The following is a 57,671-nucleotide window of genomic DNA, read 5'->3' on the forward strand; positions in this document are numbered from 1 at the left end:
AACGAATAAATACTGTGCGCTTAATCATAAATTATAACTAAAGCAGACCATTAATAAAATGATTTCTTAGAACATTTTATTAATGATCAATTGCTTAGATAACTGATCCTTATAAGCTATTTAGGATCGTTTTTACCAATTCTGGGCCTTTATAAATGAATCCAGTGTAAACTTGTACAAGGTCTGCACCAGCTGCAAATTTCTCTTTTGCAGAATCCGCATCATCAATACCACCCACACCAATGATAGGTAGTTTACCTTCGGTTAAACGCTTAAGCTCACTAACCACGTGGGTTGAACGCTGACGAACTGGTTGGCCAGATAAACCGCCCGCTTCGTTTGCGTATTGTTGACCTTGTACCATCGCGCGCTCAAGCGTGGTATTTGTAGCAATAACACCATCGATCTTATTGTTGATCAATGACTCACTAACTTGGCCAATTTGTACTTCATCAAGATCAGGGGCGATCTTAACTAGCATAGGCACTTGTTTGTTATGTTTAGCAACTAGATCAAGTTGTTCATTCTTTAAGCTTTGCAATAAGTCATCAAGTGCTTCACCATATTGTAAGTCACGAAGACCTGGGGTATTCGGTGAAGAAATATTTACTGTGATGTAGGATGCATGCTCAAATACTTTACGCATACAGTGAATGTAATCATCTTTACCCTGCTCGTTAGGTGTATCTTTATTTTTACCAATATTAATACCTAGAATACCGTCGTATTTCGCCGCTTTAACATTGTTAACTAGGTTATCAACGCCCTTATTGTTAAAGCCCATGCGGTTAATAATCGCATTTGATTCAGGCAAACGGAAAATTCGCGGTTTATCGTTACCCGCTTGCGGACGTGGTGTAACAGTACCTACTTCTACAAAACCAAAACCCATTTGCGAAAATGCATCAATACACTCAGCATTTTTATCTAAGCCTGCCGCTAAACCGACTGGGTTTTTAAACTCTAAACCTAGAAAATTGACGGGTTTATTAGGGACAGATTGAGACCACGCAGCACTCAATGGCGTATGAGCAAATCGGCGTAAATTATTAAGTGCAAATTCATGAGCCCACTCCGCATCACGGGTAAACATAAAACGGCGAGCTAGATCATAAAACATGGTTTGTTCCTTAGGTAAAAATAAACAAGGTAGCCGTTTATAAACGGACCATTGCAAATTAAGGGCAAAAAAATACCCCAGCGAGCTGGGGTATGTATTTTAACGACTTTTAACTTATTTGGAAGTGTCACAGTTGTGGCTTAACAACATTAGTTCACGAAGTGCCACTGAGAACTTCGCAAAATCATGGCTTTGCGATGTTTTGAACTCAGATAGCATCTGCTTCCAACGTTGTAATAGTAGATCTTGGTTATCCATCCACTCATCAATTTGTGCATCAATGTCTTTGCTGTCTGCAGCAAAGCTATTAAGTACCACAGCTGATAATGTGCGTTGTTGCCAATCCAACTCTTCACGGTATGAAGCACGAGCAAGTGCTTGCCAGTGGTTTGCAACTGGTTGGTTGGTGATTTGGTCAAGGAACCAATGTAAGCCCATACGCGCACCAAGCTTAAAGTAGGTATTAGAAACCATATCAATACTACGCTCTGAATTATCTGCGATTTCAGCTAAGTCCATTACAGAGAATAGGCTTGATAGTGACACAATACGTGTTGCAAGTGCTTTTGGTACATTACTGTCAATTAGCTTCTCTGCCGCTTTAACTAGGCGATCGCTTTCTTTTTCAACCATGTAGCTGTTTAAGTTTTCACTTAAATCAGCAAATGTTGGTGCAAAGAATTCAATTGCTTGCTCAATCGTTTGAGCTTTATTGCGATGACGTAAGAACCAACGTGTTGCACGACGAACCGTACGACGTAATTGATATAGCATTTCTGTTTGTACAGCTGCTGGGATCTTATTATCAAGTGCAACAATTGATGACCATGTTTCTGGCATCTGGAACACTTCTTTTGCAATTGAGTAGCAAAGTGCGATTTCAGCTTCGTTAGCACCTGTTTCTTCGTGCATACGAATCATGAAGTTAAGACCCATATCGTTAACAATGTTATTTGCAAGTTTCGTTGCGATAATCTCTTTACGAAGTGGGTGGTTATCCATTGCATCGTTGAACTTCTCACGAAGTGGCACTGGGAACGACTTAACTAATAACTGACGGTAGTAAGGGTTTTCAGTGATTTCATCAACCACTAGAGACTCTTTTAATACCATCTTCGCGTAAGAAACAAGTACAGAAAGCTCTGGACGAGTTAAATCTTTACCCGCTGCTGCGCGCTCTGCAAGTTCTTCATCCGTTGGGATAAACTCGATTGCACGGTTAAGCTTGCCATCTTTTTCAAGGGCATGGATGAAACGTACTTTTTCTTTAAGCGTTGACGTACCTTTTGATTGAGTAATCGATAAGGTATGCGTTTGACGATAACAGTCTTTTAATACTAACTCAGACACTTCATCAGTCATTGAATAAAGTAACTCATCACGCTGTTTACGTGTTAAGTCACCTTCAGCAACTAGGCCATTAAGTAAGATTTTGATGTTTACTTCGTTATCTGAACACGCAACACCACCAACGTTATCGATGAAGTCAGTGTTAACACGACCGCCTTTAGCAGCAAATTCGATACGACCTAATTGAGTCGCACCTAAGTTACCGCCCTCACCTAAGATCTTCGCACCAAGCTCAGAACCGTTAATACGTAGTGCATCATTCGCGCGGTCACCCACATCAGCATCAGTCTCTTTAGAGTTCTTGATGTAAGTACCGATACCACCATTCCAAAGTAAATCAAACTCCATCATTAGAGCCGCTTTGATTAACTCGTTAGGTGTCATGCTCGCTTTCTTAGTGCCAAGCATTTTCTTCATTTCTGGGCTTAAGCTAATTGATTTAGCCGCACGAGAGAAAATGCCACCACCTTGTGAAATAAGGTCTTTGTTGTAATCTTCCCAAGAAGAACGCGGTAGATTAAATAAACGCTCACGCTCTGGGTAAGATGTCGCTGCATCTGGGTTTGGATCAACAAAGATATGCATGTGGTTAAACGCTACTTGTAAGCGAATGTGCTTAGAAAGCAACATACCATTACCAAATACGTCACCCGCCATATCGCCGATTGCTACAACAGTGAAATCAGTTGTTTGACAGTCAATATCCATTTCACGGAAATGACGTTTAACAGATTCCCACGCACCTTTAGCAGTGATACCCATTTTCTTGTGGTCGTAACCTACTGAGCCACCTGATGCGAATGCATCACCTAGCCAGAAGTTATATTCATTTGCGATGCCGTTTGCGATATCAGAGAAAGTCGCAGTACCCTTATCGGCAGCAACAACTAAGTACGGGTCATCTTCATCATGACGAACAACATCAACTGGTGGCACAATCTCACCACGTTCAATGTTATCTGTGATATCTAATAAACCACGGATGAAAATCTTGTAGCACTCTTGGCCTTCTTTGAAGAATGCTTCACGGTCTGTCGGTAGCTGTTTACATACGAAGCCACCTTTCGAACCGACTGGCACGATAACCGTATTTTTAACTTGTTGCGCTTTAACAAGACCCAGTACTTCAGTACGGAAGTCTTCACGACGGTCTGACCAACGTAAACCACCACGAGCAACTTTACCACCACGTAAATGCACACCTTCAACGCGCGGCGAGTATACAAAGATCTCAAACGCAGGCAGAGGTAATGGCATTTCAGGGATCATAGAAGGCTGAACCTTGAACGATACGTATGACTTAAATTGGCCATCCGCTTCTTTTTGGAAGAAGTTCGTTCTAAGAGTTGCATTGATCATATCAACGTATAAACGAATGATACGGTCATCATCTAGGTTTGCTACGTTTTCAAGCTCAAGATTAACTTGTGCAACTAGCTTCTCAAGTGTCTTTTCACTACCTGGGTTCTTAACTGAGAACTTTTTAGTGAATAAGTTAACAATTTGCGATGCAATGTGTGGGTAATTTGCAAATGTGCTTTCGATGTAAGTTTGTGAGAAAGTTACACCAATTTGACGCATGTATTTAGCGTAGGCACGAAGAATAGACGCTTCACGACCTGTTAAGCCACCCATTAATACTAAACGGTTGAAACCATCATTTTCTAAACGGTTATTCCACACGTTCGTTAACGCTGCACGGAAACGCGCTGACACTTTATCAAAATCAGCAATGCCCTTGTTGTCAATTAGCATGGTGAAATCCATGATCCAATTAACTTTACCGTCAGTCGTTTTCACTGAGTAAGGTGTTTCACCAACTACGCGTAAACCAAAGTTTTCTAACATTGGCATAACGTCAGACAGGTGGATTGGCTCATCTTTATGGAATAAGCTTAAACGAACAACATTAGTGTTTGCTTCTTCTTGTGGACGGTAGAACAACATTTCTAGTTTGTTCTCGTCATTCAGAAGTTCTAGCTTTTCAATATCAACAACCGCTGCACTTGGTAAAACCTGATCTTTATACGCACTTGCAAACGCTTGTGCATATTTACGGTTTAATTCTTTACCGCGTGCTTCACCTGCGCTTTCAAGTAGTGCAGATTGGAGTCTATCTTCCCAAGTACGGGCTGCTTCAATTAGGTTGTTTTCGATGTCTTTCACGTTATATTCAATATTATTGTCAGTCACACGCACCGTGTAATGTGTACGGGCTAATGTTGACTCAGAGAAGAAAGTAGTAAATTCGACTTTATCGTCAGAATTAAATGCATTGGCTAAGATACGTTGCGTTTCACGACGTAGTGCTGTGTTATAGCGTTCACGCGGTACATAAACCATGCAAGAGAAGAAACGGCCATATGCGTCTTTACGCACAAAAATACGGCACATATCACGCTCTTGTACTTGTAATACGCCCATGGCAACTTCAAGTAGTTCAGCTTCACGTGCTTGCACAAGTTCATCACGTGGATACGTTTCTAAAATATTTAATACCGCTTTGTATGCATGGGTGCCTTTTGCAAAGTCACACATTTCCATAATGCGGTTAATCTTACTTTTCAGTACAGGTACATCAGCGGCGCTGTTGTTGTAAAAGCTTGATGAGAATAAACCAAGGAAACGGTCTTCACCAATTACATTGCCCTCATCATCAAAACGCTTAATACCTACATAATCGATATACGCTGGACGATGTACACGTGACACTGAATTTGTTTTCGTTAAAATTAATAAGTTGCTGCTACGCGCTTCTTGGCGCGCTACTTCAGGTAACTCAGAAAGTAAACGGCTATGCTCTTCGTCTGTGTTTTTCATAAGACCAAGGCTGGTACCTTTTTTACCTTTTAACTGGTAATCACCCTGCACTGGCGAAAGTTCATACTCACGGTAACCCATTAGCGTAAAGTTATCTTTAGCTAACCAATCTAAAAACTCTACCGTTTCTGCAACTTCGCTTTCGTTATTGTTATGGTGGCGTTTTGGTAAGTCTTTCGTTACCGCAATAAGCTTTTCACGAATTGGCTGCCAATCTTCTACAGCGATAGATACGTCAACTAACACAGACTCAAGTTCTTTTTTGAAAGACTCAATTACTTTTGCATCTGTTTGACGATCAATCTCGATAAAGAACACAGTTTTTGTCGACGTTGATTCTTGCTCTGCTTTTAAGCTTGAAATACCGGTGATTTTAGCATTTTTATCACGTTGGATTTTCAGCGGAGAGTGAAGTAATAAGTGAGAAGCGATGTTTGCGCGGGTCATGGCCATACGCACAGAATCAACGAGGAAAGGCATGTCTTTCGCGATGATTTCAACAATGGTGTGCGATGACTGCCAGCCATCTTTTGCCACTTCAGGATTGAAAACACGGACAACCGCGTCATCAGAATTATTTTTTTCTAGCGAGTTCCATAGGCTTAGTGCAGCGCCATATAAGTCACTATCGTTGCGATGAGCCAAATCCTCTTTAGACATATTGCTGTACAAGGCTTTGGCGAATTTCTCAACGAGTAACACATTATCAGCGTGAACTTTTTTCTGGATCAGCTTACAGACATTATCTAAGATAACCGAGGCTTGCCCTTCATTTCGTGTCATTGTATGTTCCTTAATCTATACTACTTATCGATTAGTAGAATATTTGTACAGCCATTTATTAGCGTGGAGTCAGGTAAATTCTAACTCTTTTACAGCTAATAAACAGCCTTTTCGATGAAATCATTTTAAGCTTTTCAGCTATTTGGTCATCTATTCACAAAATATAGATATAAATGGCCATTACTGGCCATATCGGAGCACAATTATTCACATTATTTTTTCTGGTCAGTCCAGAGGAAGCTACCAATTGCAGGTAAAAGTAGTACTGCACCCAACATGTTAACCAAAAACATGAAGGTTAAAAGAATACCCATATCCACTTGGAACTTCAGATCAGAGAAAATCCATGTGCTAACACCAATGGCTAAGGTAATACCTGTGAACAACACTGCACTACCTCGCTCTGCTAATGCATTACGATAAGCCACTTCCAGTGCCACACCTTGTTTTAGCTGCCCCATCATTGATGAAAGTATGTAAATCCCGTAATCGACACCAATACCAACACCTAAAGCGATAACTGGTAATGTCGACACTGTTAAACCTATTTCAAGTTGTACCATCAACGCTTGCGCTAAGGTTGATACGATGTACAGAGGTAATACAACCGCGACCGTTGCCTTAACACTTCTAAAGCTAATTAAGCATAGCAGGATTACGGCGCCGTAAACGTAAAGCATCATAGGTAGCTGTGCAGCCGATACCGATTCGTTCGTTGCGGCCATTACACCGACAGGGCCTGACGCTAACTTAAACTTCAATTCATCGGTTTCTTCAGCCTTAGCAAACTCTTTAACTTTCGCTACCACATGGTCAATCGTTTCTGCTTTGTGGTCATTTAAGAAAATAATCACAGGCATTACTGAGCAGTTTCCATCAAGTAAACCTGAGCTTGTTTCAACCCGTGAAGTGGCTTGCACTAAACTTGCCGTATTGCGCGGCAGGCTTTGCCATTTTAAGTTCCCTTCGTTAAAGCCGGCATTAACTGACTGTGCAACTGAGCTTAAGCTCACAGCCGATTGTACCCCGGCAACGTTTTCCATCTGCCATTGGAAACGACTAATACGCTCCATAACATCATGCTCCGTACACGCAGCAGGATACGCTTCTACAATCACTTTTAGGATATCTGAAGAAATAGTGTATTTATCAGAAATCAAAAAGGTGTCTTGGTTATAGCGGGCATCTTGGTGCAAAGATGGCGCACCAGCATGTAAGTCACCAATACGCATTTTGTCAGCTTGCCAGTATCCCACTGCAAATAACACAGCCGTAAAGACGATAATAAAACCTGCCGTTTTACGATCTGTGGCTTTTACTAATAGCTCACGTAACTTGTCTAGTAGATTTGGTTTGTCTGTGTGAGTACCTGCTTGAATATGCACAGAGCCTTCAAAGCGCATGTACGATGCCCAAACAGGTAATAAAATTAAATTAGTGAAAATAATTACCGCTACACCCAAACTTGCTGTGATAGCAAGTTCACGAATAATACCAATATCAATGGTGAGTAAGGTTAAAAAACCAATTGTGTCTGAAAGCAGCGCGATACCACCTGGGATCAGAAGTGCTCTAAAGCTTGCCTGACAGCAAACCCGAGTTGAACTACCCGTAGACACTTTTTTGCCGATGTCATTGATCATTTGCACGCCATGGCTTACACCAATCGCAAACACTAAAAACGGCACTAAAATTGACATAGGATCTAAACCGAAGCCTAAGCTTGAAAGCAAGCCTAACTGCCAAACAACGGCAATGATTGAACAGGCAATCGGTAAAATTGTCAGTTTTAAAGAGTGGCAGAACAGCCAAACCATCACAAATGTGAAAGCAATGGCAATAGCAAAGAATAGCAGTACGCCCTTAGCGCCCTCTGCGACATCCCCTGCCATTTTGGCAAAACCGATAATATGAATACTAACCTTGTCAGTACTGAGCGGTTCACGAACTTGCGTTTCTAGCTTTTCTGCAAATGCTAAAGTGTCGAGTTTTTCTTGCGTTTGTGGATCAGTCTCGAGTAGCTGAGCGGTTACCATTGCACACGAATAGTCACTGGCAATCATGCGACCAACGACTTTTGCTTTTTCGATGTTTTCTTTTACAACCGCAAGACCACGTTTATCAGCAGTGAAGTTTGCCGGAATAATTGGACCGCCAGCAAAACCATCTTCAACTACTTCAACAAAACGTGCACTCGGTGCAAAGATTGAATTAACTAACGGACGATTTACACCTGGAATAAAGTAAAGCTGGTCGTGAACTGCTTTAAGTTGGGTGAAAAATTCCTCATTAAAAATATCACCATCTGCATCACAGACAGAAATCAAAATGCTGTTAGCGCCACCGAACTGTTTTTCATGTTTGGTGTAAACTTTCATGTAGTCATGATTAAGCGGAATATTTTTATTGAACGACGCGTCTAATTGAATTTGTGTTGCTTTGAATAATAAGAAACAAGTGATCAACGCAAAGGAAATAATTGCGAATAAGCGATGACGAAACACCGCTCTTTCTAAAATATCTAAAAAACCACGCATTACGGATTCAACTCCTTCACTTTAATGCCATTTTCTGAAGCCATAACTAGTTTGTCTTGAAACACAACACCATCAAGTAACGATTTACCATCGGCCATTTGTTGTTCTGATAATTGGCCATCCTCAATTTGGAATATCACCCCGCTATTGGCAAATAATAACCACTGGTTGTTGTATTTAATCGCGCTATTTACGGTTGCATAATTGTCGTGTGGTATTTGTTGCCACTGTTCGCTGCCTGCTTGGCGAGTGAAAATGTTGCCTCGAAGGCCTGCAACTAGGTCTTCCCCACCTTGATCCGCAGTTGACGCAAACGTAAAGAAAGAGCCCATATATATCTCCTCAAGACGCTGCCAGGTTTGACCATTGTCGACACTTTGTGCCATTAAACCCATTTCACCGGCTAGAAATAGACTCTCATCGGTTTTAACGATGCGATTAAAGTGCGGCAGTATTGAAGCAGTTTCAATTTCATAGCCTTCTGGGTCACTGTCTTTTAAATCATTGAGGTATTCACGGTCTTCTTCAAATAACAGGCTATCTAAAAAACGTTTCTGCCAAGTTTGTCCACCATCGTTAGTTTCATAAAACATTCCATATGCACCGACTGCATACCCTTGTTTGTCTGTAGTAAATAAAATGTCTAAACATGGCTTATCCATGTTTGGTAATGATTGCTGTAATTGCCACGTTTTACCTGCATCTACGGTATTGATGATGGTAGCATCATGGCCACATGCCCAACCTAAATCGCTATTATAAAAATCAACGGCTGTTAGCAGCACTTGAGTAGGCACACTGGCTTGTTGCCAGGTTTGAGCGTCTGTACTTGTGATAACCACACCGTGTTTGCCAACTGCAATGAGATTTGGGCCAGCTAGTTCAATGTCGGTGAGAAGAGTTTTGTTTGCGTTAACAGCGCTAATGGCTTGTTGTGGCATAGGCATGTCTTGAGCAAAACATGAAGCACTATAAGCAAGACAGGCATAAAGCAAATACTTCATAAAGATAAATCGCCTTCGAAAAAATAAAAAGAGAAGTCAAAAAAGTCACTGGGAAACCTAATGCGTGTACTGATGACTTACGCGAATTGCAAAAGGCACCTGGAGTCAGGTGCCTTAAATGGATTAACGACCTTCGCGGCGTAATGCGCTTGAAGTAAACTCGTTATCGTTGAATGATTGTGAGAAATCATACATTTTTTCTTGGTTGTCTAAACCAATTGCTAAATAACGACGAGAGTTAAGGTCATGATAAACTTCTAACGTACTCCAATGAGTTGGTACTTCATAGTAGTTAAGACCATGCGCCATCGCTACACGATACATTTGATCACGGTTATCATAGATATCCGCTACATGTACTTGCCAGCTATCCTCGTCAATATAAAAGACACGTTTCTTATAAATATGACGCGTGCCCTCTTTTAGGTTCGCTTCAACCACCCAAACACGGTGTTTTTCATAACGAACATGCTCAGGGTTGATATGACCTGCTTGTAGAATATCATCGTAGCTTAGTTTGTCGCTGTGAAGCTTGTAGCTGTTATAAGGAATATAAAGCTCTTGCTTACCTTTTAATGTCCAGTTGTAACGATTCGGAGAACCATTGAACATATCAAAGTCATCAGTCGTACGTAAGCTATCAGCGGCTGTTCCCGGTGCATCGTAGGCAACATTTGGAGCACGACGAACACGACGCTGGCCTGAATTGTATGTCCATGCTTGGCGTGGTGTTAAAATTTGGTCCATCGTTTCATGTACTAATAACGCAGTACCGGCAAGACGAGCAGGCTCAGTTACCTTTTGCTTAAACTTAAACAAGATATTAGATTCTTGAAGCTTCTCAGGTGTTGCTTCAGGTGATGAGTACTCAACTAAAAGTTGCTCATCAAAACCTACATAGTTATATGAACCAGAGGCTGTCGGTGCAGCTTGACCACCAGAACGTTCAATTGATAGGCCACGGAATCGCAACAAATGGTTCCAAATAGCTTCTAAACCATCTTTAGGAATTGGGAAAGGTACACCCACAGCGGTATTTTTAATACCGTTACCACCTTCAACTAATTCAGCTGTCGTCGCATATTTTTTAGTTGCATCATATACAAACTGTGGATATGACGCACTACGACGGGTTGGGTAAATGTTCATTTTGAACGTATCAGGATAGGTATTGAATAATTCAATTTGACCTGGGCTCAAGTAGTCTTTGTACTGGGCAACGTTCGATTTATCAATCGTGAATAAAATTTTATCATCAGCATATGGATCTGGATGGTGCATACCCGGTTTGTAACCTGCTGGCGGTGTTGTGATACCACCATCCCAAGCTGGAATAGAACCGTCTTTATTCGCTGCTTTTTCAGCGCCAATTGGCGTTAAATCACTGCCTAAACGTGCCGCTTCATCAGCGGTAATTTTTGCAAGTACACTTGAGCTTGCGAAAACGCCGCAAAACGCTGCAGCAATGAGGGTAGGTTTTCTAATAATCATAATTTACCCTTAGATTGAATATTTAATATTAAATGAAACATAATCGCGATCAGAGAAAGTATTCGTCGCGCCACCACCCCAGAATGAGTTGTAGCTAAAGTCGAATGACCACGCATTTTGATAATTGAAGTTCATAGTAACACCGAGTGATTTACGGTCTTCAATAAATAAATACATTGGATCTGGTGTAATACCATTCACATCGTGTGAGAAAACAAAACGAGGTGAGAAGTTTACGCCACTAAAAATATTGTAGTAATCACCCTTAGCGATAAGGCGATAGCCCCATGCAGACGCTGTTGGGAATGGGTTTGTTTCAGGACCATTAGACAGACCTAGGTGAAGTGTTGAATAATCATCACTTAATGGGCCTTGCATAATGCCGCTTCGACCAGTACCGGAAACGTTTAAACGGAGCTCGTCATAATCCGGCATATCGTTAATTCTAACGCCACCAACTTCACCAACTACCGCCCAGCTATCAGCACCTAATGATGGACCAAATAAGTGTGTTGCAGTAAATTGTAATTGAGCAGTGTTACGAAGAATAAATCCTTGTGCTACTTCACCAGGACCTACAACGCTAGTTGCATCACCCGGACTCATTTGCGAAATACCTGCAAAATCAGGGCGAATACCTGCAACAGCCAATTGCTCTGGCATACCCGCGTAAAGTAACTCTACGTCATCAATTTGCAGAGGCTCATCTTGACGGAAAGCAAATTCACCAGAAAAAGCCGTTTCACCAATTGATGTATTGAAGCTCAAGCCATAAAGCTTAATGTCTTCTGGGTATTCTAGCTGGCCTTTGGTAAATGCTTGTAAACTAGTTACATTATCTTCAGTGATATCTGTTGTTAATAACATACCGATATCAGCAGCGATTGCCGCATCAGTGAAGTTTGATACCTGGCCTGAAATCACAGGACGACGGCTATGGTAGTTAATGTGGTATAACGCCACTTCAGTATCGTTTAACTCAGGTAAAAACATACCCAAGCGTAAACCGTATTGACCACCATCATCAGGTTCATTTTTACCTGCACCGCCCTTACCTTTCAACGCAACTTTGGTTGGGTAAGCGAGATACATTTGCGACATCATCGCTATGCCTTGTGCTGATGTAGGGTCAACACCTTGCGAGCGAACAATATCATCTAAATTATTTAAGCTTTCTGTTAAGAATGCTAAATCGATATCTGGGTTAGACGTGAAGCCTAATTGAATATTCTGCTGATAGCCATTTTCTGACGCGAAATCGTTCGTCGAGAAGTAAGTACCAGCCGCTGGAAGGCGTGTTTCATGCCATTCATATTGGTAGAAACCTTCTAGCGTTAAGTTATCTGTGATGCCTAGTGATGCCCAAAGCATACCAACAGGTATGAAAGCTTCTTTTAACTCTGCACCTGGCGCTTTTAAACGATCGATATCAACAGGGTTAACGTTAATACCATGAGAAATCAAAGTACTCTCACCCCAGTTCACAACTTGTTGGCCTAAACGAATAGACAGCGGGTTACGGCCTTCATTTAAATCAAAATTTGCCCAAACATAAGCGTCAAGTAAACGTAAATCAGCACATACTTGTTCTTTAGTGTCGTCATCATCACAAGGGTCAACTTTTTTACCCGACGTTGGATTGGTATAAGCAAAGTCACCATCCATTAAGGCAAAATCATAAAAATACATAAAGCGAGTGAAGAAACCAAAGTTATCTTTACTGATAGAAAGCTCATGAGTGCCTTTTAATAACTTTGAGAATGAATCTCCACTATCAAAGTTTAAGTTTCCGGCATCACCATTATTTGAGTAAGCACCTGGTTGGTTCCAAACATCAGCTGAAGAATAAATAGGGTTTAGAGCTGAGTGATAACCCGTCCAATCAAATGATGGATTATTACTTTTACCTATGTGTTGAAAGTCTCGGTCTTCAACACGAATGCTTTGACCATAAGAAAAGTTAGAGTCAAAACGTATGTCAAAGTCACCTAACTCGAAATTAGCCGCGTGCAAAGATGTGCTTGAGAGACCTAGTGTTGCTGCTGCAAGCCCCAAAGCTATTTTGTTTTTAACAAAAAGCGATCGTTTTATCATTGTGTTCATCCCCCTGTAACGGGTTGTTTTGTGATCAAATTGTTGTTTTTAGTATCTTTCTAACGATAGAAGCGAAACAGTAAAATTACAATATAGAACGCGTCTAATCGGTTAATATTTATTTAAAAATGTGACGTTTACGTATTGGTAAGACGTCATACCAGATAATTTATACACGTAAATTAACAATAGAACAAATCGAATTAACAAAAATATAATAAATTTAGCGAATTGGGGATAGATAAAATTAGTGTTTTTTATGAAAAATCATCAAAAAAAAGCAGCCGTAGCTGCTTTTTTAACTAATTTTCTCGAGTTTTAAAAACTGATTTTCAGCCGTTAATGTCAACCTAAAGCGCCCTCTTATTCCTAGCGAAGAAATAAAAGGACGCAAATGGTGAGCGTCAAAGCGAACTGTCTTACCACCATCCTCTGTAACTTGCACAGATTTATATTTACCATGATAGTAATCAAGACACTCTGAGTAACTCAGATACAAGGCAAAATAATATTCTGTCATTAACTTTCGAGTGCTTTCTCTACTTTTTCAAACAGATCATCACTAAGGTCATCTAAATCAGCTAAACGTTGCAATTGTGCTTTCATTGCCGCTGAACGATTTTCATCATAGCGTTTCCATGACATAAAAGGTGTCAGCATGCGCGATGCATTTTGCGGGTTAATATCATTTAGTTTCACTAATAAGTCACCTAATAGCTGGTACCCTTCACCATCAGCTCGGTGGAACTGAGTGATATTAAAGTGACTAAAGCTACCAACCAAAGCACGCACACGGTTAGGGTTACCAAAGTCAAAACTTGGATGATCATAAAGCGCTTTGATATCGCTGATACTCGTTGCTGAATCTTTCATCGCTTGCAGTGCAAACCATTTATCCATAACGAGTACATCATGACGCCATTTAGCATCAAACTCTGTTAAAAGCGTATCACATAGTGAGTGATTTGCTTTTACAACAGCACTTAATGCAGCAAGGGCATTGGTCATATTATTACTGTGGGCTGACTCTCTGATGAGGCTATTAACATCGCTGTGATTTGTTTTCGCTAAATAGTATAAACAAAGTTGCTTAAGAGCACGTACTGCAACGGCTGTAGCAGATGTTGAACCATCATCTTCAAGCACGTTATAACAATTAACCAATGATTCTGTTAAGAAGTTGGCAATTTGCGATTCGAATGCATTTTGTACAGCAATAATGTCATCAACAGGGATGACGGCATATTCTGCTGCAAGAGTATCGTAGCTAGGCAGTTTTAACAGCTCCGCAATCAATGCAAGGTCACCTTCACGATTATCAACTAGTAGCTTTAATGCCGACAAGATATCATCAGATAAGCAAGCTTCACCACTGGCAATCGCTGCTTTCATTTCATTAGTAAATAAACGCTGCTGAGCATCCCAACGTGAAAAGTCACTGCGAGCAAAACGCATAATATGTAACAGATCAGCGGCAGATGTATTTTGATTAACAATACATGGCGCAGAGAAATCTTCGAGTAGCACTGCTACTGGGCGCTGTTTAATACCTTCGAAAACAAACTGCTGCGTTTTTTCAGTGACATTCAATACAGAATCTTGCGGCTGATTATCAATCACAAGAGGTAATGACTGCCCTTCACTATCTAAAAGCTCAATAGCAAAAGGAATGTGCATTAAGGCATTGTTAGGCTGATTATCAGGTGCAAACTGCTCAATGCTTAATGTGAAAGTCTGGTTTTGTTCATCATACGCCTGCTCTACATTGAGCTTAGGTGTACCCGCTTGACTATACCAACGCTTAAATTGTGTTAAATCAATGCCAGACGCATCACTCATGGCTGCAACAAAATCATCACAAGTAACTGCTTGTCCGTCATGGCGCTCGAAATACAATGCCATACCTTGTTGGAACTTTTCTTCTCCAAGTAAGGTGTGCATCATACGAATAACTTCAGCTCCTTTGTCATACACAGTCACTGTATAAAAGTTATTCATTTCAATGACTTTTTCTGGGCGAATTGGGTGCGCCATCGGCCCTGCATCTTCACTAAACTGGTGAGTACGCATGACTTTAACGGCATCAATACGATTAAGCGCACGTGAACCTAAGTCGCTACTAAACTCTTGGTCACGGAAAACCGTTAAGCCTTCTTTTAACGACAGTTGGAACCAGTCACGGCAAGTCACACGGTTGCCGGTCCAATTATGGAAGTACTCGTGCCCTACAATAGATTCAATCGTATGGTAATCTTTGTCTGTGGCTGTTTCTTGATTTGCAAGAACACATTTAGAGTTAAAGATATTCAGGCCTTTATTTTCCATTGCGCCCATGTTGAAGAAATCAACGGCAACAATCATGTAAATATCTAAATCGTATTCAAGGTTAAAGCGCTCTTCATCCCATTGCATTGATTTCTTAAGAGATGTCATGGCATGAGGCGTTTTTGATAAATTACCTTTATCAACAAACAAAGCTAATTCAACTTTTCGTCCAGACTGCGTCGTGTAATGGTCACGTAATACGTCAAAATCACCGGCGACTAATGCAAATAAGTAGCTAGGCTTTTTAAATGGGTCTTGCCATTTTACAAAATGACGACCGTCATCTAAGTTACCTGATTCAATTTGGTTACCATTAGACAGCAAGTGAGTGTACTTTTTGTCGGCAATAATGGTGACATCAAAGCTGGCAAGTACGTCTGGGCGGTCAAGGTAGTAAGTAATCTTTCTAAACCCTTCAGCCTCACATTGTGTACAGTAAGCACCACCCGACAAGTACAAACCTTCTAGAGAGGTATTCGTTTGCGGATCAATATGGTTTTCAATTTTCAGAATAAAGCTTGAAGGCAGGTTATGAATGATCAGCTTTTCATCTTCAAGCGTGTAATCATCATACGCTTTGTCATCAACCATCAATGAAATTAGCGTTAAATCAACACCATCTAGCGCAAGATCTGCATTGCTTTCATCGGTACGATTGATTGTCATGGTTGACTGCACTGATGTTTTTAAAGGGGCTAATTCGAAGCGTAAATCGATGTACTGGATTGAGAATTGTGGGGCTTGGTAATCTTTTAAATATTGAGCTTGAGGTTTACTCGTAGCAGACATTACTGACTCCAAATGGCCCTGCTTAGCAGGGCCTAAATAGTTTATTCGGCGTTAGCTTCTTGTTTAAGATGTTTTGGGGTAATACGTAAAATTTTAATACCAAAATAGGCATAAACAACCGCTAAGAATGGATTAATTAAATTAAAGAACGCGTACATTGCATAGTCAAATGGATTGATTAGTAAAACACTTTGCATGTAAGCACCACAGGTATTCCAAGGAATAAGTGGGCTAGTAATTGTGCCACCATCTTCTAATGTGCGAGATAAATTTACAGGCTTTAAACCACGTTTTTCATATTCGTCTTTAAACATACGTCCAGGAACAACAATCGCGATATATTGGTCAGCTGCAACCGCATTGGTACCAATACACGTTGCAATCGTTGCTGTGATAAGAGAGCCCGTGCTTTTAGCAATTTTTAAGATGCTCTTAACGAACATATCAAGTAAGCCAGTTTTTTCCATGATAGCGCCAAACATCAAGGCCGTCATAATCAGCCAAGTGGTTGTTAACATGCCAGCCATACCACCACCGCTCAATAATGAATCCATTTTTTCATCGCCAGTGTCGATGCTGAAACCATCAAAGAACGTTGTCCAAACTAATTTGAAGTAACCAATTGCTTGGCCTTGTGATGCATCAATTTGGCTATTGATTAAATCAGATTGAAATAACATAGCCCAAATCGCGCCTAGCACCGCACCAATTGAAATAGCTGGGAAAGCTGGCATCTTACGAATTGCTAAAAACAACAACACCACCAGTGGCACTAGCATTTCAAAACCAATATTAAAGTTTTGCTCTAATAAATTAACGATTTCATCAATACGGCCCGCTTCTGTTGAACCACCGGCATTAAAGCCCATAAAGATAAAAATAATTAACGCAATAATGAAGCTTGGTACTGTAGTCCAAAGCATGTGATGAATATGCTCAAATAAATCAGCCCCAGCCACTGCTGGCGCTAAGTTTGTTGTTTCAGAAAGCGGGCTTAATTTATCACCAAAGTAGGCACCAGAAATGACCGCGCCTGCTGTAACAACTTGTTCAAGACCAAGACCAGTTGCAACACCTAATAACGCCACACCGATAGTCGCAGCTGTGGTCCAAGAGCTACCAATACTCATAGCCACAATGCCACAAATCAAACAGCTAGCGGCATAGAACCAGCTAGGATTGATAATTTGTAAGCCATAGTAAATTAGAGTGGGTACAGTTCCTGATAACAGCCAAGTACCGATTAAGGCACCCACCATTAACAGTATAATGATTGCTCCAAGGGATAAGGTGATCCCCTCAATCATAGCTTGTTCTAGTTTCTTCCAGGTGTAACCATTTTTTAAGCCAATTAATGCCGCGGTAAACGTAGCGAATAATAGAGCGATTTGGTTAGGACCAGATGATGAGTTATCACCGAATAAATAAACAGCAGCGCCTAGTAGGCACACGAGCACAGTAATTGGGATTAAGGCATCTAAAAAACTGGCCTGTTTTATTGGCTTCTCTTCAATTGAATTCAAAAGATAGTCTCCTACACGTCTTATGTGGCGTGTTTAATTATTATTGTAAGCTTTGACGCAAAACTTCAGTGGCCTTATGCAGCCAGATTTTGTGATTATACCAATCTAACCTGTTTTAGGTAGCAAAAAAGGCGCTTAAGCGCCTTTTTATTAATCAATATTGCTAATTAATTGCTAATTATTTCTTAGCGATACGACCATATTTTATATAATCTTGGGTGATTAATGCCGCTTCTTCTAAGAAAGGGTCTAGCTCATCAAGGCTATCAGGTAAATCGTCAAGCTTCTCTACTGGCTTTTCTCCAAGGCGAACAAGTCGTTCATTAGCACGTTCTAACGCGCGTTCTTCACCTTCGTCTTTCTCTTTTAGACGCGTCGCTTCAACCAATGAGATAGTCTTACGGTCTTTCTCTTCTTGATAGCGTTTAATGTCAGCAAATACATAGCCAAACTCAGGCTCGTCTGCAATACGGGCATCATGAAGCTTATTAACGTAAGCAATCGCTGGTTTGAGGTTATCAACAGAGTTGTACTTAGCACGTATGATGCTATCCCAAGGTAGCGCGTTGTCTTGTTGACTCTCACCCCATTCTGATGGCTCAATTGCCGATGGGAATGACACATCTGGGATCACGCCTTTGTGCTGTGTGCTTCCGCCGTTAATTCGGTAGAATTTTGCAATGGTATACTGCACGCTACCTAATGGGTGGTCGTATAGGTCATAAGCACGGCCAAGTGGTTTATGCTGCTGTACAGTTCCCTTACCAAAGGTTTGCTCACCAATCACAATTGCACGGCCATAATCTTGCATTGCTGCTGCAAAAATTTCTGAGGCAGACGCACTGTAGCGATCAACTAACACTGTCAGTGGGCCATCGTAAAAAGTGACGCCATCACGGTCTTTTTGCTCTTCAATACGATTATTTAGCGTATGAATTTGTACAACTGGACCTTGATCGATAAATAAGCCAGAAAGTTGCGTCGCTTCGTAAAGTGAGCCACCGCCGTTTTGACGTAAATCGATAATGATACCGTCAACTTTGGCTTCTTTTAACTTCGCAATTTCAACTTTTACGTCTTGCGATAAATTGTTATAGAAACCAGGGATTTCAATCACACCAATTTTGCTGGTTAAGTCTGAATATTTTGCTTCAAATACTTCAGATTTTGCAGCACGGTCTTCTAAGCGAATTTTATCACGCGTGATTTCAACCACTTTTGGTGTACCGTGAGCATCAGCCCCTTTTAAGTATTGCAGGCGAACTTTTGTCCCTTTCGGGCCTTTGATTAAATCAACGACGTCATCTAAACGCCAGCCAATCACATCAACAAACTCTTCACCTTCTTGCGCAACACCAATAATACGGTCATCTGCTTTTATTTGTTCAGACTTATCAGCCGGTCCGCCTGGGACTAAGCTACGGATTACCGTGTAATCTTCGTCATAACTGAGTACCGCACCAATACCTTCTAATTCAAGATCCATGTCCATCTTGAATTGCTCAGCGCGACGAGGTGATAAATAAGAGGTATGCGCTTCAATGCTTCGTGCGAATGAGTTCATCACGATTTGAAAAGCATCTTCACTGTTAGTTTGTACTAAACGCTTTTGTGCATTGTGGTAACGTTTGGTCAAGACTTCTTTAATGCCTTGCCAATCTTTACCAGTCATTTTTAATCGTAAAGCATCGTATTTAACGCGCTGACGCCAAAGTTCATCAAGCTCAGCTTGGCTTGTTGCCCACTCAGCGTCTTCACGGTCAAACAGGTAATCATCTTCTTTATCGAACTTCATTTCGTTTTCAAGTAACGATAAAGAATAGTCATAGCGTTCAAAACGACGTTTTAAACTTAAATTAAAAATATCAAAAGCAAATCCCAATTTACCTGTCGACAATGCATTATCAAACTGGTCTTTATATTGCTCAAACGAGGCAATATCAGAGGCTAAAAACACATTTTTATTGTAGTCGAGAGATTCAATGTAACGATCAAAAACCTTCTCAGATAATTCATCGTTAAATTTAATTGGTTTGTAGTGTGCACGAGTAAATAAGTTTGTCACCCGTTTGCTTGCCGTACTATGTTGGCTTTCTTGCTTGAGTACTGGCAGGTCTTTTGCAGTCAAATTGTCTGAAGATGCCAATAATGAACCTGAAAACAGGGCAGCGACTAACGGAATGAGCGTAAACTTTTTACTCATACACAACTCCTTTATTTTTTACAGCTATTAAATGATATACAGGCTGTCTGCTTTGGTCTTAACTTGCATCCCTGTTACTAACTCAACGTGAACTTCATCTTTATTCACTTCAGTAATAACCGCGTTTACAAGTGCTTGGCCAAGTTTAACTTTAACTTTGCTATTAACCTTGACCTCTGAGGCAGGTAAAGGTTCAACTTTTCCTGAACGTTTTGCAGGAGCAGCTTTAGCAGGCTTATTACTTACTTTAGCGCCTTTTTCGCCAGATTTAGCGTGGTGGCCACTATTCTTTTTGTAAGATTTTGTGTCACCGTCTTTGCGTGGACGTTGTGGCTTCTTACGCTTCGCCATTTTAGCACGGCTTTCTTCTAACGCTTTTTGTGCGTGCTCAATATGCTCTTGTTCTACTTTTTCGTCTTGATTACCATCAAGATCGATACGGAACTCAGACTTAGTCACCGCTTCTAAATAGCGCCAGTTTGAGGTGTACTTTCTTAGTGCTTGACGAACCTGAGTTTTACTTACTTTCTCAGAACCTTCAATACGCTCAGCGATATCTTTAAAAATACCTACTTTAAGCGGCTGAATACCGTCTTTTTGTTTAAAACATTGTGGAAATTCTTGGTATAAGAAATCCAATACTTCATTAATATCTTTTAGCTTGTTTGTGGTTTCCATGTTAGAACCTTTTATTACATCTTTTCATCAAGTGATGAATCGACATAGTGTGTTACCCAGTCGGTCAACTCTTCGAAGTCCGCTTCAATAAGCGCTAAATCACCACGAAGGTGTTCCCAAATACCATTTATAATTTCATCAATTGATTCACAGTCAAGGTCATCTGGTAGACGCTCCCATGCCATGTGAATCAAGTCGTTGAGCCTTTCGGCAACAACTTCTTCTTCCCCTTCCCAATCACCAACATCATGGATTGCAAAGAGGTAATCTTGCACATTTAGCAGATCTTTCATTTTAGATTTGCCTCAAAGCATTTTACCAATGCTTCTAAACCAGCTTGATCATCAGTATCGAATCGCGCAATGCTTGGGCTATCGATATCAAGTACAGCAAATACTTTACCGTCTTTGAAAATCGGCACAACTACTTCTGAGTTAGATGCAGCATCACAGGCAATATGACCAGCAAATGCATGCACGTCTTCAATGAGTTGTGTTTGTTGTGTTTGCGCGGCAGTTCCACATACCCCTTTACCTACTGGAATACGGATACATGCAGGATTACCTTGAAACGGCCCTAGCACTAATTCTTCAGGTGAATCCATTAAATAAAAGCCCGCCCAATTGATATCCTCTAAAGAGGTAAATAACAGCGCACTAATATTTGCCATGTTGGCAATAACATTTGATTCACCAGCGATTAGCGACTCAGTTTGTTTAACTAATGACTGGTAAAAATCTTGCTTTTGCATACCAAACTACTTCTTATTAAACATACAGTAGCTAAAGGTACTCTTTGTAGACGACAAATGAAACCTTTTAAGGGCAAAAAAAAACATTTTGCCCTCAATTTCAGTCAGCTTGATTAAATATTCTGCTATTGATGAGAAGATTGTGTTGTAAGGCCCTGTCTTAAACCAAATAAAAACAGTCCAGCTGCCAGAGCAGACATCATAGCATTGACTACAAAAGCCATACCTGTTGTAGCGCTCAGTAAGTAGCTAAAAATAGCGCCACCTAGTAAGCCAAGTGTCAGAACACCTGAATAATTAACCTTTGCATATTTAAACATAAGTAAATAACCAGGCACTACAAATGCTGCCATAGTTAAGCCTACTATGTGTGCATTGGCAATTGCGCTAACAAGTAAATTAAAGAAAATGCTAAAACCATTTCCTTCAAGTGTGAATGCATAATAAAGGCCTAAGATACAACCGATGATCACAGGCGATAATAAAGAAAGTCCTACACTCTTTGCTAAACGATGTTTCATAAATTCCCTAATGTCACAAAGATAATACGAGAAGTGTTAAGCATGGACTAACTAGTTAAAATGCGAAATATCGACAATAGTCGTAATTTGCAGAACAAATGAGAAGCTTAAGAAACAAAAAAGCCGCTGAATAAATTCAGCGGCTTCAATGATGGTGGAGAGATAGGGATTTGAACCCTAGAGGGGCTACAAACCCCTGCCGGTTTTCAAGACCGGTGCATTCGACCACTCTGCCATCTCTCCGAATGCGAAAACCTACCCGCTTACGCCAGTAGTAAAAATAATGGTGGAGAGATAGGGATTTGAACCCTAGAGGGGCTACAAACCCCTGCCGGTTTTCAAGACCGGTGCATTCGACCACTCTGCCATCTCTCCGACGGCGTGCATAATAGATAAGGCAGCCGTGTTTGTGAAGCTTTTTTTCAAAAAAACTGTTTAAGTGATTAAAAAACAATTAATTTGCTCAGCATTAGTACAATAATGTTTAGATTGTGCGCAACATTGAACTTTTCAATTATTTATCTTGTCTATTGATCCACAATAGTTTGCCCAAATATATAACTCTTGATAGGCTTAGTTCAGTTTAATAATTGGAACTAACGAACGTATAAGTTCATTTAAAGGAGCTCTGACAATGGCGTTTAATCAATCGTACAATACTGCAAGACCAGTAATGTCGACTATTGAAACCAATAAAGTTTTAAAAAATACCTATTTCTTACTTGCCATGACACTGGCATTTAGCGCAGTGACAGCAGGTATCTCAATGGCAATGAATCTACCTTATTTTATGGGGATAGTTTTTAGCTTGATTTCACTTGGTGTGCTTTTTGTTGTTCACAAAAAGGCAGACAGTGCATCAGGTGTTGCTTGGGTGTTTGTATTCACAGGTTTGATGGGCGCAGGACTCGGTCCAATGCTTAACTACTATGCTGCAATGCCAAATGGCCCTATGCTCATTATGCAAGCGTTAGGCTCTACTGCGTTAATCTTCTTTGGTTTGTCTGCTTATGCACTTACCACGAAAAAAGACTTCTCATTTATGGGTGGCTTTTTAACTGTGGGTTTAATCGTAGTGATTATTGCAAGCCTAGTTAACTTATTCATCGGCAGCTCAATCACCTTTATGGTTATCAATGCTGCAGTTGTGCTAATTATGTCTGGTTTAATCTTATTTGACACTAGCCGTATTATTAATGGCGGTGAGACCAACTACATCCGCGCAACTGTTGCTTTATACCTGAACGTATATAATTTATTTACGTCTCTTCTTCACCTACTTGGTGCAAGTGATGACTAATTAAATAGTTCTGCTAAAATAGCCCCTTTCTAGGGGCTTTTTTATTGGATGCGTTTTGGCACAATTTGTACTTTCTCTTCATACCGCGCCGACCGATCACGACACAACTCAACGGCTAATTAAATTTGCACAGGCCTGTCTCGACTCTGGTCACTCAATTGCAGCTATCTTTCTTTATCAAGCAGGTGTTTACCACGCAAGTAACCATTTAGAACTTGCCAGTGACGAGCTGCCAATTAATCGTTTGTGGCAGTCGTTGAGTGAGCAAGAGGTCCCCCTACTGCTATGTGTCACTGCTGCTGAAAAGCGTGGCTTAGATATTGATAACACAAGCGTGTTTACCGTCGCTGGGCTTGCAGAATTTGCGATGCTTGTCAGTGAAGCGGATAAATGGGTGCAATTTAAATGAAAAACATTTTAGTGATCAGCCAGCATGGTCCATTTGATGATCAACATATTCGTGAATCACTCGACACCACACTAATTTTTGCTGCTATTGAACAAAACATTAGTTGGCTACTCAGTGGTGAAGCTGTTTTAGCTTTGAAGAAAAACCAGCAGCCAGAACAACTTGGCATTAAAAACTATTTTAAAACCATTAAAACGCTTGAATTATACGATGTTGAAAATATATATGTATGTGAAAAGTCGTTGATGGATTTTAACCTCACACAAGAAAGCTTAATTATTGATGTTAAAGTAGCTAACTTTGAGCAACAGCGTGAATTAATTAGCCAGCAACATCAGGTGGTGGCACTATGAGTACCCTGCATATTTTTTCAAAACCCTTAGCTCACTACTGCAATAATATGTTGGCCAATCTAATTTCTTCAGAAGATACAGTGCTACTTGTTAGTGATGCTTGTTATAACAACATGCAGTTTAAACAGTTCTCTTCAGCAATTCATTTACTTGAAGAAGATGCTGCAGCTCGTGATATTTCATTCAATCAAGGCGATATCGCAATAAACTATACACAGTTTGTAGAAATGACTTTAAACGCAAAAAACACGATTACTTGGTAAACCATGCTTGAATTTAATAACAAACAGATTGAAACAGACAAACAAGGCTATTTACTTGATTCAAATGATTGGTGTGAAGAGCTTGCACCCATTATTGCTGAGCAAGAGAACATTACCTTAAGTGAGCAGCACTGGGAAGTTGTGCATTTTGTGCGTGACTTTTATATAGAATACAACACCAGCCCTGCTATTCGTATGCTGGTCAAAGCAATGGCCCAAAAGCTAGGTGAAGAAAAAGGAAATAGCATGTACTTGTATAAACTATTCCCTAAAGGCCCCGCTAAGCAAGCGACTAAAATTGCAGGTTTACCTAAACCGGCTAGGTGCATTTAATGGTTAACAAAGCCAATAGCAAACCACGTCGCAGTAGCGGTCGTACTTATTCAAGACCTACTCAAAAACGCCAAGTTAAAAAGGCAATTAGCCCAGAGCAGCGCAAAGTGGTGCTATTGAACAAACCATTTGATGTGCTTTGCCAATTTACTGATGATCAAAACCGCAAAACGCTTGCCGACTTTATTACTATTAAAGACGTGTATGCAGCAGGACGCCTAGACAGAGATAGCGAAGGACTGTTGCTCCTTACCAACTGCGGTAAATTACAACACACACTCACTGAACCCAATAAAAAAACAGCTAAAACTTATTGGGTGCAAGTAGAAGGTGATGTGACTGATGAGGCTATCTTTGCACTTAACAAAGGCGTAGAGCTTAAAGATGGCATGACCAAGCCAGCCAAGGTTATGCGTATTGACGAGCCGGCAATTTGGCCACGTACCCCGCCCGTTCGCGAGCGTAAAAACATACCAACCAGTTGGTTAGAAATCTCTATCACTGAGGGGCGTAATCGCCAAGTTCGACGTATGACAGCGCATGTTGGCTTCCCTACTTTGCGATTAATTCGTTACAGCATTGGTAACTATACCCTTGATGGCTTAGACAGTGGTCAATTTAAAGTAGTGAACAACCCTGATGCATAAACCCAATGTCACAGTGGCCGCCATCGTCACATGCCAAGAAAAATTTTTACTTGTTAAAGAGCGCGATAAACACACAGGTGAGATTTGCTATAACCAGCCTGCCGGCCATTTGGAAGCCAATGAAACCTTAGCTGAAGCAGCTCATAGAGAACTTATTGAAGAAACAGGGATTAGTCTAAATGCTAGTCACCTTGTTGGTATCTATAATTTACACGCCACGAATGGCATTCACTATATGCGTTTTAGCTTTGCTTTTAATAGCCCAGAGCTGTTTAAACCATCTCCCAAAGATGATGACATTCTCAGCGCAGATTGGTTTAGCCTTGAGCAAATTAAAAGCCTGCCGCTTAGAAGCCCTCTGGTTTTAAAATGCATTGAAGATCATTTAGCTGGTAAAGCCTACCCACTTAGTTTGATTTACCAATAAGCGCTGTGATTTTGGCTGGTTTGGGCGTCTAAAAGCATGCTATAATATCGGCCTTTCCATAGCAGTTAAAAAATGACAGCGAATATTATGAGCGAAAATAGTCACATTAAAGTCATCGTGGGTATGTCCGGCGGTGTTGATTCTTCTGTATCAGCGTATTTATTAAAGCAACAAGGCTATCAAGTTGAAGGCCTGTTCATGAAAAACTGGGAAGAAGACGATAATGATGAATATTGCGCTGCAGCTGAAGACCTAAAAGACGCACAAGCTGTGTGCGACAAGCTAGGTATTGAGCTTCACACTGTAAATTTTGCAGCCGAATACTGGGACAACGTGTTTGAGTACTTTTTAGCAGAGTACAAAGCAGGCCGTACGCCAAACCCAGACATCATGTGTAATAAAGAAATTAAATTCAAAGCATTTCTAGAATTTGCAGCACAAGCACTTGGGGCTGATTACATCGCGACTGGCCACTATGTTCGCCGCGAAAAACGTGGTGATAAATTTGTAATGTGTCGTGGCCTCGATGACAACAAAGATCAAAGCTATTTCTTATACACTCTAAGCCATGAGCATATTGCGCAAACACTTTTCCCTGTTGGCGATATTGCTAAGCCTGAAGTACGCCGCATCGCTGAAGAGCAAGATTTAATTACACACGATAAAAAAGACAGTACTGGTATTTGTTTTATTGGCGAGCGTAAATTTAAAGACTTCTTACAAAAATTCTTACCAGCACAGCCAGGTAAAATTGAAGATACCGATGGCAACGAAGTGGGTGAGCACGAAGGCTTGATGTACCACACACTTGGTCAACGTAAAGGTCTATTAATTGGTGGCATGAAAGAAGGTTCGGGTGAACCTTGGTATGTAGTTGATAAAGACGTTGAGCGTAACGTATTAGTGGTTGGTCAAGGTAAAGACCACCCTCGCCTGTACAGCAATGGTTTAAATGCAAACCAGCTGCACTGGGTTGACCGCGAAGGTCCGAAAGGGACCACACGCTGCACTGTTAAAACCCGCTATCGCCAAGAAGATATCAGCTGTACTTTACTTGTTGGTGAAGATGGTATGGCGCGCGTACTATTTGATGAGCCACAAAAGGCAGTGACACCGGGCCAATCAGCCGTATTTTACGCTGACGAAGTCTGTTTAGGTGGTGGTATTATTGATTCGGTGATCAAATAATGACAGAGCACCAAGTCATGGCTTTAGCTGCCATGTGTCAAGTTGCTAAACAAGTACAAAAAGTTGCGCAATATGGCCAAGGCAGTGATCACGAATTAGAAAAATTACTAAACTGTATTGTTGAAACATCACCAAATAGCCCTGAAGACGTGTATCAGGGTAAGCATAATTTACGTGAAGGCTATCGCATTTTGATTGCACAGCTTTCGGCTGGCGCCGACAAAGACGTCGAAATCGTAAAATATGTGGGTGGTTTAATGCAATTAGAACGTGCATTAAGTTCAAAACAAAACAGTTTAAATGAATTAGGTCGTCGCATTGATGATGTTAAACGTCGCCTCGACCATTTTGCTATCACAGATGATACTGTAGTAGCAGCGCTTGCTGATATTTACTCATCGGTGCTAAGCCCCCTTGGGCATCGTATTCAAGTGTATGGCAAGCCAGAGTTATTAAAACAGCAGCTCACGCAAAACAAAATTCGTGCCCTATTATTGGCCGGAATTCGTAGTGCCGTGTTATGGCGACAAATGGGCGGTAAACGCCGTCACTTTTTCTTTGCAAAAAGAAAAATCCTCGCCATTGCTAAACAATCAATTTAATTATCGTTCAAACTAGACAATTTAGGAGTCATTATGGAGCTTTCAGCGTTAACCGCTATCTCTCCGGTAGATGGTCGCTATGGCAGCAAGACCACGGAACTACGCAGCATTTTCAGCGAATTTGGTTTAATCAAATCCCGTGTAACTGTTGAAGTTCGTTGGTTACAAGCTTTATCTGCAGCTAGCGCAATCAAAGAAGTACCGGCTTTTAGCGACGAGGCTAATGCTTTACTTAATGCCATTGTTGATAACTTTAGCGAAGCGGATGCAGCACGCGTTAAAGAGATCGAGCGCACAACTAATCATGACGTAAAAGCAGTTGAATACCTACTTAAAGAAAAAGTAGCTGATAACGCAGAGCTTAACGCAGTTAACGAATTCATTCACTTTGCATGTACTTCAGAAGACATCAATAACCTGTCTCACGGTTTAATGCTGACTGAAGCGCGTGACAAAGTATTACTTCCATACTGTGACCAACTTCTAAATGCATTAAAAGAAAAAGCAGTTGAGTACAAGTCAGTTGCGATGATGACACGTACCCACGGTCAACCAGCTACCCCTTCGACAATGGGTAAAGAGTTTGCAAACGTCTACATGCGCTTAAAGCGTCAACGTGACCAAATTGCTAGCGTAGAAATGTTAGGTAAAATCAACGGTGCTGTAGGTAACTACAACGCTCACCTGAGTGCATACCCAGATTACGATTGGCACAAACACGCTGAACAGTTCGTAACGAGCCTAGGTTTAACATTCAACCCGTTCACAACACAAATCGAGCCACACGATTACATTGCTGAGTTATTCGATGCAGTTGCACGTTTCAACACTGTATTACTTGATTTTGACCGTGACGTTTGGGGCTACATTGCACTTAACCACTTCAAACAAAAAACAATCGCAGGTGAGATTGGTTCATCAACTATGCCTCACAAAGTAAACCCGATTGATTTTGAAAACTCTGAAGGTAACTTAGGTATTGCTAACGCTATCTTTACTCACCTTGCGCAAAAACTACCTGTTTCTCGCTGGCAACGTGACTTAACTGACTCAACAGTGTTACGTAACCTAGGTGTTGGTATGGGCTACACACTTATCGCTTACCAAGCGACATTAAAAGGTGTTAGCAAGCTTGAAGTAAACGAAGAGCGTTTATTAGCAGAACTAGACCAAAACTGGGAATTACTAGCAGAGCCAATCCAAACGGTTATGCGTAAATATGGTATCGAAAAGCCATATGAAAAACTTAAAGACCTTACTCGTGGTAAGCGCGTAAACCAAGAAATAATGGCTGATTTCATCGATGGTCTTGAGTTACCTGAAGAAGCAAAAGTAGAAATGAAAAAATTAACTCCGGCTAATTACATTGGTCGTGCTGTTGAGTTCATCGATAACTTAGCTTAAATTCAAATTAAGACTTAAAAAAGCGAAAGGCCTTCCTTTCGCTTTTTTTATATCAATTCGCTTAGGTCATGTTATGTATCAATTAACCATCAATTCATTAACCCAAGAGCAATTTTTAGCTGAGTATTGGCAGAAAAAACCATTACTTATAAAGCAAGGCTTCAAGGATTTTGCAGATCCGATCGAGCCCGAAGAATTGGCCGGTCTTGCCATGGAAGAAAGCATTGAATCACGTATTGTGACCAATCACTCAGATGATTGGCAAGCATACCATGGTCCTTTTGAAGACTTTAGCTTGCTAACTGAAAAGCACTCAACATTACTGGTGCAAGCAGTTGACCATTGGCATAGCGATGCAGCGCAACTATTGGAGCCATTTCGCTTTATTCCCAACTGGCGTATCGATGACTTGATGATCAGCTACTCTACCCCGGGTGGTGGCGTGGGCCCGCATTTAGACCAATACGACGTGTTTATTATTCAAGGTGAAGGTAAACGCCACTGGCGAGTTGGTTTACCTGATGCGAACTTAAAGCAATTTGCACAAAATAAGAGCCTGTTACAAGTTGAGCAATTTCCTGCCGTGATCGACTGTGTGTTAGAGCCGGGAGATATTCTCTATATTCCACCAGGTTGCCCACATGAAGGTTACGCAGTTGAAAATGCACTTAATTACTCTGTGGGTTTTAGAGCGCCAAACCAACGCGATTTATTATCACAATTTGCCGATCACCTCATCGATACTGAGCTTGGTAACCAACGATACGGTGATGCAGAGCTTAAGTTGCGCTCATCTAAAGGTGAGCTTAACCAAACTGAAGCAGAAAAAGTAAAGCAACTTATGATTGCTGCAATTAATGATGACGCAGTATTCAAGACTTGGCTTGGTAACAGTATGAGTCAGCCAAAGCATGACATGGATTTAGCGCCTTTAGAAGAGCCATATACTTTAGATGACATAAATGACTTACTCAATGATGAAGACGTTGTTTTTGAGCGTTTAGGTGGTACCCGCGCTATCTATCAAGTAATTGACGATAAAATACTTTTAAGTATTAATGGTGTTAATTACATGCATGATTTAACTGACCTTGAATTAATAACAAAGCTCACCGATCAGACATGGGTGACCGCTGCTGACATAAATAGTTCAAAAAATAATCACATTTTCTTGGAAACCTTTACTACACTTTTAAATGAGGGTATTTGGTTTTGTTAGGAGTGTGTGTTTATGGGCTATCAAATAGATGAAGTTGAATGGAGTATCGACAAGGAACTCTTACAACAAATCCGAGAGCGGGTATTTGTATATGAACTACATATCCCAAGACACATTGAGTTTGACCATCTAGATAAAATAGCACATCACGTGCTCGTTACAGATGAAGGTAAACGCCCAGTTGCTACTGGGCGTTTATGTAATGATGGCCTTATCGGCCGTATTGCAGTTTTACCAGAACACCGTAATCGTTCGGTTTATAAATCATTATTGAATTACTTAGTTAATTTGGCTGAAAAGCAAGGCTGTGATTGTGTCAGCATTAATTGCATATTGAATGAAGTAGATAGATTCAAACAAAATGGTTTTTCGGCTGATGGTTTAGTGTTTATGGAAGCTGGTATTCCAAGGCAACGAATGCTCTGCCCTATTAAGCAATTTGATACGCGGCCATTCACTTTGGTGCACTAAGGTATATGTTAAATAAAAAAGCTGAATAACATTATTCAGCTTTTTTGTTAGAAGGTATGCAGAGTTAGTTATGCTGGCTCATTTTGCCACATTTCTTCTTTTTCAAATAACTCATATAAGCCATGGGCACGGTTGATTAACAGATTAGCAAAATCAGCTTTGGTTTTATCTACCGCACCTGATTGCATTAGCTGATCAGCCTTCATTTGCCACTGCATTGAGAAATAACGTAATACTTCACGTGCATTGTTTGCTGCGCTTGCTTCAGCGTGATCGGTTGGTAAACGACCTGTGATCACCCAATAGCTCTTACCGTTTTGTGCTTTAAATTTCCAAATAGCTACTAATGGCGCAATAAAACGGCTTTCTTTTTCTACAACAGTTTGCGGAATAACGCCTTTTTCAGCTAAATGCTTTTGTGCATTTTCGAAACATTCTCTTTGCCAAATAACACTTTGTTTTTGCGCTTCAGCTTGTTCTTCTGGTGTTAATGGTCTTGCTTGTTTTTGTTCCATGGTGGTTACTCTTTTACAACATTTCTGACACTTTAAGGTTTAAAATGGCGCTGTGCAAGTGTTTACAGGCAATCAAAGAGCATTTAAATTTACTTGCGTACTATTCAATCAACCTAGAAAGAAGAGTTAGGCTCAGTTAAAAATTGCAGTTCTTCAGGAGTCGATTCGCGACCTAAAATCTTATTGCGATGTGGGTAGCGACCAAACTTATCAATAATTATTTTGTGCTTTAGTTCAAATTCATAATTACTCATGCCTTTAAACAATTGCTCAGCCTGCTGGTGAATGATTTTAGATTCACTGTGCATAAACGGCATGTAAATAAACGCAGCTTGAGAGCTAGGTAATTTTTTATCAAAGCCAAGTTCAATTGCTCTTTGCGCTAAGCTTAGTGCTTGTGGATCTTGGCTAAAAGCCTGCGCCGTATTACGATAAATATTGCGTGAAAACTGATCTAACACGATAATTTCAGCTAAAGAGCCTAGGGCATCAACTCGCCAGTCAGCATGCTCGCCTGCGATAACCTGTAAAAGGCATTCTGAAAACTCAACCGTAATCAAGGCATCAACTTCATCAGATTGCTGATACCAAGATTCTGGGCCTAATTCATTAAACCAAAAATCGATAATCCTTTGCTTATTCATAAACACTCCTTAATTACCAAGAACTTTTGCAGGATCGACACGGGTTGCTTGCCAAGCAGGATATAATGTTGCCAAAATAGCGAGGATAAAAGTCACAATCACCGTAATAACGATATCTTGCCAAACTAATTTACTGGGTAAAAACTCAATAAAATAAACCCCTTGTAACGGGTTATCGCCAAATAAATTACTTGCCCAAGTGAACAGTTCACTGATGTTTAACGCAAGCATCACACCGATAATCGTGCCTAGAATTACCCCGATTAAAGCTTGTGTAAAACCTTGCATCACAAAAGTTGCTAAAATGGTGCAATCTTGTGCGCCCATGGTTTTTAAAATTGCGATATTTGCCTGTTTTTCACGTACTTCCATCACTAAAGACGAAACAATATTAAAACTCGCTACCGCAATTATTAAAAACACCACGATATACACAATCGTGCGAACCATTTGAATATCTTGATATAAGCTACCCTGGGTTCTAAACCAACTCGATACATAGACATAATCAGGAATAACTTGCCCCACACGCATCGCCGTTTGATGGGCTGCGAACACATCAGCTACTTGTAGACGTAAACCGGTTACTTGGTTTTGCTCAAAACTCAACACACTTTGCGCTTTATCAAGGCGAATAAAAGCCGCTGTTTCATCAATTGGGCCGCCCATTTTTATAATACCCGCCAAATTCAAACTCACACGTTTAGGTGCAAGCAAGCTTGTACTTTGCTGGTTTATCTGTGGAATTAATAAGGTAACTGGGTCGCCAATTTTAAGACCTAATCGGTTGACTATTTGTTGTCCTAATAGCACATCTTCTTGTTGTAATTGACTAACTAAGCGCCCTTCTGTGAATTGGTTTAACGCTGACACTTGGTTTTCAAATTCAGGGCTAACACCACGCACTTCAACTGCTTTTAACTCACTTTTATATTGCGCCATGCCGTTAACACTTATAAACGGCGCGGCACCTGTTACACCGGCTTGAGAACGCAATAAAGCAACTTTTGACTGCCAGTTATTGATTGGTTTGTTAGGGGCAACATATTCAACCTGCGGAACTACCGATAAAAGTCGATGTACTAATTGCTGCTCAAAGCCATTAATCACTGACAAAGCAACAATTAACACGGCGACTCCTAGAAGTATGCCGATTGTCGATGCTTTAGCGATAAAGCTAACAAAACCGTTTTGTCCGTCTTTTTGGCCACTATGGGCACGAAATCGTTTAGAAATAAAGGCACTAAGCAACATGCTGAGACTCTTTAATAGCAAGCTTACCATCATCTAAATAGGCAATTTTGCCTAGTTTATCTGCAAGTTCTAAATCATGGGTTACCACAACAAAACTGGTTTTTAAGCTAGTATTTAATTCTTTAATCAAATCGTAAATTTTAATAGCGTTTTGTTTATCTAGGTTACCGGTTGGTTCATCGGCTAGCACTAAAGCAGGCTCAGTAACTAATGCACGTGCTATTGCAACCCGCTGCCTCTCACCACCTGATAACGCCGAAGGTTTATGTTCGCTACGATGAGATAACCCAACTTTATCTAGCATGTTACGGGCTTTTTCGGTTGCCGCTTTTGCGCTTAAGCCTTTAATTAATAATGGCATTGCAACATTTTCGATGGCAGTAAATTCCATTAATAGATGGTGGAATTGATAAATAAAGCCCAAATTTTCATTTCGGAAACTGGCTTGTTGTTTACGGTTTAATTTAGAAACTTGCTGGCCTTTAATTTCAACCTTGCCTGAGCTTTCGTTATCTAAGGTACCCAATATATGCAGTAAAGTACTTTTTCCTGAGCCTGAGCTCCCTACAACGGCTAACATTTCGCCTTGATTAAGTGCTAAATCAACCCCTTTTAATACCGCAACCTCGTTATCGCCATCTTGATATACTTTATTTAACTGCTGACAATTGATAACTAAATCACTCATAACGTAATACCTCTGCTGGATTCACTTTTGCAGCTTTTCTGGCAGGATACAAGGTAGCTAAAAAGCTCATCGCAATACTCCCTGCGGCAATAAAACTCAAACTCATCACATCAAATTTAACGGGTAAACTCACGCCCGCTAGTAAATTGATGCCTAACATATTCAATAATTCATTAATGTTGCTACTTAACAGCACACCAAGTAACGCACCAATACTAGTACCGATAAGGCCGTTATATAAGCCTTGAATCATAAACACGTGCTGCACTTGTAACGGAGTTAAACCCAGTGTTTGTAAAATAGCGACTTCACTTTGTTTTTCGCTCACCATCATGGTTAATGCCGACACGATATTAAACACTGCCACGAGCACGATTAAGCCAAGTAACATCGACATAATACGCTTTTCCATTGCCACAGCGGCAAATAGTGTCCCTTGGCTAGCTCGCCAATCAGTCACTTTGTAATCGTTTAAAATAGCTAACTGAGATTCTAATACTTGCTCAACAGCAAATGGTTCATACAGAGATACACTCAAGTTAGGTGCTGCTGATTTTGCTAGTTTCAAAACTCTGCCTAACGAATAGCCACTGGTAAATGCCAATGACATATCAATTTCTGACTGTGTTTCATAAAGTGCAGCAACGGTAAACAAGCGCTGACTCGGTACTCGACCAAGGGGAGTATACGAACTGGCATTAGGCATGATCACCCGTACTTTATCCCCAAGCGAAATACCCAATTTTCGACTCAAGTAGCGGCTAATCGCAATATGGTAGTTGCTGTCCATTACTTGTGACCAATTGCCGGCAACAATTTTATCTTTTACGTTATAGATGGAGCTTCCTTCATCATAAAGGCCTTGTAACAATACGCCGTGCAAATCTTGGTTAGTTTGTAAAATGGCTTCGCCATGGCGGTATAGGTTAACTTGTTTAACATCTTGAGAATTTGCTAGTTGCTGCTTTAACTGCAGCATGGTTTCTTTCGAATTATCTTCGGCTGATACTTCAATATGAGGAATTAAACCTAGCATGTTGGTTTTAAGGTTATTTTCAAAGCCATTCATTACTGAACTAACTGTAAACAAGGCCATTAAACCAATAGCAATGCCCGCGATAGAGAAAAATGAAATAAATGAGATAAAGGCATTGCCCTTTGAGGAGCGACTATATCTCAGCCCTATAAAAAGGCTAACAGGTTGAAACATAATAAATTATGGGTATTCCAAGGGCTAAATATGCGCTCATGTTAGCATAGATTTAGCTAGCATGGGATGCGCGAAATTGTAAAAAATAATTATAAATCTGATACTTGAACAGTAGCAACCAAATGGTCAAGTAATGCTTTTACATTGGTTGCAATAAACTGCCTTGGTGGATACACCCCCCACACCCCTTCAGGTTCAGGTGCAACATTCGAAAGAACAGCAGTCAACCTGCCATCGGCTAAGTGTTCATTGACATAGTAATCTGGTAATTGCACGATGCCTAACCCTTTGATAGCAGCGTCAACCAATGCCCAACCACTGTTACAGGCTAAACGCCCAGCCACTTTGATGTGCTTATCTTGGCCCTGCTCTTTTACCCGCCAGTAACTGTTATTACCGATAAGGCAATTGTGCTGATGTAATTCACTGACACTGTGTGGTTGGCCGAATTTATTGATATATTCAGGGCTACAACAAATAACAAGCCTGCGCTGACTGATGCGCCGTGCTTTTAAAGATGAATCTTTTAAATGACCAAGGCGAATAGCCAGATCATACCCATCTTCTAATAGATTAACTTGCTCATTACTTAAATGGCTGATCACTTCAATATCTGGGTGCTTTTGCATAAACGAATGTACCGCAGGCATGATAAAACTTTCACCGTACATCACAGGAGCTGTTAGTTTTATACTGCCTTTAGGTGTCAATTGCTGCTCTGCAAGTAATGCCGTAGCATCATCCATGGCATGTTGTAATTGTTTTGTTTGATGCGCAAATACCTGCCCCTCTTGCGTTAGCACCACTTTACGAGTGGTTCGGGTTAGCAATTGGGTGTTTAATCGCTCTTCTAATTGGCTCACATAGCGGCTTACATGGGCCACTGACATACCCAATAGCTTACTTGCTTTTGTAAAACTGCCTGTTTCTGCTACCGCTAAAAACTCATCAATTCCGTGCCAACGATTCATTATTACCATACTGTAAAAGTGTTTTAATAAAACGAAGATTATCATTCATTGAGAAACAAATAAAATAGACTAAGTTTAATACTTACTTCCAACAACTATAAGGGAACGTTATGACTGATTTTATCAAATCAAAAGCGGCTATCGCTTGGGGTCCAAATCAACCACTATCAATTGAAGAAGTGGATGTAATGATGCCTAAAAAAGGCGAAGTGCTGGTAAAGATTGTTGCTACAGGTGTTTGTCATACCGATGCATTTACTTTATCTGGTGAAGACCCTGAAGGTATTTTCCCAGCAATCCTTGGCCATGAAGGTGGCGGTATCGTTGAAGCCATCGGTGAAGGCGTAACACATGTTGAAGTAGGCGATCATGTTATTCCTCTTTACACTGCTGAATGTGGCGAGTGTAAAATGTGTAAATCGGGCAAAACAAATTTATGTTCTGCGGTACGTGAAACGCAAGGTAAAGGTTTAATGCCTGATGGCACAACGCGTTTCTATAAAGATGGTCAACCAATTTATCACTACATGGGTTGCTCTACCTTCTCTGAGTACACTGTATTACCAGAGATTTCACTTGCTAAGGTAAGCAAAGAAGCGCCGCTTGAAGAAATTTGTTTACTTGGTTGTGGTGTAACAACCGGTATGGGTGCTGTTACTAAAACAGCAAAAGTTCAAAAAGGCGATACCGTCGCTATTTTTGGTCTAGGCGGTATCGGTTTATCGGCGATTATCGGTGCGAAAATGGCGGGCGCAAGCCGTATTATTGGTGTTGATATCAATACCAGTAAGTTTGATCTTGCGACTAAACTAGGTGCAACTGATTTAGTCAATCCAAATGACTTCGACAAACCAATCCAAGAAGTTATCGTTGAAATGACTGATGGCGGTGTTGATTTCTCCTTTGAATGTATCGGTAATGTTAATGTAATGCGCTCAGCTCTTGAGTGTTGTCACAAAGGTTGGGGTGAATCGGTAATCATAGGTGTTGCAGGTGCAGGCCAAGAGATCTCAACACGACCATTCCAACTAGTAACAGGTCGTGTATGGCGCGGTAGTGCATTTGGTGGCGTTAAAGGTCGCTCAGAACTACCTGAAATTGTTGAGCGTTATATGAACGGTGAGTTTGCTTTAAATGATTTCATCACACACACCATGAAACTTGAAGATATCAATGAAGCTTTCGACTTAATGCACGAAGGTAAGAGCATCCGCTCAGTTATTCATTATTAATCTTTTATTTGGCGCTAGGTTGATACCTAGCGCTTTTGTTTCAAGGATATGGTTATGCTAGAAAACATAAGCTCAACAAAAGTCAGCGGTGGCTGGCATAAACAATATACCCACCAAGCGAGCAGCACGCATTGTGCTATGCGCTTTGCGATTTTTTTACCGCCCGGTGCCAGCGAAACCAACAAAGTACCCGTCATGTATTGGTTGTCAGGTTTAACCTGCACTGATGAAAATTTTATGCAAAAAGCCGGAGCATTTAAAAAAGCGGCTGAACTAGGTATTGCGATTGTCGCTCCAGATACTAGCCCGCGCGGTGAAAATGTGCCTGACGATGACAATTACGATTTTGGTCAAGGTGCTGGTTTTTATGTCAATGCGACTCAAGCGCCTTACAATGTGCACTACAACATGTACGACTATGTTGTTTCTGAGTTACCTGCACTTATCGAAGCGCACTTCCCTGTGACGACCAAAAAAGCCATCGCCGGTCATTCTATGGGTGGTCACGGCGCATTGATGATTGCACTTAAAAACCCTAAACAATACGTCAGCGCCAGTGCTTTTAGCCCGATAGTGAACCCGATTAATTGCCCTTGGGGTGAAAAAGCGTTCAGTAATTACCTAGGTAGTAATAAAGCAAGTTGGCTTGCATACGACAGCTGTGAATTAATGAAAAATGCCGTCACTGATGATTATTTACCCATGCGTATTGATCAAGGTGAGGCCGATAATTTCTTAGCTGAGCAACTCAAAACCGAGCACTTATTTGCTGTCGTGAACGAAAAAGATTACCCAGCCGAAATTAACATGCACGCGGGTTATGATCATAGTTACTTTTTTATCAGCAGCTTTATTGATGAACACCTAATGTTTCATCAAAAGTATCTGTGATTAATACTTAATTTTTAGTGTGAGGGCTTAGCTTCCTCACACTCTTTAATACTGCGTGTGATTTGCCTGCAAACTAATTGCGGTTGTTCTTCATTTGGTTTGAGTAAACCAATAACAGCGCTATCAATTTCGAAGCCTAACTTTGCGAATGAAAAGCCGTCGGCATCGGTTACAGTACTGTTAGTATGATTTGCATTTGTAGTTGCAAGATTTGTTGGTTGTGAGTTTTTTGCATAGCCATCGACTATTGACCCCGCCACTGTACACCCCACTAATTGGTAGCTAATTAAGCAAATAACAAGTTTTGAAAAGTTAATCTTCATTAAAACTATCCATTAATGTAGGTCTTTTTTTTGGCTCAGCTTTGACCTCAACACATTCCTTTACTGTGCGACTTATTTGGCGGCATTTAAGCTCAACGTCTTTGTCTTTACTACCGCTCTCCAAGCCTTCAATAATCGCTTTGTCGATTTCATAACCTAGCATCGTCATGGTCATACCATAGTTCACTCGGTCATTATCTTTTTTATCTGCATAGGCACTGGCAGGCTGTGCTTGGCTAGCACGCCCACCAATACCATCAGCAACTAGGCCAATTGCAGTACAGCCACTGAGCAAACTAACAGAAAGTAATAGATACAGAGATTTAAGCATTGGTCCTCCAATACACTTAAGCTTATTTTATAAGCATAATAACAAACGCGTAGTTTAACTGTAAAAAACTGTAAATTAATCACAAATATCGCGAATAAACTCTTTTAAAAACCCAACCAACTGCAATAGAAATATTAATAAGAAAGGTAAAGCGCCTAAAATTGCAACGCTACGATTTAACGGCTCATCTTGTAACATTAATAATGCAAAGCTGCATAGGAATAATGCTAAACACCATGCATAGAGGGTTACGCGGTTATTTTGCTCAGAGCTAACCAGTTCTCTTATGACTAATATTGCAGAGTCAGCGGATGTGGCAACAAATATCAACAGTAATAATAAGCTGGCCCAAATAAACACGGTTCCTTGCCAGTCTAGTTGATTAAAAAATACAAATAAGCCTTGGCTATAATCCTGTTTTATTGCGACTAAAATACCTGCTTGATTGAGTCTATCCCATTCAATTGCTGCCCCCGAAAAGGTCGCAAACCAAATTATAGTGACTAAAGTTGGAATACACACAACCGCCAAAATAAATTGCCAAACCTTGCGCCCCTGACTAATTTTGGCTAGGAACACACCAACAAATGGCCCCCACGCTAACCACCAAAAGTAATAATTATATGTCCAATGAGTGGCCCAGTCAGGCGTTTTTAACTGGCTATCAAATTGCCAAGTGCCGGTTGCAAGCAACTGTAAATAGTAGCCAGTTCCATCAAATGCAATCTTTATAATAGGCTCAATTGGCACCACTAGTAGCAACCAAACAAGCAGACTAAATGCTAAAAGTACGTTAAATATACTCAGTGACTGTACCCCGCGTCGTAATCCAAATTTAACCGACAGCGAATAAATAACTGCTAACAAACAAACGATTAATGAACCTACTAATAAAGTTGAAGTAACCCCCAACTCAATTTCTACGCCTTTACTTATCAATAAAGTTGAATTAGCTATGGTGCCGACGACCCCAAAAAAAATAGCGATTACCGCAATTAACTTAACAATAAACGACACAGTAAATTTTGCAGACTTATCAAAGCGATTACCAAGCGCCGTTAAAACAGGGGCACAAATATCTCCTGATTTACCACTGTATTGCGTTAATCCCCCAAGCACGAGCGCAAATACTGCATAAAGTGCCCAAGCATGGGCGCCCCAATTAACCAAGGTTAAAGCGAGGCTACTAGCTAGTCTATCTGGGTATAAGCTTTGTTTAAGTGGAGGGTCGAGAGAATGTAATGCAGGCTCTGCTACGCCCCAAAAAACCAAACCAGATCCCATTCCTGCTGCAAACAACATGGCAAACCAACCAAAGTTTGAATACTCAACAACAGCGTGTTCGCCACCTACTTTACGGCTACCGAGTGGGCTAATGGCTAAAATAATGATGGCAAACAATAAAAAATTCACCAATAAGAAAAAGCTACTACCAGTCCATTTTAAAATCATTTGTACAAACGGCTGAACTTGCTCAGTGATAACATCAGGCAAAATCACAGCAATCAGTGCACCAAACATACACAGTGCAAGCGCGGTTTTTTCAAGAGAGGAGATGGAATGTTTCAATGTGAAGCCTATTTTGTCAGCGTGTTTAGCATACTGTTAGCATGGCTGAAATTCAAACAGCCAAAAGGCTGAAAAAATGACATAGCACTGCGTAAAAATCGCAAATTATAGCAAGCCCTACTTTTTAAAACCCGGCTACATGTCCCTATTTTCCTCATTTTATTCAATTTGTTGATCGGGTATTGAAATTGCAAAGCTATCATAATCTAGATAGCAAGGAACAAAGCATGGACTTTAATATTGATTGGTATGAAATTCTCGATAATTTAATTCACCTAGGCATTGCCTACTTACTTGCCCTTCCTATGGCATTTGATCGAGAAAAAACGAGTAATGGTGCAGGTCTTAGAACATTTCCATTAGTCGCTGTTGCATCTTGTGGTTATGCATTAGTGGGTATGTCTGTTTTAACAAGTTCAGAGGCAGAATCAAAAGTACTCGAAGGGATCATCACGGGTATTGGTTTTATTGGCGGTGGTGCCATTTTGAAGAATAAGAATTCAACGTATGGAACAGCCACAGCAGCCAGTATTTGGAACATGGGACTCATCGGCATTGCTGTGGCATTTAGTCGCTACGAAATCGCTTTTTTAATGGCGTTGATTAATTTCGTAACGCTAAGGTATGTTAAGCGCTTAAAGTAAACGATTAGCTAGCGTCATATTTAGAGTTAACGATGGCATAGCCAGTTTGTTTCACTTTAATCTCAGCAGGGTTTGCAGATTTAACTAATAAACCGCACCGTCTGCTTTGCTCATCAATAACGTATTTAACCGATTCACTCGCTTCAAGGTCAATGACTTGATCAGCACAGCGGATCTGTAATTTAGTGACATCGCTCGCGCCTTCAATTTTGATTGAACCGCGAGATAAAGATAAATATGACAGCTTATCTTTTGAAACATTGATTTGTGAATTAATCTGCGGTGTGCGCGCCAATAAGTCATCAATTTGCTTGATGGTGGCAAGTTTGTTTTCTTCTGAAAACTGTTTACCCTCGATATTATCTAACGCATAAATAGCATTGTAAGCAAGATTAAAATCGCCCTTAAAGCTGTACCATTGTAGCGCACTTTTAGCGACTAAATATTGTATATCCGTTGGCAACTTAGCTCGCAGTAAATAGGCTACAGACAACTGCTCATCAAAGCCAAACCATTGTTGTTGATGATAATAATATTGGCTTTTCAACCAAGCAAACAATGCCTGCTCAGAGGTGTTTTTAGTATGGTCTTTGTATAACTCAGCCAATGCTTGCTCAGCTTTATTAAACTCTTTTGCTTGTAGCATTTTATTGATTTCATCGTATTCATTAATGAAACCACGGCTCGCTTTATCATTTGAGTAACCATTAAAATACTTACCTACTTCAAATGAAAATAGGTAACCCCCTTCTACGGTTTTACCTTCTTTTGTAGCGGGTGCAAACTCTAAGTTGGTTAAGTATTTCTCTGCGTTTTCTTCGCTGCCGCGAGTATCAGATGCCATGATCACTTCAATATCTTTTGCCTTACCATGTGTATCAACCACATAAGACATTAATGCCCAACCTTCAAGGCGAGAGCCGTTATAACTACCTGGGTAACGTTTGTTTGAATTTTTAACAATGTAAGCTGATGTGGCGGCCTGTAAATCAACACCTAAGTCGTTGACATCTCGTGCTAAAGCCTGTGTTGGTAATGCGATAAGTGAACAAAGTGCTGCGAGTTTAGTGAATTTAATCATGACAATGGCTCCAATTCCCTTTGATAGGAACATTTATAGCACTAAAAAAGGCGCTTTAAAAGCGCCTTGCTGTCAAGAATGTGCTTAAACATGTCTTGAACTTAAAACATATCCTGATAAGGATTTGGTTTAGATAATAAAACTTTTTTATCAAAACCTGGGATTGTCATTGAATCTTCACTAATCTCAATGTCATTTTCATCAATTAAGCCATCACCAAAACGATAAATTAGCTCATATTGACCTAAATCTGCCTGTTGCTGATAGTCAGTTTGTGCTTGGACTACCTGAGTATGACGGTCATGATATTGCGCTATTACCGCATCACCGTGACGCCTTGCGAGCATTTTTAATGTAATTGCCGGTGATAAAACTGTCGCAGTAGCGTTATTGCCACCAAAGCCTTTTGAGTTAATGAAGGCAATATCCATTGCATCACATTGATAATGTTCAGTGCGAATATCTAAATGCTCGCTATAAACATCATCTGCCACTTTATCAATTGTGGTTATACCCGGCATAATATTGTGACTAAACACACCTAATGCCATAGCTAATTGGTCACCACTGGCAGGAGCTATAGTATGGCCAACATACGCTTTAGGTGCTGCAACCTTCCAATTATCAATTGCAAAAGTCTCTGCCACTTTATGATAGATCAGTGATTCTGTTACGCGGTTTTGTGGTGTACTTGAGCCGTGAGCTAAAATGAAACTACGCTTTTGTACTGCTTCTTGGCCAACAATACTGCTTGCTAGTGCAACAGATTTGGCCATCGTAATGTAGTTACCAGGGCCCGGAGCTGTAATTGATTTTTTAATGCCATCGGCATTTACAAACACATCTGCAACACTGCCTAACACATCTGCACCTAACTCTAATGCCAATGCATCATCCATTAATATAGCAACTTGTGCGCCTTCACCAATTGTAAAACCACAGTTTTCACCAAATGGACGGCTGGTACGGCGATGATCAACCACATCTGTATTATCAAGGCGCTTTAGGCCCTCTTCATTAGCAAGTGCGCTCATATTGCCAAAACCTTCAACGATTTCAGGTGTAATAGCACACTCAACAGACGCCACAATAGCTACACGCGTACGTCCTGCTTGAATATCGTTTACTGCTGCACGTAGGTTATATAAAAACGTGGCACATGCCCCTGATGTAGTAAAAGTTGTGCCCACATTGCCTGTTACATAAGCATTGATAAAGTCAGTCGACATGGTGTTTAAGCCAAGTGCAAGCTGTTTTGTACTCACACGGTCGCCCTGCTGACGCGCACGAATAAGTCCACCAAATCCTTCATCATCAACTTGACCAGCCACAGAAGCTGAGTAAGTGCCAATTTGATCAGGCTCAACGCTATTCATTACCTGCTGCCACGCCAGACCTGTCGAACGAATTGCATCGGTTGCGGCAAAGATAGTCGCTTGCAAGCCTCTTGGTTGATAACGGCTGTTATACATAGCCGAAGGTTCAAAACCTGTTGGTAATTGACCGGCCGCTTTAATTGGGTTATCGCGCGTACTGTCATGTTTAATAGCAAGATCAGCACTAATTGTAACTTTCACTTTTTTATCAGTTAATTCTTCAACCTGCCAAGCACTTGGTACTGGAGTTGGTAAATCACGGCGGCGCGTTTCAAAAACAATCTGCTGTTCATCAGACGCTGTTAACGTCATTTTTTGCTGCCATGGCGTTGCATCAACATCGAAGTGATTTTTTTCAATTTTACGAATAAGTGTACCAGCTAAAATTTGTTCACCGAACTTAGCTTCGATGTCTGATTCGGCAATGGTATTGCCGTCAGCATCTTTTAGTAAACCTTCAGTAAGGGTGACTAAGTTCATTAATGTCGCTAAGCCTAAGAATGTCTCCTGACGGGCTTTAGCGTCCAAGCTGTCTAACACGATACGACGATAACCTTGATGAAAAGAAGTGCGGCCAGCGGCATTAATACCACCCATACCGACAATAACGGGTAATGCTGTCATAAAAAACCTTGAGAAAACGTGTTATGAGAATTAAGCCAAGTTTAAATGGATTAATTAACACGCTTTATGCTTAAATAGCCAAATAACCTGCATAACAGGCCAAAAATAACTGGTCGGAGCAATTAGAGTGACGAAACTTCAACAAGTAAAAGCTATTGAAATTAGTATTTTGGTTTATCCCCATTTATTAATAACCAGTTTAACCCTGCCTATCGAAATGCTCAGAGCTGGCGAGGCCTTTGCTAAAAGCCATCGTCAGCAAAACGAATTTAAACCCTTAAACATCAATTTAGTTGCAAGTAGTCTAGAAGCGATCCCCAATCGTACTGGGCTTTCAATTATGCCCGATTGTGAAACCGTCACAGCGCCTGTAAGTGACTTAATTATCGTTCCTGGGATTTGGCGAAACCCGCGTCCAGTAGTAAGCAAACAAAAGAGTTTGGTGAACTGGCTTGGTGATTCTTGGCAGCAAGGCAGCCATATCATTGGTGTTGGCACAGGTAATTGTTTAGTTGCCGAAGCGGGATTACTAGATGGCCACCCTGCTACCACTCACTGGCACTACGCAGAACAATTTAAACGTGACTACCCTAAAGTACAGCTTAAGCCTGACTTTTTCATCACACAATCTGAGCGCATGTACACCGTTGCGAGTTTAAATGCCCTTGCCGATGTTATTGTGCATATTATTAGTCAATACTACGGCCGAGAAGCGGCGCAACATGTTGAGCGTAATTTCTCCCATGAAATTCGTAAACCCTACGAAGATCAGCGCTACCTTGAAGGTGCCGTTGATAAACACCCAGATGAGCTCATTGCACAAATTCAATTTTGGCTGAAAAACAATTTAACCTCAGAATTAACCCTGCAAGAAATTGCAGCGCAATTTAGTTTAAGCTACCGCACCTTTACGCGCCGCTTTCGCCAAGCCACCAGCCAAACTCCTGTTGAGTATTGGCAACAGCTTAGAGTACAAACTGCAAAAGAGTTATTAGCGTCTTCAAATTTATCTATTCAAGAAGTTGCCCTGGAAGTAGGTTATAACGACCAAGGTCACTTAACACGAGTTTTTAAGAAAGTGCTTTCGCAAACACCCAGTGAATATCGCACAGTTGTTAGACGAAAATTATTTGGCTAAAACTAAAGTATCTAAATATATTTCAGGCTAAGTCAGATTAATCATATTTAAGTTGCTGAATTCAAGATTATTACTATCCTTTGACTTGTTGTATTAGTAATTGAGTAAATTTGATAAATGTATCAGCCAAATTATGATGAGTTAGTGCAAAGTTGGAATAAAACGCTCGCTGTTTTAGCCCTGATTGCTGAAGTGCCCGTCGCATTAGTAATGAAAATAGAAAACAATATTATTAGTGTGTTTTCAAAAAACGATAACCAAGCAAATCCTTATGAAATTGGTGACAGCGAAGAGTTAGAAGATTCAGGCCTCTATTGCGAGCATGTCGTAAAAACGCAGAACTTACTGAATATTCCAAACGCACTTATTGATGATGATTGGAAAGAAAACCCTGATATCAAGTTGAATATGATTTCTTATTTGGGTTTACCAATCTGTGCTGGAGATACTACCCCATTTGGTACTATTTGTATCCTTGATAGTAAACCCCATGAATATAATGAGCCAATAATAAAGCTACTCGAAACCATTAAACAAAGCTTCGAGACGCAACTAAAATTATTACATCAGCAAAAACAAGCGTTTGAGCAGCAACAGTTTACTGAGCTCGAGACCTTAATTCGAGGCATTGCTCATGAGATTAATACTCCTTTAGGTAACTGTATTACAACCGTTGATGTAACCAAACTTGCCTTAAATGACACTAAATCCCTACTAGTAAAAAAACAATTAAGCCAACAAGCACTACAAAACACATTAGATACATTAGAGAACACTAATGAACTGCTAGATAGAAATTTAACCGCATGTGCACATAAAATACGAATTTTACAAGATTTGCTGTATACCAAATCACAATCTAGTAAAACTATCATTACCTTAGCTCAGCTTTCAGAATCACTTCAAGAACACTTTAAAGAGCAAATAAAATATCGTGCAATTAAATTAGACATTAATTATCAAAACCCACATAGCCAATTTGAAGTTGAAATAGAGCTACTCAAGCAAGTACTCATTATTTTGCTACAAAACTCAATGGAGCATGCGTTCAACAATATTGCAGACCCTGCTATAGAAATTAATATTTTTAATTTTGATGAGGTGTTAAAAATTCACTATAAAGATAACGGCAACGGTATCAGCAGCACTGAACTAAGCTCAATTTTCACCCCTTTTTTTAAAGGTAGCAGCAATCAATCAGGTTTAGGGCTAGGCCTGAGTATTGCGAAGAAAATAGTTAGCCAACAACTGCAAGGCGATATTTGTGTACAAGAAAGTGATGCAGGCGCCCATTTTTTAATTAGTTTGCCTAAGTAAGTTGATAAGTTTAAATGTCTTTCGTAAATAAAATCTTACTAGTTTGTTGGCTGCCTCTGTCTTCATAACCTACAATTGAATAGCCATTTTTGATAAGCAGACTCAGCATTGCAGGAAAACGGTTCATCGACTTAACCTTAATGGTTCGGTAATTGTTGGCTTTAACCCATGCTTCTTGCGCGTTTAATAAAGCCTGTGCAATGCCCTGCCCTCTACATTTTGGTGCAACCGCACCAAGCCAGCTATAGAAAGTGTTTGAATCTAACACATAACCCAGTTTGTAGGCCACAGGCTCATTATCGATATAAGCCACTAAAGCTAGGTGGTCAACATCTGCACACTGTGCTTGTAATTTACTGAGGGTATTTCGGCCATCAAACTCTGGTATTTGACTATCTATAAACAACAAATCTTCTAATCTAGCTGGGTTTATTACGTAAAGAGGCTCCATGAATAACTCTAATCTGATATCTAATGTCACTTTTCTTTTCGATAATACAACTTTGAGTAGCGTTTTACACGGGCATGCACACCACGACCTAGGCTCTTAAATTTAGCTTCAAGAACATCTACGCCATATAAAATCCCCACCACTAGCACTGATAGCTTTATCGCAGCGAGTAAGTTGTCAGTGGCAATGACAACACCAATTGATGCTAATACCCAAATCGTTGCAGCGGATGTTACACCAACAACCGCACCATCTTTTGCAAGCATCACCCCGGCACCCAAAAAGCCGATACCAGTAATGATCTGGCCAACGACACGTGAATGATCAATATCTTCACCATGTAACATAAACGCTGTTGATAGAAACAAATAAGTACCCAACACAATGAGCGCTGAAGTACGAATGCCCACAGGTTTGCCGCGTAATTGACGCTCCATACCAATAATTGCGCCGCAAAATGCGGCGCTACCTATTGCTGACCAAGAATAAGGAGCAATATCAAATAAACTACTTAGTGTCACTGCACTTCCAAATCAAACTAACAATCAAAATTATAAATAAAAGGCCATCGCAGTACTGAGACGCGATGAACCAAAACTAGCCATTTTAGTAAAATCGGCTTTAGCTATTGGCACATGCTGACAATCAATCGCCAATTGCTTTTCGTTCTCACAAAACGGGTCATGCACGTACAAGCAATGCTCATCAATATGGGTTACACACACCCAATGCGGTGACTTTTTACCATCAAATCGATAAGTGCTGATCAATAACACCACCGCTTTACCCTCAGCAAGCCAATCTTCAATGGAGGCCAAAGTTAACTCTTGATACCTCACTGGCAGCTTTGCAGCTATTGCTTCGGCTACAAATTGATTGTGTACGGTATGCAAAATGGCTTTTTTCTTTTCGCTTCTGACACCATCAATAAACAAGGTATCACGGGTATTTAAAACTACATCAGCTTTAAAACCACGTTTCATTGCAGCAAGTGCTAACCCTAGAGGATGACAACCGCCATGCCCTGAAGTCATGAAGATAGTCGTGGCTTCACGCCATATATCCAGCTCTTTGTGTTGGCTCATTGCGGTATCATTCAAGGATGACATTGCCATTAATAACGCCGCTGGGCCACAGGTAAATTCGGTAGTTTGCTGGTACCAAGGTGTGTGTTTATCGGCATTAAATTCGATATTACGACGAATGTTTTTTTGCATTCGATGGGCGTCACTATGGTCATCATAATAATCACTGTAATGACCAAACACCTGATAACCCAGTTTTTCATATAAGCGAATTGCTGATTGATTGTTTACCGCAACTTCTAAACGCATGTATAAACGGCCCCGTTTAGCCGTTTCATTTTCAAGCGCAAGCAGTAACTGTGAAGCAATCCCTTTGCCTTGCTGCGATTGCAAAACCGCCAGTGAATATAACCGAGCAAGGCGTGTCCCTTTGTGACACCACACTAAGCCATATCCAACTAGTTGATTATCTACCTCAGCCACCATCAATAAGCCGTGGCTTGCGCTGATCCAGCGTTTTAAACTACGGCTACTTAATCTATCTTGGCTAAAGCTTTGCTCTTCAATGGCGACAAGAGCCGTCAAATCCGTAGTATGTGCAAAGCGGAATTGACAAACAGATGCGTTCATTAACCGCGGCCTCGTGCTTCTAGGCGTTGTTTAAACTCATCCATAATGATCATATAAAGCTCATCACCTAAATAGGCATCTTCGACTTTATGGTCGATACTTGGGTTGTCATTCACTTCTAACACGTATGCTTTACCTTGATGCTCTTTAACATCAACACCATACAAACCTTTACCCACCGTTTTACAGGCTTTTAATGCTGCATCGAGGACCACTTTAGGTAGCTCAAAGGTAGGCAAGGTTTCAAAACCACCTGAGAAGAAGCGTTTTGCATCATGGTTGTAAATTTGCCAGTGATTACGCGCCATTAAATAACGACACGCATAAATTGCACGGCCATTTAACACCCCGACACGCCAGTCGTATTCGGTGTACATGTACTCTTGTGCAAGCACAAGTGCACTGAACTCAAACAGCTCTGTTAACTTAGCAACTAACTCATCACGAGTAGCAACTTTAAATACGCCTTTCGAAAAAGAGCCTTCTGGCATTTTTAATACCAGCGGAAAGCTAAAGTTTGCTTCTAAATTGTCAATTGTCTCTTCACTTGTATCAGCAACAACATGCGTTTTTAAACTCGGCACTTTTTGATAATTAAAGGCATCGTGCAAATACACTTTATTACAACAGCGTAGTATTGACTCAGCATCATCAATGACCACTAACCCTAAGCTTTGTGCTTTACTAGCTAAGCGATAAGTTGGATGGTCGATAGCCGTTGTTTGACGAATAAATAACGCATCAAATTGTGCAATATTGGTTATTTCATCAAATGTCAGTGCTTGAGCATAAATACCATGTTTAGCGGCTGCTTTAATGAATTTAGCAATGGCATCTTTATCACTTGGCGGCACTTTTTCTTGGTGATCAACCAAAATAGCCATATCCCAACGGTAACGACGTTTTTTATCGTGAATACGCCATACTGACTCTGTAAAACTACTGAGCTGTTTTACAAATTCTGTAAAGGCTTTGTCATCTAATGATGCAATCGCGCCTTGCTTAACAACTCCTTGCTCATCACACACTAAAATAGGTGCGGGATATTGTGAGAATAGTGCTTTGGTTGCTTTACTATGCTGCTCTTGAGCTGTATGGCCAAAAAATACAGTGCCACCAGCAAGTTCTTTATGACGCGAGCTGTGCTCATCGCTACGTAGCGCATTAATTGTTTTTACACTCGGTAATACCTGATGCTTTCTCGCTTCAGCAAGCAAAGAACAATAATAACCTTTACTTAAATACTGCCCTGTATCACACAAGTTTAAAATGCGCGTTTTTGGCTCATTATGTTTTGGATAATCACGTAAGTAGGTGTCAAAGGTAATGACATTTTCGAAATTTTGAGCAATACGTTGCTCATTGTTATCAACCACTATCAAGGTTTTAAACACGACTTTTCCTAAATTAAGTCTTATGAGAAAAATGAAAACACCCAACCAATTAAGTGAACGCATGAGGCTAAACTTCACTTAACTAGATGGGTGCTTGAAATACCAAAACACAATAATTGGTAATTAAGCGTATTGGTATAAGCCTTAAGCTTGATGTGATTTATAGAGGTTTTTTTGCTTTGTGACCAACGAGATATTTTTTACTTGAAGATGAAATTTACTGATTAAAAATACCAATAATTAAATTAACTGATCTATGCTGTACAGTTGTTTATTGCCAGCTATTGAGAGTTCAACTTCATCATCAAGGCTCTTTCCAATCAATTGCTTACCTAACGGCGCTTCTCGGGTTACAACATAAATAGGCTGCTCTTTTACGGTAACCACTAAGCCACCTGCACTTGGGCCCATAAAAAACCACTTTGCGTTATCTTGCTCATCGATAAGACACACTAATGCACCTTCACGAACCTTATTAAACTCGCTTTCTTTAAACACCGCATTGAATGCCTGAATATCACGGTAGCATTCATTAACTCGCTCAGCTTGCCCTTGGGCTAAATAAGCGGCTTCTAAACCCAAGGTATCGTATTGAGTTTCAGCAACACTTTCTTCGTGAGTTGCTGCATCATGGGCCGCTTTTGCCGCTGCTTTGGCGTTTTGCAGTTGTGCCTCTAGCGCAAAGCGTAAATGTTCAATTACGTGTGTTTTATTCATATCAAAGTAGCTAAAACAGAAAAGCCGCTATTCTATGGAAAAATAGCGGCTGATGAAAGTAAGTTATAAAACTGGCTTACGGCATATCCATATAGGCTTTAGTTTTATCATCCAGTGTTTGGGTGTAATTTTCTGAACTTAACCCCAATAACTGCGGCAAGGTCGCGGCGATACAAATCGATGAGAAGGTCCCTACCACAATACCCACAAATAACGCGATAGCAAAACCCGTTAATGCAGCCCCTGCAAGCAGCCAAATACAAGCAATGGTCGCAAGTGTTGTGCCTGAGGTGATCAATGTACGTGTTAAGGTAGAACCAATTGCATCGTTAATCACAACATGGGTATTTATGCGTTGATTGTCTGGCTGAATACGTAAAAGCTCTCTAACTCTGTCGCCAACAATAATTGAGTCATTCAATGAATAACCAATAATAGCCAGTAAACTCGCCAGCACGGTTAAATTAAACTCAAGCCCAAGTAAGGAAAATAAACCAAGCACTAAGATTAAATCATGTAACAGTGCAACCACTGAACCTACCGCGAGTCGCCATTCAAAGCGCACAGCAAGATAAACCATAATTGCAATCAGCGCTGCAAATAAAGCTAAACAACCTTGTTCAAAAAGCTCATCACCCACTTGTGAGCCTAAAAATGAGCTAGATAAAACGGTATAGTCTACCCCTTGCTCATTCAGCTCTGCTTGCCAAGTACTGGCTTTACTAACCTCTGGTGCTTCTCTTAAAACAAAGTGATATTCACCCGCTTTACTTATAGTTAATTTACTCGCAACCTCAGGGCTTAACTTTGCCTTTAAATCTGTAATTGTTGTGACTGACGCTGTGTTAATTTCCGTGATGTAGCCACCTGTAAAATCAAGACCAAAGTTTAGCCCTTTTACAGATAAAACAGTTAAGCTCGTAATGACTAAAACACAACTAAGCAATAATCCTAAAACGCGCGCTTTACTAGCTGCAGTTAATGTTGACCAACTCATGCTTTAGCCCCCGTTAAATTAGTTAGTTTAATGTAGAGTGTTTGGCTAAGCGCTTTCGAAATATAAACGCCAGTAAAGACACTAGTTAATAGCCCAAGCGCCAATGTGATTGCAAAGCCTTTCACCGGCCCATAACCAATGGCATATAAAATAATTGCCGTGATCATCGTAGTCACATTGGCATCAAAAATGGTCGAAAATGCTTGGTTGTAACCTTGCTCTATCGCTTGATAAGTAGGCCGGCCTTTACGCTTCTCTTCTTTTATTCGCTCAAAGATAATCACATTGGTATCAACTGCCATACCTATCGTCAGTACAAGCCCAGCAATACCCGGTAAGGTCAGCACAACCCCCGGTAATAACGACATTAAACCAACTAAAGCCGTTAGATTAAGCAATAAAGCAATATTGGCAATCAGCCCTAAGCGACGATACCAAAGCGCCATAAAGGCAAGGGTAATTCCGATACCCAGCATTAACGCTGCTAAACCATGTTCAATGTTTTCACTGCCTAAGCTTGGGCCTATGGTTTGTTCTTGAACAATTGTCACTGGCGCTGTGAGCGACCCAGCGCGTAGTAAAAGCGCTAGATCATAGGCTGCTTGCGGGCTTTTCATATTAGTAATGCTAAAACGAGAACTTAAATGCTGGGCAATGTTTGCCACATTGATCACTTCGCTTTTTTTCACAACGTCGCCATTTGCATCCCGCGAGTATTCAGAATACACCGTGGCCATAGGCTTACCTATGTTGTGCTTAGAAAATGCAGACATGGCATCGCCACCTTGCGAATCTAAACTAAGCTGCACTAAAGGCTTGCCCCATTCATCTTTGCCAACACTGGCATTATTAATGTGATCACCTGAAAAAATCGCAACAGGATTTAAATTAACAACGCCACCACCTTGCACATTAAACGCTTTACCACCTACTTCGACGACTTGGTAAAAATCGAGAGTCGCAGTTGCACCAATAATACGTTTCGCTTCTGATGGGTCTTGCACACCGGGTAACTCAATGCGAATACGCTGCTTACCTTGTCTTTGCGTTACCGCTTCTGTGATACCAAGCTCTTCAATGCGACCACGCAGGGTTGTTAAGCTTTGCGCCATAACTTGTTTATTAAATTCGCTTTGGCTTTGCTCATTAAAATGCAGTAATACCGTGGTTAGGTTATTCGTTGTTGATTTAGTTTGCATCAGGCCTTTAAATTGACCTTGTAACGTTGAAACAAGCCCTGCGAGTTGCTCCTCGCCGCTTGGTAAAATTTGTAGCTCAACCCCTTCTTTTACAATACTTGCCCGAATACCACGAATTTTGTCTTTACGAAGCGTTAATTTAGTTTGTTGATAGACACTGTTTAAGTGCTCTTGCATTGCTTTATCTAGGTCAACATCAAGCACAAATAACACCCCACCATTTAAGTCGAGTCCCAACTTAATCGGTGAAAGCCCAAGCTGTTGAAGCCATTGTGGGCTTGTCGCATGCTCAACAATTTTAGCCTCTAGCTGTGGGTATTGCGTTTTTATAAAGCTCAACGCATTGGCACTTTGAGTCGGTTCAGCTAATAAAATAGCCAGTTGTGCTTGGCTATCATTGGCTTCAGTCACTTCAAAACCATGTTGATTTAGTGCCGTTGTCACACTTTGCAGCGTCACAGTCTGATCTGGCAAGCTAATGTGCAACCAAGATTTGTTAGGGTAAAGGTTAGGTAGTGCGCTAACCGCTAATAAAATACACGCCGCTATCATAGCGACATAACTCATTTTTAGACGACGCCATAGCGCCGGCTTTGATTTATGTGACATACATGACTTCCTTCCGGCATTGTCAGCCGGTAAAAATTTAATTCCAAAAAATAAAAAGTAACGAAGGAAGTCGTTTAGCTATGGTAGGTCGTATTGGCTTTGTACAAGAGATTAGCGTCTTTCCAGCTACTAATGCGGGATTTACGTTGAGTGGCTAATGCAAACCATGGGATCACACGCACAGCACCTGGCGGCGCTAAAAAGTGCTCTTTCCCCCAATCTTCAGCAAAGAATTCAATTAATAGTTCGTAATCAGGATCAACCTGACTATGATAAAGAAATAATGATGAATTACTGGCAGTTAAACGCGGCATAAGGGTATCAAACCCCGATGGTTCATCCGGTTTAGGATGCTCAGCTGTATGAGTTTGGGAAATAACTGGTGTTTTAGTCAGCTCGACTTGGAACAATTTAGTTGCAGAAAAGTGTGACTGAGTGTCAGGCATAGCCATGCTCTGTGCACTAAAGAACACAGTAAAGAGCAAGATAATGACTGAGAAAAACCGTAACAAGAACTGACCAATAAATTAAGCGGATGACAGGGATATAATGAGGGTAAAAAAATAAAACACAAGGTATTACTTAAATAAAAGTGACTAAAACAAAAAGCGGGCCTAATTAGGCCCGCTTAGTTATTTAACTTTGTTAAACTTCTAATGATGACATGTCGATAACAAAGCGTGAGGCCATATCACCTTGCTTTAATTTATCGAATGCGTCGTTAATTTGGTCCATTTTGATCATTTCAACTTCTGGCAGAATATTATGTAACGCACAGAAATCGAGGATCTCTTGGGTTTGCGCTATACCGCCAATTAATGAGCCAGCAACACGGCGACGCCCCATTAATAACGGCACTGAGTTAGACTCAGCAAGCTCACCTACTTGACCAACCAATACTTGCGTACCATCAATATCTAAAAGCGGAATATACGGCGTAAAGTCGTGTTTTACCGGAATGGTATTAATGATCACATCAAATTGATTAGCATGCGCTTGCATGGCATCTTCATCGCTCGATACCAATAAATCTTTTGCGCCATAAGATAAAACCTGCTGTTTTTTCTTATCACTGCGGCTAATAGCTGTAACATTTGCGCCCATTGCAGCTGCGATTTTAATTGCCATGTGGCCTAAACCACCTAAACCAATCACACCAACACGGCTACCAGGGCCGACATTCCACGTACGTAATGGCGAATACGTTGTGATACCCGCACATAGAATTGGCGCACACTTAGCAAGGTCTAAGCCTTCTGGCACACTCAATACAAACTCTTCACGCACCACAATGTGTTTTGAATAACCACCTTGAGTGAGTTCACCACTAATACGGTCTTGTCCTGAGTAGGTCCCTACCATCCCTTCGCGACAAAACTGCTCTTCACCGTGATGACACTGGTCACAGCTTAAACAGCTATCAACCATACAACCCACAGCAACATTATCGCCCACTTTGTATTTAGTAACGCCGCTACCTACTTCAAGAACACGACCAACGATTTCATGGCCTGGTACCACTGGGTACTGAGTCCAGCCCCAGTCGTTTTCTGCCGTGTGTAAGTCAGAATGGCACACGCCACAATACAGAATTTCAATTGATACATCTTCATCACGAAGTGCACGGCGTTCAAAATGATACGGCTCTAATGGTTTTTCAGAATCATGTGCTGCATAACCGACAGTTTTCATGCTTACTCCTTAATTTTCTTCGTGTTTAACTCATGCATTTAACTAATTTGCTAATGCGCTGGTGTATACTGCACTCAGTATAGAGGTAATTTAGCAAAGTACACTTGCCTAAAACACGAAAGCTTTTGCCTATTTTTATCAAATTGATTCAAGAGAGCCCAATGCGTGGAATGAGCCGCAAAGAACAGGTAACGAGATCGCCTGATGCAATGAACCTTTCACAAAGCATCAAAACACTTTGGCCCTATTTAATGACCTTTAAAGGCCGCGTTATTTTAGCCGTCTTAGCGCTTATTGCTGCAAAAGGCGCCACATTGCTGATGCCTTGGGCACTAAAAGAAATAATTGACGCGGTTGATGCGAGTATCAACCCGCTATTAAGTGTTCCTATTGCCTTGCTGATCGCCTATGGTTTACTGCGCTTTGCCAGTGTATTTTTTGGTGAAGTACGCGATGCATTATTTGGCCGTGTTACAGAGCACGCTATGCGCCATATTGGCCTAAAAGTTTTTAAACACTTGCATAGTTTAGAGCTTGCTTTTCACCTGGATAGGCAAACAGGTGGTATCAGTCGCGATATAGAGCGTGGTACAAGTGGCCTCAGCTTTTTAATGCGCTTTTTGATGTTTAACATCGTGCCAACCCTATTTGAAATAATCACTGTAGCGATTATTTTTGCGACCTTGTTTTCACCGTGGTTTGCACTGGTCACATTAATTGCCGTCACTACTTACATTGCTTTTACTGTGATAGTAACTCAGTGGCGTAACCGATTTATTCGTGAAGCAAATGCTGCCGATAACAACTCAAACACCCGTGCAATCGACAGCTTACTAAATTACGAAACCGTTAAGTACTTCAACAATGAACAGTATGAAGCGAGCACCTACGACGGCTTTTTAGCTAAATGGGAGCAAGCGAGGCTTAAAAATCGTTTATCGTTACTGGCACTTAATTCAGGGCAAGCACTTATCATCGCCGCGGCTATAACAGCGCTAATGTGGCTCGGTGCCAGCTCAGTGGTCAATAAAGAGCTGACAATAGGTGAGCTTGTGATGATCAATGCTTATATGATCCAGTTATTTTTACCACTTAACTTTTTAGGTTTTGTTTATCGTGAGATACGCCGTGCGCTGACCGACCTTGAAAAAATGCTGGGGCTGTTAAATCGCAAAGCCGCCATTTGTGATGTCAAAGATGCAAAACCATTAAAAGCAACTAAAGCAGCTATTCGATTTGAAAATGTGTCGTTTAGTTACGACAAACAAAGGCCAATTTTAAATAACTTAAGCTTTGAGGTTACTTCTGGCAGCAAAGTGGCGATTGTGGGTGCCAGTGGCGCAGGTAAAAGCACTCTAAGCCGCCTGCTCTACCGTTTTTATGATGTGGATGCGGGTAAAATTTATATCGATGAGCAAGCAATCAACACAGTGACACTTGAAAGTTTGCGCCAAGCTATTGCCATCGTACCGCAAGATACCGTGCTATTTAACACCAGCATTCGCGAAAACATCGCTTACGGAAATCCAACGGCAAGCGAAGATGAAATTGATAAAGCCATAAGCCTTGCCCATTTAGATGGATTTATTGCCAGCCTAGATAAAGGCGATAAAACCCTTGTTGGTGAGCGCGGTTTAAAAGTGTCGGGCGGTGAAAAGCAGCGCATTGCAATTGCTAGAGCCATTTTAAAAGGTTCACCCATTTTATTATTTGATGAGGCAACATCGGCGCTAGATTCGCATTCAGAGCAAGCCATTCTCAGCGCGATGCGTGAAGTCGCACAAAGTCATACCAGCTTGGTTATTGCACATCGTTTATCAACAATTACTGACGCAGACAAAATTATTGTTATGAAACAAGGACAGGTTGTTGAGCAAGGTCAGCACCATCAACTGCTTGCAGCGAATGGTGAATACGCACGAATGTGGCAGTTACAGCAAAGCGAAGAATAAACACTGTTAACTAGTAGGTTAAATGATTAGAATAACCGCTTTATTTTTATCTATAACAAAAAGGCAACACGCAGATGGGCAGAGCTTATCAAAACAAAAAAGACTCAATGGCAAAAACTGCGGGTGCAAAAACCAAAGTTTATTCAAAGTACGGAAAAGAAATTTATATCTGCGCTAAGAATGGTGGTGTTGATCCCGATGGCAACTTAGCGCTTCGTCGCTTAATTGAGCGTGCAAAGAAAGACCAAGTACCTACGCATGTAATTGAGCGTGCAATCGATAAAGCCAAAGGCGGTGGCGGCGAAGATTATGTAGCAACTCGCTATGAAGGTTACGGCCCGGGTAACTGTATGATCATTGTTGACTGTTTAACCGACAACAACAAACGTACATTCGCTGACGTACGTGTTTGTTTTACTAAAGCAAATGCAAAAATTGGCGCGCAAAACTCAGTATCACACTTATTTGATCACCTCGCTATTTTTGTCTTTGATGGTGATGATGACGAAGCTGTTTTAGAAGCGCTAATGATGGCTGATGTAGATGTAACGGATGTAGAAGTTGAAGACGGTAAAGTGACGGTATTCGCGCC

Annotated in this window: 53 protein-coding genes and 2 tRNA genes (1 of these 55 only partly in view); 19 read left to right on the top strand and 36 right to left on the bottom strand. The window is 40.8% G+C overall.

Annotated features, from left to right (window positions below; all coding sequences use genetic code 11):
- Nucleotides 1-109 precede the first annotated feature (109 nt).
- The 16 genes from pyrD to BIZ38_RS00340 all read right to left on the bottom strand — a co-directional run bounded on the left by pyrD (nt 110) and on the right by BIZ38_RS00340 (nt 22,364).
- The gene (gene pyrD, locus BIZ38_RS00265) at nt 110-1,120 is read right to left on the bottom strand and encodes a quinone-dependent dihydroorotate dehydrogenase (RefSeq protein WP_054561585.1); all 1,011 of its coding nucleotides are present in this window, start codon (nt 1,118-1,120) and stop codon (nt 110-112) included.
- A 114-nt stretch (nt 1,121-1,234) separates the two neighbouring features.
- Nucleotides 1,235-6,073: an NAD-glutamate dehydrogenase gene (locus BIZ38_RS00270; protein ID WP_187489256.1), complete on the bottom strand. Its 4,839-nt coding sequence runs from the start codon at nt 6,071-6,073 to the stop codon at nt 1,235-1,237.
- 212 nt (nt 6,074-6,285) lie between these two features.
- Nucleotides 6,286-8,610 carry an efflux RND transporter permease subunit gene (locus BIZ38_RS00275; RefSeq protein WP_054551390.1) on the bottom strand — a complete coding sequence of 775 codons (2,325 nt, stop codon included), beginning with the start codon at nt 8,608-8,610 and terminating at the stop codon, nt 6,286-6,288.
- A complete protein-coding gene (locus tag BIZ38_RS00280) occupies nt 8,610-9,614 on the bottom strand; it encodes a WD40/YVTN/BNR-like repeat-containing protein (protein ID WP_138600646.1) in 1,005 nt (334 codons plus the stop codon). Before BIZ38_RS00280 ends, BIZ38_RS00275 begins: the two co-directional genes overlap by 1 nt.
- Nucleotides 9,615-9,737: 123 nt before the next feature.
- Complete coding sequence (locus BIZ38_RS00285) at nt 9,738-11,102, bottom strand: DUF1329 domain-containing protein (RefSeq protein WP_138600718.1); 1,365 nt, start codon at nt 11,100-11,102, stop codon at nt 9,738-9,740.
- Between the two features lie 12 nt (nt 11,103-11,114).
- Nucleotides 11,115-13,199, bottom strand: coding sequence for a DUF1302 domain-containing protein (locus tag BIZ38_RS00290; RefSeq protein ID WP_054551392.1), 2,085 nt, complete (start codon nt 13,197-13,199; stop codon nt 11,115-11,117).
- 298 nt (nt 13,200-13,497) lie between these two features.
- Complete coding sequence (locus tag BIZ38_RS00295; protein ID WP_082401568.1) at nt 13,498-13,719, bottom strand: DUF2835 domain-containing protein; 222 nt, start codon at nt 13,717-13,719, stop codon at nt 13,498-13,500.
- On the bottom strand, nt 13,719-16,313 hold the full coding sequence (gene pepN, locus BIZ38_RS00300) for an aminopeptidase N (RefSeq protein WP_187489257.1): 2,595 nt from the start codon (nt 16,311-16,313) through the stop codon (nt 13,719-13,721). The genes BIZ38_RS00295 and pepN overlap by 1 nt, the downstream gene beginning before the upstream one ends.
- A gap of 41 nt (nt 16,314-16,354) precedes the next feature.
- Complete coding sequence (gene nhaC / locus BIZ38_RS00305; RefSeq protein ID WP_054551394.1) at nt 16,355-17,836, bottom strand: Na+/H+ antiporter NhaC; 1,482 nt, start codon at nt 17,834-17,836, stop codon at nt 16,355-16,357.
- Nucleotides 17,837-18,014: 178 nt separating this feature from the next.
- On the bottom strand, nt 18,015-20,039 hold the full coding sequence (gene prc / locus BIZ38_RS00310) for a carboxy terminal-processing peptidase (protein ID WP_187489258.1): 2,025 nt from the start codon (nt 20,037-20,039) through the stop codon (nt 18,015-18,017).
- 27 nt (nt 20,040-20,066) lie between these two features.
- Nucleotides 20,067-20,717, bottom strand: coding sequence for an RNA chaperone ProQ (gene proQ, locus BIZ38_RS00315; RefSeq protein WP_166340275.1), 651 nt, complete (start codon nt 20,715-20,717; stop codon nt 20,067-20,069).
- 14 nt (nt 20,718-20,731) lie between these two features.
- Nucleotides 20,732-21,010 (bottom strand): hypothetical protein, encoded by a 279-nt coding sequence (locus BIZ38_RS00320; RefSeq protein WP_054551397.1) that lies wholly within the window; start codon nt 21,008-21,010, stop codon nt 20,732-20,734.
- Nucleotides 21,007-21,468 (bottom strand): GAF domain-containing protein, encoded by a 462-nt coding sequence (locus BIZ38_RS00325; protein ID WP_138600640.1) that lies wholly within the window; start codon nt 21,466-21,468, stop codon nt 21,007-21,009. Before BIZ38_RS00325 ends, BIZ38_RS00320 begins: the two co-directional genes overlap by 4 nt.
- A 125-nt stretch (nt 21,469-21,593) precedes the next feature.
- Entirely contained in the window at nt 21,594-21,989 is a 396-nt protein-coding gene (locus tag BIZ38_RS00330) for a hypothetical protein (RefSeq protein WP_054551399.1), read from the bottom strand.
- A gap of 152 nt (nt 21,990-22,141) precedes the next feature.
- Nucleotides 22,142-22,232: transfer RNA gene (locus tag BIZ38_RS00335), tRNA-Ser, on the bottom strand.
- 41 nt (nt 22,233-22,273) lie between these two features.
- A tRNA-Ser gene (locus BIZ38_RS00340) sits at nt 22,274-22,364 on the bottom strand.
- Nucleotides 22,365-22,623: 259 nt separating this feature from the next.
- Here BIZ38_RS00340 and BIZ38_RS00345 point away from each other — a divergent pair.
- The 12 genes from BIZ38_RS00345 (at nt 22,624) to BIZ38_RS00400 (ending at nt 30,605) form a co-directional block, all read left to right on the top strand.
- Nucleotides 22,624-23,289 carry a Bax inhibitor-1/YccA family protein gene (locus tag BIZ38_RS00345; RefSeq protein ID WP_054551400.1) on the top strand — a complete coding sequence of 222 codons (666 nt, stop codon included), beginning with the start codon at nt 22,624-22,626 and terminating at the stop codon, nt 23,287-23,289.
- Nucleotides 23,290-23,344: 55 nt separating this feature from the next.
- On the top strand, nt 23,345-23,698 hold the full coding sequence (gene tusD / locus BIZ38_RS00350) for a sulfurtransferase complex subunit TusD (protein WP_187489259.1): 354 nt from the start codon (nt 23,345-23,347) through the stop codon (nt 23,696-23,698).
- On the top strand, nt 23,695-24,051 hold the full coding sequence (tusC, locus tag BIZ38_RS00355) for a sulfurtransferase complex subunit TusC (protein ID WP_187489260.1): 357 nt from the start codon (nt 23,695-23,697) through the stop codon (nt 24,049-24,051). Before tusD ends, tusC begins: the two co-directional genes overlap by 4 nt.
- Complete coding sequence (locus tag BIZ38_RS00360) at nt 24,048-24,314, top strand: DsrH/TusB family sulfur metabolism protein (RefSeq protein WP_187489261.1); 267 nt, start codon at nt 24,048-24,050, stop codon at nt 24,312-24,314. Before tusC ends, BIZ38_RS00360 begins: the two co-directional genes overlap by 4 nt.
- Before the next feature lie 3 nt (nt 24,315-24,317).
- Nucleotides 24,318-24,647, top strand: coding sequence for a TusE/DsrC/DsvC family sulfur relay protein (locus BIZ38_RS00365; protein WP_138600632.1), 330 nt, complete (start codon nt 24,318-24,320; stop codon nt 24,645-24,647).
- On the top strand, nt 24,647-25,294 hold the full coding sequence (locus BIZ38_RS00370; RefSeq protein WP_187489262.1) for an rRNA large subunit pseudouridine synthase E: 648 nt from the start codon (nt 24,647-24,649) through the stop codon (nt 25,292-25,294). The genes BIZ38_RS00365 and BIZ38_RS00370 overlap by 1 nt, the downstream gene beginning before the upstream one ends.
- Nucleotides 25,287-25,721 carry an NUDIX hydrolase gene (locus BIZ38_RS00375; protein WP_138600628.1) on the top strand — a complete coding sequence of 145 codons (435 nt, stop codon included), beginning with the start codon at nt 25,287-25,289 and terminating at the stop codon, nt 25,719-25,721. The genes BIZ38_RS00370 and BIZ38_RS00375 overlap by 8 nt, the downstream gene beginning before the upstream one ends.
- 87 nt (nt 25,722-25,808) lie before the next feature.
- Nucleotides 25,809-26,909, top strand: coding sequence for a tRNA 2-thiouridine(34) synthase MnmA (gene mnmA / locus BIZ38_RS00380; RefSeq protein ID WP_119852693.1), 1,101 nt, complete (start codon nt 25,809-25,811; stop codon nt 26,907-26,909).
- On the top strand, nt 26,909-27,511 hold the full coding sequence (hflD, locus tag BIZ38_RS00385; RefSeq protein ID WP_054561602.1) for a high frequency lysogenization protein HflD: 603 nt from the start codon (nt 26,909-26,911) through the stop codon (nt 27,509-27,511). The genes mnmA and hflD overlap by 1 nt, the downstream gene beginning before the upstream one ends.
- Before the next feature lie 33 nt (nt 27,512-27,544).
- The gene (gene purB / locus BIZ38_RS00390; protein WP_187489263.1) at nt 27,545-28,915 is read left to right on the top strand and encodes an adenylosuccinate lyase; all 1,371 of its coding nucleotides are present in this window, start codon (nt 27,545-27,547) and stop codon (nt 28,913-28,915) included.
- Nucleotides 28,916-28,988: 73 nt separating this feature from the next.
- Nucleotides 28,989-30,134, top strand: a complete 1,146-nt coding sequence (locus tag BIZ38_RS00395; RefSeq protein WP_187489264.1) for a cupin domain-containing protein — start codon at nt 28,989-28,991, stop codon at nt 30,132-30,134.
- Between the two features lie 12 nt (nt 30,135-30,146).
- Nucleotides 30,147-30,605, top strand: a complete 459-nt coding sequence (locus BIZ38_RS00400) for a GNAT family N-acetyltransferase (RefSeq protein ID WP_138615853.1) — start codon at nt 30,147-30,149, stop codon at nt 30,603-30,605.
- A 68-nt stretch (nt 30,606-30,673) separates the two neighbouring features.
- Here BIZ38_RS00400 and BIZ38_RS00405 read toward each other — a convergent pair whose 3' ends face one another.
- From BIZ38_RS00405 to BIZ38_RS00430, 6 genes are all read right to left on the bottom strand, one after another.
- Nucleotides 30,674-31,120 carry a DUF4826 family protein gene (locus BIZ38_RS00405; RefSeq protein ID WP_054551411.1) on the bottom strand — a complete coding sequence of 149 codons (447 nt, stop codon included), beginning with the start codon at nt 31,118-31,120 and terminating at the stop codon, nt 30,674-30,676.
- Between the two features lie 113 nt (nt 31,121-31,233).
- Nucleotides 31,234-31,764 (bottom strand): DUF924 family protein, encoded by a 531-nt coding sequence (locus tag BIZ38_RS00410; RefSeq protein WP_187489265.1) that lies wholly within the window; start codon nt 31,762-31,764, stop codon nt 31,234-31,236.
- A 9-nt stretch (nt 31,765-31,773) separates the two neighbouring features.
- Nucleotides 31,774-33,018, bottom strand: a complete 1,245-nt coding sequence (locus tag BIZ38_RS00415; RefSeq protein ID WP_187489266.1) for a lipoprotein-releasing ABC transporter permease subunit — start codon at nt 33,016-33,018, stop codon at nt 31,774-31,776.
- Nucleotides 33,008-33,706 (bottom strand): lipoprotein-releasing ABC transporter ATP-binding protein LolD, encoded by a 699-nt coding sequence (gene lolD / locus BIZ38_RS00420; RefSeq protein ID WP_054561609.1) that lies wholly within the window; start codon nt 33,704-33,706, stop codon nt 33,008-33,010. Before lolD ends, BIZ38_RS00415 begins: the two co-directional genes overlap by 11 nt.
- A complete protein-coding gene (locus tag BIZ38_RS00425; RefSeq protein ID WP_187489267.1) occupies nt 33,699-34,916 on the bottom strand; it encodes a lipoprotein-releasing ABC transporter permease subunit in 1,218 nt (405 codons plus the stop codon). The genes lolD and BIZ38_RS00425 overlap by 8 nt, the downstream gene beginning before the upstream one ends.
- An 89-nt stretch (nt 34,917-35,005) precedes the next feature.
- A complete protein-coding gene (locus BIZ38_RS00430) occupies nt 35,006-35,887 on the bottom strand; it encodes a LysR family transcriptional regulator (protein ID WP_082389169.1) in 882 nt (293 codons plus the stop codon).
- A gap of 110 nt (nt 35,888-35,997) precedes the next feature.
- On the opposite strand from BIZ38_RS00430, the gene BIZ38_RS00435 reads away from it, so the two are divergent.
- The gene (locus BIZ38_RS00435; RefSeq protein ID WP_054551417.1) at nt 35,998-37,119 is read left to right on the top strand and encodes an S-(hydroxymethyl)glutathione dehydrogenase/class III alcohol dehydrogenase; all 1,122 of its coding nucleotides are present in this window, start codon (nt 35,998-36,000) and stop codon (nt 37,117-37,119) included.
- Between the two features lie 54 nt (nt 37,120-37,173).
- Entirely contained in the window at nt 37,174-38,010 is an 837-nt protein-coding gene (gene fghA, locus BIZ38_RS00440) for an S-formylglutathione hydrolase (RefSeq protein ID WP_166340295.1), read from the top strand.
- 14 nt (nt 38,011-38,024) lie between these two features.
- Here the strand turns inward: fghA and BIZ38_RS00445 are convergent, their stop codons facing one another.
- From BIZ38_RS00445 to BIZ38_RS00455, 3 genes are all read right to left on the bottom strand, one after another.
- Nucleotides 38,025-38,333, bottom strand: coding sequence for a hypothetical protein (locus tag BIZ38_RS00445; RefSeq protein ID WP_166340297.1), 309 nt, complete (start codon nt 38,331-38,333; stop codon nt 38,025-38,027).
- Nucleotides 38,323-38,664 (bottom strand): hypothetical protein, encoded by a 342-nt coding sequence (locus tag BIZ38_RS00450; RefSeq protein WP_166340299.1) that lies wholly within the window; start codon nt 38,662-38,664, stop codon nt 38,323-38,325. The genes BIZ38_RS00445 and BIZ38_RS00450 overlap by 11 nt, the downstream gene beginning before the upstream one ends.
- Before the next feature lie 75 nt (nt 38,665-38,739).
- Nucleotides 38,740-40,233, bottom strand: a complete 1,494-nt coding sequence (locus BIZ38_RS00455; RefSeq protein WP_262387532.1) for a BCCT family transporter — start codon at nt 40,231-40,233, stop codon at nt 38,740-38,742.
- Between the two features lie 227 nt (nt 40,234-40,460).
- On the opposite strand from BIZ38_RS00455, the gene BIZ38_RS00460 reads away from it, so the two are divergent.
- The gene (locus BIZ38_RS00460) at nt 40,461-40,877 is read left to right on the top strand and encodes an MgtC/SapB family protein (protein ID WP_054561617.1); all 417 of its coding nucleotides are present in this window, start codon (nt 40,461-40,463) and stop codon (nt 40,875-40,877) included.
- Between the two features lie 4 nt (nt 40,878-40,881).
- Here BIZ38_RS00460 and BIZ38_RS00465 read toward each other — a convergent pair whose 3' ends face one another.
- Together BIZ38_RS00465 and BIZ38_RS00470 are read right to left on the bottom strand one after the other, a co-directional pair.
- Entirely contained in the window at nt 40,882-41,958 is a 1,077-nt protein-coding gene (locus BIZ38_RS00465) for an energy transducer TonB (protein ID WP_187489268.1), read from the bottom strand.
- A gap of 101 nt (nt 41,959-42,059) precedes the next feature.
- A complete protein-coding gene (locus tag BIZ38_RS00470; RefSeq protein WP_054551422.1) occupies nt 42,060-43,958 on the bottom strand; it encodes a beta-ketoacyl synthase in 1,899 nt (632 codons plus the stop codon).
- Between the two features lie 127 nt (nt 43,959-44,085).
- Between BIZ38_RS00470 and BIZ38_RS00475 the strand changes: the two genes are divergently transcribed.
- Both BIZ38_RS00475 and BIZ38_RS00480 read left to right on the top strand, forming a co-directional pair.
- Nucleotides 44,086-45,096, top strand: a complete 1,011-nt coding sequence (locus BIZ38_RS00475; RefSeq protein ID WP_138615863.1) for a GlxA family transcriptional regulator — start codon at nt 44,086-44,088, stop codon at nt 45,094-45,096.
- A 117-nt stretch (nt 45,097-45,213) separates the two neighbouring features.
- Nucleotides 45,214-46,413: an ATP-binding protein gene (locus BIZ38_RS00480; protein ID WP_187489269.1), complete on the top strand. Its 1,200-nt coding sequence runs from the start codon at nt 45,214-45,216 to the stop codon at nt 46,411-46,413.
- A gap of 10 nt (nt 46,414-46,423) precedes the next feature.
- On the opposite strand, the gene BIZ38_RS00485 is transcribed toward BIZ38_RS00480, so the two are convergent.
- The 9 genes from BIZ38_RS00485 to BIZ38_RS00525 all read right to left on the bottom strand — a co-directional run bounded on the left by BIZ38_RS00485 (nt 46,424) and on the right by BIZ38_RS00525 (nt 55,127).
- Entirely contained in the window at nt 46,424-46,894 is a 471-nt protein-coding gene (locus BIZ38_RS00485) for a GNAT family N-acetyltransferase (protein WP_316247559.1), read from the bottom strand.
- Nucleotides 46,891-47,385, bottom strand: coding sequence for an MgtC/SapB family protein (locus BIZ38_RS00490; RefSeq protein ID WP_054551426.1), 495 nt, complete (start codon nt 47,383-47,385; stop codon nt 46,891-46,893). Before BIZ38_RS00490 ends, BIZ38_RS00485 begins: the two co-directional genes overlap by 4 nt.
- Nucleotides 47,386-47,415: 30 nt before the next feature.
- A complete protein-coding gene (locus BIZ38_RS00495; RefSeq protein WP_187489270.1) occupies nt 47,416-48,519 on the bottom strand; it encodes a GNAT family N-acetyltransferase/peptidase C39 family protein in 1,104 nt (367 codons plus the stop codon).
- Nucleotides 48,519-49,913: a RimK family protein gene (locus tag BIZ38_RS00500; protein ID WP_187489271.1), complete on the bottom strand. Its 1,395-nt coding sequence runs from the start codon at nt 49,911-49,913 to the stop codon at nt 48,519-48,521. Before BIZ38_RS00500 ends, BIZ38_RS00495 begins: the two co-directional genes overlap by 1 nt.
- 240 nt (nt 49,914-50,153) lie before the next feature.
- Nucleotides 50,154-50,630 (bottom strand): transcription elongation factor GreAB, encoded by a 477-nt coding sequence (locus tag BIZ38_RS00505; protein ID WP_054551429.1) that lies wholly within the window; start codon nt 50,628-50,630, stop codon nt 50,154-50,156.
- A 76-nt stretch (nt 50,631-50,706) separates the two neighbouring features.
- On the bottom strand, nt 50,707-51,627 hold the full coding sequence (secF, locus tag BIZ38_RS00510; protein WP_138600596.1) for a protein translocase subunit SecF: 921 nt from the start codon (nt 51,625-51,627) through the stop codon (nt 50,707-50,709).
- Nucleotides 51,624-53,435, bottom strand: coding sequence for a protein translocase subunit SecD (secD, locus tag BIZ38_RS00515; protein ID WP_138600594.1), 1,812 nt, complete (start codon nt 53,433-53,435; stop codon nt 51,624-51,626). The genes secF and secD overlap by 4 nt, the downstream gene beginning before the upstream one ends.
- A gap of 74 nt (nt 53,436-53,509) precedes the next feature.
- A complete protein-coding gene (locus tag BIZ38_RS00520) occupies nt 53,510-53,887 on the bottom strand; it encodes a hypothetical protein (protein ID WP_187489272.1) in 378 nt (125 codons plus the stop codon).
- A 193-nt stretch (nt 53,888-54,080) separates the two neighbouring features.
- Nucleotides 54,081-55,127: an NAD(P)-dependent alcohol dehydrogenase gene (locus tag BIZ38_RS00525; protein WP_054551433.1), complete on the bottom strand. Its 1,047-nt coding sequence runs from the start codon at nt 55,125-55,127 to the stop codon at nt 54,081-54,083.
- A gap of 209 nt (nt 55,128-55,336) precedes the next feature.
- Between BIZ38_RS00525 and BIZ38_RS00530 the strand changes: the two genes are divergently transcribed.
- Nucleotides 55,337-57,079: an ABCB family ABC transporter ATP-binding protein/permease gene (locus BIZ38_RS00530; protein WP_187489343.1), complete on the top strand. Its 1,743-nt coding sequence runs from the start codon at nt 55,337-55,339 to the stop codon at nt 57,077-57,079.
- Between the two features lie 74 nt (nt 57,080-57,153).
- Nucleotides 57,154-57,671, top strand: partial view of a YebC/PmpR family DNA-binding transcriptional regulator gene (locus BIZ38_RS00535; RefSeq protein WP_135924910.1) — the 5' portion only. It continues 196 nt past the right edge of the window; only the first 518 of its 714 coding nucleotides appear in the window; its start codon is at nt 57,154-57,156; its stop codon lies beyond the right edge, outside the window.

It is taken from the genome of Pseudoalteromonas sp. BZK2 (assembly GCF_014349195.1).
Taxonomy (GTDB): Bacteria; Pseudomonadota; Gammaproteobacteria; order Enterobacterales; family Alteromonadaceae; genus Pseudoalteromonas; species Pseudoalteromonas simplex.

Excerpts from the sequence above, each read along its gene's own strand:
- BIZ38_RS00445 (WP_166340297.1), bottom strand. The coding sequence starts at position 38,333 with ATGAAGATTAACTTTTCAAAACTTGTTATTTGCTTAATTAGCTACCAA.
- purB (WP_187489263.1), top strand. The coding sequence starts at position 27,545 with ATGGAGCTTTCAGCGTTAACCGCTATCTCTCCGGTAGATGGTCGCTAT.
- BIZ38_RS00410 (WP_187489265.1), bottom strand. The coding sequence starts at position 31,764 with ATGAATAAGCAAAGGATTATCGATTTTTGGTTTAATGAATTAGGCCCA.
- BIZ38_RS00470 (WP_054551422.1), bottom strand. The coding sequence starts at position 43,958 with ATGACAGCATTACCCGTTATTGTCGGTATGGGTGGTATTAATGCCGCT.
- BIZ38_RS00365 (WP_138600632.1), top strand. The coding sequence starts at position 24,318 with ATGCTTGAATTTAATAACAAACAGATTGAAACAGACAAACAAGGCTAT.
- BIZ38_RS00525 (WP_054551433.1), bottom strand. The coding sequence starts at position 55,127 with ATGAAAACTGTCGGTTATGCAGCACATGATTCTGAAAAACCATTAGAG.
- fghA (WP_166340295.1), top strand. The coding sequence starts at position 37,174 with ATGCTAGAAAACATAAGCTCAACAAAAGTCAGCGGTGGCTGGCATAAA.
- BIZ38_RS00450 (WP_166340299.1), bottom strand. The coding sequence starts at position 38,664 with ATGCTTAAATCTCTGTATCTATTACTTTCTGTTAGTTTGCTCAGTGGC.
- BIZ38_RS00375 (WP_138600628.1), top strand. The coding sequence starts at position 25,287 with ATGCATAAACCCAATGTCACAGTGGCCGCCATCGTCACATGCCAAGAA.
- BIZ38_RS00395 (WP_187489264.1), top strand. The coding sequence starts at position 28,989 with ATGTATCAATTAACCATCAATTCATTAACCCAAGAGCAATTTTTAGCT.
- proQ (WP_166340275.1), bottom strand. The coding sequence starts at position 20,717 with ATGGAAACCACAAACAAGCTAAAAGATATTAATGAAGTATTGGATTTC.
- BIZ38_RS00460 (WP_054561617.1), top strand. The coding sequence starts at position 40,461 with ATGGACTTTAATATTGATTGGTATGAAATTCTCGATAATTTAATTCAC.
- pyrD (WP_054561585.1), bottom strand. The coding sequence starts at position 1,120 with ATGTTTTATGATCTAGCTCGCCGTTTTATGTTTACCCGTGATGCGGAG.
- BIZ38_RS00320 (WP_054551397.1), bottom strand. The coding sequence starts at position 21,010 with ATGAAAGATCTGCTAAATGTGCAAGATTACCTCTTTGCAATCCATGAT.
- BIZ38_RS00520 (WP_187489272.1), bottom strand. The coding sequence starts at position 53,887 with ATGGCTATGCCTGACACTCAGTCACACTTTTCTGCAACTAAATTGTTC.
- BIZ38_RS00480 (WP_187489269.1), top strand. The coding sequence starts at position 45,214 with ATGTATCAGCCAAATTATGATGAGTTAGTGCAAAGTTGGAATAAAACG.
- BIZ38_RS00425 (WP_187489267.1), bottom strand. The coding sequence starts at position 34,916 with ATGTTTCAACCTGTTAGCCTTTTTATAGGGCTGAGATATAGTCGCTCC.
- secD (WP_138600594.1), bottom strand. The coding sequence starts at position 53,435 with ATGTCACATAAATCAAAGCCGGCGCTATGGCGTCGTCTAAAAATGAGT.
- BIZ38_RS00370 (WP_187489262.1), top strand. The coding sequence starts at position 24,647 with ATGGTTAACAAAGCCAATAGCAAACCACGTCGCAGTAGCGGTCGTACT.
- mnmA (WP_119852693.1), top strand. The coding sequence starts at position 25,809 with ATGAGCGAAAATAGTCACATTAAAGTCATCGTGGGTATGTCCGGCGGT.
- lolD (WP_054561609.1), bottom strand. The coding sequence starts at position 33,706 with ATGAGTGATTTAGTTATCAATTGTCAGCAGTTAAATAAAGTATATCAA.
- BIZ38_RS00295 (WP_082401568.1), bottom strand. The coding sequence starts at position 13,719 with ATGACAGAATATTATTTTGCCTTGTATCTGAGTTACTCAGAGTGTCTT.
- BIZ38_RS00360 (WP_187489261.1), top strand. The coding sequence starts at position 24,048 with ATGAGTACCCTGCATATTTTTTCAAAACCCTTAGCTCACTACTGCAAT.
- prc (WP_187489258.1), bottom strand. The coding sequence starts at position 20,039 with ATGAGTAAAAAGTTTACGCTCATTCCGTTAGTCGCTGCCCTGTTTTCA.
- BIZ38_RS00405 (WP_054551411.1), bottom strand. The coding sequence starts at position 31,120 with ATGGAACAAAAACAAGCAAGACCATTAACACCAGAAGAACAAGCTGAA.
- BIZ38_RS00325 (WP_138600640.1), bottom strand. The coding sequence starts at position 21,468 with ATGCAAAAGCAAGATTTTTACCAGTCATTAGTTAAACAAACTGAGTCG.
- BIZ38_RS00530 (WP_187489343.1), top strand. The coding sequence starts at position 55,337 with ATGAACCTTTCACAAAGCATCAAAACACTTTGGCCCTATTTAATGACC.
- BIZ38_RS00275 (WP_054551390.1), bottom strand. The coding sequence starts at position 8,610 with ATGCGTGGTTTTTTAGATATTTTAGAAAGAGCGGTGTTTCGTCATCGC.
- tusC (WP_187489260.1), top strand. The coding sequence starts at position 23,695 with ATGAAAAACATTTTAGTGATCAGCCAGCATGGTCCATTTGATGATCAA.
- pepN (WP_187489257.1), bottom strand. The coding sequence starts at position 16,313 with ATGTCTGCTACGAGTAAACCTCAAGCTCAATATTTAAAAGATTACCAA.
- BIZ38_RS00495 (WP_187489270.1), bottom strand. The coding sequence starts at position 48,519 with ATGAACGCATCTGTTTGTCAATTCCGCTTTGCACATACTACGGATTTG.
- BIZ38_RS00400 (WP_138615853.1), top strand. The coding sequence starts at position 30,147 with ATGGGCTATCAAATAGATGAAGTTGAATGGAGTATCGACAAGGAACTC.
- hflD (WP_054561602.1), top strand. The coding sequence starts at position 26,909 with ATGACAGAGCACCAAGTCATGGCTTTAGCTGCCATGTGTCAAGTTGCT.
- BIZ38_RS00290 (WP_054551392.1), bottom strand. The coding sequence starts at position 13,199 with ATGATAAAACGATCGCTTTTTGTTAAAAACAAAATAGCTTTGGGGCTT.
- BIZ38_RS00280 (WP_138600646.1), bottom strand. The coding sequence starts at position 9,614 with ATGAAGTATTTGCTTTATGCCTGTCTTGCTTATAGTGCTTCATGTTTT.
- BIZ38_RS00415 (WP_187489266.1), bottom strand. The coding sequence starts at position 33,018 with ATGTTGCTTAGTGCCTTTATTTCTAAACGATTTCGTGCCCATAGTGGC.
- BIZ38_RS00345 (WP_054551400.1), top strand. The coding sequence starts at position 22,624 with ATGGCGTTTAATCAATCGTACAATACTGCAAGACCAGTAATGTCGACT.
- BIZ38_RS00465 (WP_187489268.1), bottom strand. The coding sequence starts at position 41,958 with ATGATTAAATTCACTAAACTCGCAGCACTTTGTTCACTTATCGCATTA.
- BIZ38_RS00270 (WP_187489256.1), bottom strand. The coding sequence starts at position 6,073 with ATGACACGAAATGAAGGGCAAGCCTCGGTTATCTTAGATAATGTCTGT.
- BIZ38_RS00505 (WP_054551429.1), bottom strand. The coding sequence starts at position 50,630 with ATGAATAAAACACACGTAATTGAACATTTACGCTTTGCGCTAGAGGCA.
- secF (WP_138600596.1), bottom strand. The coding sequence starts at position 51,627 with ATGAGTTGGTCAACATTAACTGCAGCTAGTAAAGCGCGCGTTTTAGGA.
- BIZ38_RS00435 (WP_054551417.1), top strand. The coding sequence starts at position 35,998 with ATGACTGATTTTATCAAATCAAAAGCGGCTATCGCTTGGGGTCCAAAT.
- BIZ38_RS00430 (WP_082389169.1), bottom strand. The coding sequence starts at position 35,887 with ATGAATCGTTGGCACGGAATTGATGAGTTTTTAGCGGTAGCAGAAACA.
- BIZ38_RS00330 (WP_054551399.1), bottom strand. The coding sequence starts at position 21,989 with ATGAAACATCGTTTAGCAAAGAGTGTAGGACTTTCTTTATTATCGCCT.